The organism is Rhizobium sp. PP-CC-3G-465, assembly GCF_004343445.1.
Taxonomy (GTDB): Bacteria; Pseudomonadota; Alphaproteobacteria; order Rhizobiales; family Rhizobiaceae; genus Ferranicluibacter; species Ferranicluibacter rubi.
Genome location: NZ_SLYH01000012.1, coordinates 1 through 55,517 on the forward strand (window position 1 = coordinate 1; position 55,517 = coordinate 55,517).

46 protein-coding genes, 1 tRNA gene and 1 pseudogene are annotated in these 55,517 nt (G+C 60.3%); 20 read left to right on the top strand and 28 right to left on the bottom strand.

Translation table 11 applies throughout. From position 1 onward, the window contains the following. From C8J33_RS23125 to C8J33_RS23145, 5 genes are all read right to left on the bottom strand, one after another. Window positions 1-1,079: MCP four helix bundle domain-containing protein (locus C8J33_RS23125; RefSeq protein WP_132665493.1), on the bottom strand; the 1,079-nt coding region annotated here is incomplete at its 3' end. Between the two features lie 84 nt (window positions 1,080-1,163). Beyond that, on the bottom strand, window positions 1,164-1,679 hold the full coding sequence (locus C8J33_RS23130; RefSeq protein WP_132665494.1) for a chemotaxis protein CheW: 516 nt from the start codon (window positions 1,677-1,679) through the stop codon (window positions 1,164-1,166). Continuing rightward, window positions 1,676-3,745 carry a chemotaxis protein CheA gene (locus tag C8J33_RS23135; protein ID WP_132665495.1) on the bottom strand — a complete coding sequence of 690 codons (2,070 nt, stop codon included), beginning with the start codon at window positions 3,743-3,745 and terminating at the stop codon, window positions 1,676-1,678. The genes C8J33_RS23130 and C8J33_RS23135 overlap by 4 nt, the downstream gene beginning before the upstream one ends. Then, complete coding sequence (locus C8J33_RS23140; protein WP_092930607.1) at window positions 3,742-4,110, bottom strand: response regulator; 369 nt, start codon at window positions 4,108-4,110, stop codon at window positions 3,742-3,744. The genes C8J33_RS23135 and C8J33_RS23140 overlap by 4 nt, the downstream gene beginning before the upstream one ends. After that, window positions 4,107-4,442, bottom strand: coding sequence for an STAS domain-containing protein (locus C8J33_RS23145; RefSeq protein WP_132665496.1), 336 nt, complete (start codon window positions 4,440-4,442; stop codon window positions 4,107-4,109). Before C8J33_RS23145 ends, C8J33_RS23140 begins: the two co-directional genes overlap by 4 nt. A 455-nt stretch (window positions 4,443-4,897) precedes the next feature. Between C8J33_RS23145 and C8J33_RS23150 the strand changes: the two genes are divergently transcribed. The 12 genes and pseudogenes from C8J33_RS23150 to C8J33_RS23200 all read left to right on the top strand — a co-directional run bounded on the left by C8J33_RS23150 (window position 4,898) and on the right by C8J33_RS23200 (window position 25,334). Beyond that, complete coding sequence (locus tag C8J33_RS23150; RefSeq protein ID WP_092930611.1) at window positions 4,898-5,137, top strand: hypothetical protein; 240 nt, start codon at window positions 4,898-4,900, stop codon at window positions 5,135-5,137. An 8-nt stretch (window positions 5,138-5,145) separates the two neighbouring features. Further along, window positions 5,146-5,328 (top strand): hypothetical protein, encoded by a 183-nt coding sequence (locus C8J33_RS23155; RefSeq protein WP_062475557.1) that lies wholly within the window; start codon window positions 5,146-5,148, stop codon window positions 5,326-5,328. Window positions 5,329-5,469: 141 nt separating this feature from the next. Then, on the top strand, window positions 5,470-7,326 hold the full coding sequence (malQ, locus tag C8J33_RS23160) for a 4-alpha-glucanotransferase (RefSeq protein ID WP_132665497.1): 1,857 nt from the start codon (window positions 5,470-5,472) through the stop codon (window positions 7,324-7,326). Between the two features lie 108 nt (window positions 7,327-7,434). Beyond that, window positions 7,435-10,683, top strand: coding sequence for a maltotransferase domain-containing protein (locus C8J33_RS23165; protein WP_132665498.1), 3,249 nt, complete (start codon window positions 7,435-7,437; stop codon window positions 10,681-10,683). Window positions 10,684-10,701: 18 nt separating this feature from the next. Then, window positions 10,702-14,031 (top strand): maltose alpha-D-glucosyltransferase, encoded by a 3,330-nt coding sequence (gene treS, locus C8J33_RS23170; RefSeq protein WP_132665528.1) that lies wholly within the window; start codon window positions 10,702-10,704, stop codon window positions 14,029-14,031. Then, window positions 14,031-16,232 carry a 1,4-alpha-glucan branching protein GlgB gene (glgB, locus tag C8J33_RS23175; RefSeq protein WP_422038951.1) on the top strand — a complete coding sequence of 734 codons (2,202 nt, stop codon included), beginning with the start codon at window positions 14,031-14,033 and terminating at the stop codon, window positions 16,230-16,232. Before treS ends, glgB begins: the two co-directional genes overlap by 1 nt. A 91-nt stretch (window positions 16,233-16,323) precedes the next feature. Beyond that, complete coding sequence (locus C8J33_RS27135) at window positions 16,324-16,464, top strand: hypothetical protein (protein WP_165929866.1); 141 nt, start codon at window positions 16,324-16,326, stop codon at window positions 16,462-16,464. Window positions 16,465-16,633: 169 nt separating this feature from the next. Then, the gene (locus C8J33_RS23180; RefSeq protein WP_132665500.1) at window positions 16,634-17,254 is read left to right on the top strand and encodes a BA14K family protein; all 621 of its coding nucleotides are present in this window, start codon (window positions 16,634-16,636) and stop codon (window positions 17,252-17,254) included. A 47-nt stretch (window positions 17,255-17,301) separates the two neighbouring features. Beyond that, window positions 17,302-18,474 (top strand): glycosyltransferase, encoded by a 1,173-nt coding sequence (locus C8J33_RS23185; RefSeq protein WP_132665501.1) that lies wholly within the window; start codon window positions 17,302-17,304, stop codon window positions 18,472-18,474. A gap of 44 nt (window positions 18,475-18,518) precedes the next feature. After that, window positions 18,519-19,667 (top strand): annotated as a pseudogene (locus C8J33_RS23190) (glycosyltransferase family 1 protein); the annotation flags it as partial. A 76-nt stretch (window positions 19,668-19,743) separates the two neighbouring features. Further along, a complete protein-coding gene (locus C8J33_RS23195; RefSeq protein WP_132665503.1) occupies window positions 19,744-22,998 on the top strand; it encodes a glycosyltransferase in 3,255 nt (1,084 codons plus the stop codon). Beyond that, window positions 22,995-25,334, top strand: a complete 2,340-nt coding sequence (locus C8J33_RS23200) for a glycosyltransferase family 4 protein (RefSeq protein WP_245507258.1) — start codon at window positions 22,995-22,997, stop codon at window positions 25,332-25,334. The genes C8J33_RS23195 and C8J33_RS23200 overlap by 4 nt, the downstream gene beginning before the upstream one ends. A gap of 11 nt (window positions 25,335-25,345) precedes the next feature. Here the strand turns inward: C8J33_RS23200 and C8J33_RS23205 are convergent, their stop codons facing one another. The 6 genes from C8J33_RS23205 to C8J33_RS23230 form a co-directional block, all read right to left on the bottom strand. Then, the gene (locus C8J33_RS23205) at window positions 25,346-25,657 is read right to left on the bottom strand and encodes a Dabb family protein (protein ID WP_132665504.1); all 312 of its coding nucleotides are present in this window, start codon (window positions 25,655-25,657) and stop codon (window positions 25,346-25,348) included. A gap of 93 nt (window positions 25,658-25,750) precedes the next feature. Next, window positions 25,751-27,949 (bottom strand): aldehyde oxidoreductase molybdenum-binding subunit PaoC, encoded by a 2,199-nt coding sequence (gene paoC / locus C8J33_RS23210; protein WP_132665505.1) that lies wholly within the window; start codon window positions 27,947-27,949, stop codon window positions 25,751-25,753. Window positions 27,950-27,953: 4 nt separating this feature from the next. Continuing rightward, window positions 27,954-28,904, bottom strand: a complete 951-nt coding sequence (locus C8J33_RS23215; RefSeq protein ID WP_132665506.1) for an FAD binding domain-containing protein — start codon at window positions 28,902-28,904, stop codon at window positions 27,954-27,956. Continuing rightward, window positions 28,901-29,572 carry an aldehyde dehydrogenase iron-sulfur subunit PaoA gene (gene paoA, locus C8J33_RS23220; protein ID WP_207901558.1) on the bottom strand — a complete coding sequence of 224 codons (672 nt, stop codon included), beginning with the start codon at window positions 29,570-29,572 and terminating at the stop codon, window positions 28,901-28,903. Before paoA ends, C8J33_RS23215 begins: the two co-directional genes overlap by 4 nt. A 134-nt stretch (window positions 29,573-29,706) precedes the next feature. Next, window positions 29,707-30,654, bottom strand: a complete 948-nt coding sequence (locus tag C8J33_RS23225; RefSeq protein WP_132665508.1) for a DMT family transporter — start codon at window positions 30,652-30,654, stop codon at window positions 29,707-29,709. A gap of 80 nt (window positions 30,655-30,734) precedes the next feature. Continuing rightward, complete coding sequence (locus C8J33_RS23230) at window positions 30,735-31,313, bottom strand: TetR family transcriptional regulator (protein ID WP_132665509.1); 579 nt, start codon at window positions 31,311-31,313, stop codon at window positions 30,735-30,737. A 204-nt stretch (window positions 31,314-31,517) separates the two neighbouring features. Between C8J33_RS23230 and C8J33_RS23235 the strand changes: the two genes are divergently transcribed. From C8J33_RS23235 to C8J33_RS23245, 3 genes are read left to right on the top strand one after another with little or no spacing between them, the layout of a single operon-like run. Continuing rightward, window positions 31,518-32,030, top strand: coding sequence for a (2Fe-2S)-binding protein (locus C8J33_RS23235; RefSeq protein ID WP_132665510.1), 513 nt, complete (start codon window positions 31,518-31,520; stop codon window positions 32,028-32,030). Further along, the gene (locus C8J33_RS23240) at window positions 32,027-33,100 is read left to right on the top strand and encodes an FAD binding domain-containing protein (protein WP_132665511.1); all 1,074 of its coding nucleotides are present in this window, start codon (window positions 32,027-32,029) and stop codon (window positions 33,098-33,100) included. The genes C8J33_RS23235 and C8J33_RS23240 overlap by 4 nt, the downstream gene beginning before the upstream one ends. Then, window positions 33,090-35,342, top strand: a complete 2,253-nt coding sequence (locus C8J33_RS23245) for a xanthine dehydrogenase family protein molybdopterin-binding subunit (protein ID WP_132665512.1) — start codon at window positions 33,090-33,092, stop codon at window positions 35,340-35,342. The genes C8J33_RS23240 and C8J33_RS23245 overlap by 11 nt, the downstream gene beginning before the upstream one ends. A 360-nt stretch (window positions 35,343-35,702) precedes the next feature. On the opposite strand, the gene C8J33_RS23250 is transcribed toward C8J33_RS23245, so the two are convergent. The 5 genes from C8J33_RS23250 to C8J33_RS27645 form a co-directional block, all read right to left on the bottom strand. Next, on the bottom strand, window positions 35,703-36,035 hold the full coding sequence (locus C8J33_RS23250; RefSeq protein ID WP_132665513.1) for a hypothetical protein: 333 nt from the start codon (window positions 36,033-36,035) through the stop codon (window positions 35,703-35,705). Window positions 36,036-36,060: 25 nt separating this feature from the next. Then, complete coding sequence (locus C8J33_RS23255) at window positions 36,061-36,840, bottom strand: hypothetical protein (protein ID WP_132665514.1); 780 nt, start codon at window positions 36,838-36,840, stop codon at window positions 36,061-36,063. 508 nt (window positions 36,841-37,348) lie between these two features. After that, window positions 37,349-38,797 carry an SEFIR domain-containing protein gene (locus tag C8J33_RS23260; protein ID WP_132665530.1) on the bottom strand — a complete coding sequence of 483 codons (1,449 nt, stop codon included), beginning with the start codon at window positions 38,795-38,797 and terminating at the stop codon, window positions 37,349-37,351. 99 nt (window positions 38,798-38,896) lie between these two features. After that, window positions 38,897-39,163 (bottom strand): helix-turn-helix domain-containing protein, encoded by a 267-nt coding sequence (locus C8J33_RS27640; protein WP_422038958.1) that lies wholly within the window; start codon window positions 39,161-39,163, stop codon window positions 38,897-38,899. Further along, window positions 39,160-39,489, bottom strand: a complete 330-nt coding sequence (locus tag C8J33_RS27645) for a recombinase family protein (RefSeq protein WP_245507259.1) — start codon at window positions 39,487-39,489, stop codon at window positions 39,160-39,162. Before C8J33_RS27645 ends, C8J33_RS27640 begins: the two co-directional genes overlap by 4 nt. Before the next feature lie 315 nt (window positions 39,490-39,804). On the opposite strand from C8J33_RS27645, the gene C8J33_RS23270 reads away from it, so the two are divergent. The 3 genes from C8J33_RS23270 to C8J33_RS23280 all read left to right on the top strand — a co-directional run bounded on the left by C8J33_RS23270 (window position 39,805) and on the right by C8J33_RS23280 (window position 40,718). Then, window positions 39,805-40,062, top strand: coding sequence for a hypothetical protein (locus C8J33_RS23270; RefSeq protein WP_132665515.1), 258 nt, complete (start codon window positions 39,805-39,807; stop codon window positions 40,060-40,062). Window positions 40,063-40,071: 9 nt separating this feature from the next. Next, window positions 40,072-40,389, top strand: a complete 318-nt coding sequence (locus C8J33_RS23275) for a hypothetical protein (RefSeq protein ID WP_132665516.1) — start codon at window positions 40,072-40,074, stop codon at window positions 40,387-40,389. A gap of 77 nt (window positions 40,390-40,466) precedes the next feature. After that, a complete protein-coding gene (locus tag C8J33_RS23280) occupies window positions 40,467-40,718 on the top strand; it encodes a hypothetical protein (protein ID WP_132665517.1) in 252 nt (83 codons plus the stop codon). Window positions 40,719-40,990: 272 nt separating this feature from the next. Here C8J33_RS23280 and C8J33_RS23285 read toward each other — a convergent pair whose 3' ends face one another. Both C8J33_RS23285 and C8J33_RS23290 read right to left on the bottom strand, forming a co-directional pair. After that, window positions 40,991-41,302 carry a hypothetical protein gene (locus tag C8J33_RS23285; RefSeq protein WP_132665518.1) on the bottom strand — a complete coding sequence of 104 codons (312 nt, stop codon included), beginning with the start codon at window positions 41,300-41,302 and terminating at the stop codon, window positions 40,991-40,993. 72 nt (window positions 41,303-41,374) lie between these two features. Beyond that, window positions 41,375-43,438 (bottom strand): MobA/MobL family protein, encoded by a 2,064-nt coding sequence (locus tag C8J33_RS23290; protein ID WP_132665519.1) that lies wholly within the window; start codon window positions 43,436-43,438, stop codon window positions 41,375-41,377. A 259-nt stretch (window positions 43,439-43,697) separates the two neighbouring features. Between C8J33_RS23290 and C8J33_RS23295 the strand changes: the two genes are divergently transcribed. Beyond that, window positions 43,698-45,818, top strand: a complete 2,121-nt coding sequence (locus tag C8J33_RS23295) for a type IV secretory system conjugative DNA transfer family protein (protein ID WP_132665520.1) — start codon at window positions 43,698-43,700, stop codon at window positions 45,816-45,818. Here the strand turns inward: C8J33_RS23295 and C8J33_RS23300 are convergent. Next, window positions 45,763-46,116 (bottom strand): SHOCT domain-containing protein, encoded by a 354-nt coding sequence (locus C8J33_RS23300; RefSeq protein WP_132665521.1) that lies wholly within the window; start codon window positions 46,114-46,116, stop codon window positions 45,763-45,765. The two genes, C8J33_RS23295 and C8J33_RS23300, sit on opposite strands and share 56 nt — an antisense overlap. Window positions 46,117-46,426: 310 nt before the next feature. On the opposite strand from C8J33_RS23300, the gene C8J33_RS23305 reads away from it, so the two are divergent. Next, entirely contained in the window at window positions 46,427-47,941 is a 1,515-nt protein-coding gene (locus C8J33_RS23305) for a type IV secretory system conjugative DNA transfer family protein (protein WP_132665522.1), read from the top strand. 304 nt (window positions 47,942-48,245) lie between these two features. On the opposite strand, the gene C8J33_RS23310 is transcribed toward C8J33_RS23305, so the two are convergent. The 9 genes from C8J33_RS23310 to C8J33_RS23345 form a co-directional block, all read right to left on the bottom strand. Continuing rightward, window positions 48,246-49,085, bottom strand: a complete 840-nt coding sequence (locus tag C8J33_RS23310) for a hypothetical protein (RefSeq protein ID WP_132665523.1) — start codon at window positions 49,083-49,085, stop codon at window positions 48,246-48,248. 196 nt (window positions 49,086-49,281) lie between these two features. Continuing rightward, on the bottom strand, window positions 49,282-50,532 hold the full coding sequence (mobQ, locus tag C8J33_RS23315; RefSeq protein ID WP_132665524.1) for a MobQ family relaxase: 1,251 nt from the start codon (window positions 50,530-50,532) through the stop codon (window positions 49,282-49,284). 504 nt (window positions 50,533-51,036) lie between these two features. Beyond that, on the bottom strand, window positions 51,037-52,284 hold the full coding sequence (locus tag C8J33_RS23320; RefSeq protein ID WP_165929867.1) for a YiiX/YebB-like N1pC/P60 family cysteine hydrolase: 1,248 nt from the start codon (window positions 52,282-52,284) through the stop codon (window positions 51,037-51,039). A gap of 36 nt (window positions 52,285-52,320) precedes the next feature. Next, the gene (locus C8J33_RS23325) at window positions 52,321-52,683 is read right to left on the bottom strand and encodes a type II toxin-antitoxin system RelE/ParE family toxin (RefSeq protein ID WP_132665531.1); all 363 of its coding nucleotides are present in this window, start codon (window positions 52,681-52,683) and stop codon (window positions 52,321-52,323) included. Between the two features lies 1 nt (window position 52,684). Beyond that, a complete protein-coding gene (locus tag C8J33_RS23330) occupies window positions 52,685-52,936 on the bottom strand; it encodes a ribbon-helix-helix domain-containing protein (protein ID WP_132665526.1) in 252 nt (83 codons plus the stop codon). Window positions 52,937-53,278: 342 nt separating this feature from the next. Further along, window positions 53,279-53,821, bottom strand: a complete 543-nt coding sequence (locus C8J33_RS23335) for a hypothetical protein (protein WP_132665527.1) — start codon at window positions 53,819-53,821, stop codon at window positions 53,279-53,281. A gap of 222 nt (window positions 53,822-54,043) precedes the next feature. Next, entirely contained in the window at window positions 54,044-54,541 is a 498-nt protein-coding gene (locus tag C8J33_RS27650) for a hypothetical protein (protein WP_245507260.1), read from the bottom strand. 67 nt (window positions 54,542-54,608) lie between these two features. Further along, window positions 54,609-55,262 (bottom strand): N-terminal phage integrase SAM-like domain-containing protein, encoded by a 654-nt coding sequence (locus C8J33_RS27655; RefSeq protein WP_245507261.1) that lies wholly within the window; start codon window positions 55,260-55,262, stop codon window positions 54,609-54,611. A 161-nt stretch (window positions 55,263-55,423) separates the two neighbouring features. Next, window positions 55,424-55,500 (bottom strand) — tRNA-Met (locus tag C8J33_RS23345). Window positions 55,501-55,517 lie beyond the last annotated feature (17 nt).

Below are 55,517 nucleotides of genomic sequence, written 5' to 3' on the forward strand. Positions count from 1 at the left end.
GTCTGGGCGGCATTGTCGGCGTTCTGCTTGATATTGGCCGCCATCTCTTCCATCGAGGCGGAGGCTTCCTCGGCGGACGAGGCCTGCTCGGTCGCGCCCTGGCTCAGCTGTTCGGAGCTCGAGGACAGTTCCTGGCTGCCCGAGGAGACGTTGTCGGAGGCCGACAGCGCGTCGCCGACAACGCCGCGTAGGCGCTCGACCATCAGCTGCAGGGAGCTGCCCAGAATGTCCTTGTCGGAGAGGGGCTTCGGCGTGTTCGTCAGGTCGCCATTGGCGATCTGGTCGGCGGACTTTGCCGTGTTGCGCAGATTGCCGGTCATGACCATGACGGCATCGACCACATCGCGGATCTCGTCGTTCGTCTTGACGGAAACGGTCTGGTCGAGGTCACCGATGGCGACGGCTTCGGCCATGATGCGGATCTTCTTCAAGCCGCTATTGATGCCCATCGCAATGATGGAAGCGACGGCTGTGGAGATCAGGAGCATGGCAACAAGACTGCCGATCAACACGTTGCGGGAGAATTCATACTGCGCGTTGGTCGCCTGGTCGGTCGTGGTCAGGTCGGCAGCGATCTGGTCGTTGAGGCCCGAAAGAGACGACAGCAATTCCTTGGTGACCTGGGCACCATCACCCATGGAAATCTCGCCCGCGCGGCGATTGCTGTCGGGCGTGTTCTCCTTCGCGAGTTGCAGAACGCCGTCCTGCATCTTGACCCAGGCCGGATAGGTCGCCTGGAAATCAGCGACCTTCTGCCGGATGAGCGGATTCGTTTCGCGGTCGAAGCTCTTGACGATCCGGGCGATCGTTTCGCGCTGTCCGGTGACGGACGATACGTAGCCTTCGATCAGCGACGCATCGGTGTTGATGATGGCGTTCTTTTCCTGCTGGATGGATGTCAGAACGGCATCCGAAAGATCGCTGGAATCCCTGAGGTTTGCCGCAGGTCCCTGGATGATGTCGGTGATCGAACTGTTCAGCGAGGACAGGTTGACGATGGCAAGCACCGCCATGCCGCATGAGAGAAGAATGAGGAAGCCGAACGCGCCGGCCAGTTTCAGTTTGATCGTCATCCGCATCGGGATTTCGCTTTCGTGGATAAGGTGAAGAGTGACGGAGATATGAAAGGTCGGCCGAATGTCGGAATCTGTGTAAACGGAGCCCTAGCCCGTGAAGAGCATTCCCGTCGGAGTAACATCGACCGAGAAGATCTTCTTCAGGTTCGGCACGATGATGAACTCGCCATTTCGCTTGACGAGGCAGTCGATGAAGTCGGCACGCCAGCGCATGCCGATGCTGGGCGGCGGTTCGCTGGATGCCTGGGCAAGGGTGGTGACCTCGTAGACCTTGTCGGTGCGGATGCCGACGAGGCAAGGCTCGCCCTCGACGTCGAGCTGGACGACGATGATGCGGCTATCGATGGTCGCTTCGCCGGCCTCCATGCCGAAGGCGAGGCGAATATCGGCCAGCGGAATGACCTTGCCGCGGAAGTTGATGACGCCGCCGAGAAAGGCCTTGGCGCCGGGCACCCGCGTTTCGGGCAGGAGGTCGAGGATCTCCTGGACCACCGTCGCCTCGATGGCGAAGGTTTCGCCATTGAGGTTGAAGGTCAGGACGGCGACATCCTCGCGGTCCCTCCAGAGCAGGTCGGTCTCGTGTTTCCTGAGATGCTTGTTCATCCGGCGGCCCGCAACTGCGCCTCCTGCTGCTGGCCGACGGTCACGAGATGTGTGACGTCGAGGATCAGCGCGACATTGCCGTCGCCCAGAATGGTGGCGCCGGAGAAGGTGACGACGTCGTGATGCAGCTTCGACATTGCCTTGATGACAGTCTGGTGGTCGCCGATGATCTGGTCGACCACGAGCCCGACGCGCTCGTTGCCCGTGGAGATGACCACCATCTTCTGGTAGCGATCCGGCGGGGTGCCGGTGCGAAACAGTTCGCGTAGCCGCAGGAAGGGCACGAGGTGATCGCGCAGCGAGATGAAGCTGCGACCACGCGAGCGCAGGTCCTCCTCGGCCGACAGTTCGAGGCATTCCTCCACCGCCGACAGCGGAATGACGTAGGAGCCCGTGCCGACCCGCACGAGAAGCCCATCGATGATGGCGAGCGTCAGCGGGATGCGCAGCGAGATCTCGGAGCCTTCGCCCGGCGTGCTTTGCATGTCGATGACGCCGCGGAGCGCCTCGACCGTCTTCTTGACGACATCCATGCCGACGCCGCGGCCGGAAAGACTGGTGATCTGGGCGGCCGTGGAAAAGCCCGGCTGGAGGATCAGCTGCAGCAACTCCTGATCGAGCAGCATCTGACCGGGCTGGATGAGGCCCGAGGCCTCCGCCTTGGCGCGGACGCGCTCGCGGTCGATACCGCGCCCGTCGTCGCGAATGGTGATGATGACCTCGCCGCCGGCTTGGCGGGCCGACAGCGTTACGCGCCCGGCGCGTGCCTTGCCGGAGGCCAGGCGGTCCTCGGGCATCTCCAGCCCGTGGTCGATCGAATTGCGCACGAGATGGACGAGCGGATCGGCCAGACGCTCGATCACCGTCTTGTCGACCTCCGTGGTCTCGCCTTCGGTAACGAGTTCGATCTCCTTGCCGGTTTCCCGGGCGAGATCGTGGACGAGGCGGCGGAAGCGGCCGAACAGGCTGCCGACCGGCACCATGCGCAGCACCATCATCGTGTCGCGCAGCTCGCCCGACAGACGCTCGACGTCTTCGGAGACCGAGCGCAGCTGGATATCGGCACTGACGCCGGCCAACTGCGACAGACGGGACTGGGCGATGACGAGCTCGCCGACGCGGTCCATCAGCTCGTCCAGCCGTTCGGCGGGAACGCGGACGTTCTCGGCCGCGGGCTTCGTCTGCTTGGCATCGGCGATGGCAGGCGCGGTATTGGGTACGCGCGCCGGCTCGGATGCTGCAGCTTCGGCGAGAGGGAGAACGACGGACGTCGGGGCCGGGGCCAGGGTTGGGGCCAAGGCTGGGGTTGATGCGGAGGCGACGGCCAGGGCCGGCGCGGAAGAGACCTCTTCAAGCACCATCTCCATGTCGTCCATGACGAAGATGAAGACGTCCTCGATGGCGGCGCGCGGCTGCGGCAGCAATGTCGTCAGCTCCACCGTCCAGCCGATATGAAGATCGTCGGGCTCGATCGCGTCGAGGCTCGGAATGGCGGAGGTATCGGCCTTGATGGTGCAGTCGCCGAGATCGGCCAGTTCTTCGAGCAGGCCGAGGGGATTGGTGCCGTTCGCCATGGCATTGACCGGCAGCCGGAAGCGCAGCCGCCAGCGCGTGGCCGCCGACGCAGTGGCAGAGGAAATACCCGCAACGGCCGCCGGCAGCGGGGCCGCGACGACACAACCCTGCGCAGCCTTGGCGCCCACGGCCGCCTGCAGCTTTGCCAGCAAGCCGTTTCCGGTCGCCTCATGGTCGCCGTTCGGCGTATCCACCAGCGCCTTCATGTGATCCTGTGCTTCCAGCACCGCCGCCACGAGCTCGGCCGTGGCCGGCACCTCGCCCTTGCGCACCCGGTCGAACGCCGTCTCGCAATGGTGGGTGAAGGCCGCCAGCGCCTCGAAGCCGAACATGGAGCCCGACCCTTTCAGCGTGTGGAGACCGCGAAACACGGCGTCGATCTGCGCCTGGTTCGACAGATCGCCGAGGAGGTCGAGAAGCCCCTCCTCGATGACGACGAACAGCTCGGCGGCCTCCATGCGAAAGACCTGCACAGGATCCATCAGGTTCATTTGCCCAACACCTTCCGGGTGATCTTGACGAGCTGCTCGGGATCGAACGGCTTGGTGATCCAGCCCGTCGCGCCTGCGGCCTTGGCCTGCGCCTTCATCTCGGCATCCGACTCGGTCGTCAGGAAGATGATCGGAATTCCGGTATGGGCGGGCGAGGCGCGTAGCGCCTGGATCATGGCAAGGCCGTTCATGTTGGGCATGTTCAGGTCGGTGACGATCATGTCGAAGCGGCCGCCTTTGGCCTTGGCCAGACCATCGACACCATCCACGGCCTCGGTCACCTGATAGCCGGCACCTGTCAGCGCGATCCGGGTGGTCATTCGGATGCTGGCGCTGTCGTCGACGGTGAGAATATGGGCGCTCATTGCATCTGTTCCTTGCCGTGCAGCCAGAACCGGCTGTTTTGCGGGGTCATGTCGGTGAGAAATCCGCCGCGCGCGAGCGTCGACAGCAGGCTGCCTTCAGCGGGTCTTGAGAGGGAAAAGCTGCGGCCGAGCGTCTCGGCATAGCGCCGCGAAGCTTCGAGAAGCTGGATGAACGAAAGATCGGCGTCAGCAGCTTCCGGAACATCGATGACAACGTCGCCGGAGTGCTCGAAAGCAGTCCGCAGCATTTCGGCGATGTCTCGGGATTGGCGAATGGTCAACGCAACCGGAAGCACAAGAGGCACCGAGGGCATGGGATCTTGAACAGACATACGAAGAGAACCTTAACGACGGGCGCGGCAGAGCCCACAGCCGCGTCCCCATGAGGGACAGGAATGTTAATGGCGGTGCCGGTACGGCACCGTTCATGCATTTAGGAGGCACGGGGAGGTGCCGAGGTCGAGAAAATGGGGAATGATCGGGCACTCGTGACGATCCGCTTCATGCGGATCAGGAGCCGGTTCCCCGGGCCGATCTGATAGAGAGAACTTTCCCTCAAGAGCGTTAAAACCGGTTTAATGTGCCATTCTAATTAATTTATATTTTTATTTACGATCTTTTACACAATCTAAAGAAGTATTCTTTTGTCAATTATACACCTGAAAGACAGGCCTGCTCCACGCTTGCGATGTCCCTTCGAAAGCAATGGTTGCCCATCCGAAAACGGATCCCTTGACATGCGTTCAAAAATAGAACATTTAGAGAACAAATCAGGAGATGGTTCGAGATGGCAATAGCAGAGAAATTCATTGTCTTGCCCTTCAAGAAGGTCCGCGGCGGCGTTGCCCCCGGTGAGATGCGCCAGGCGTCGAATGCCGTCAGCGCCGAGAAGATCGCGACCTCCATGTCCACCCGCTTTCCCGGCGTGGCGGCCTATGCGGTCAAAGTCGACGAGGAGTCCGGGGACATGAGCGATCCCCGCCTGATCATCCAGTTCGGCGAGGTTGCCGATCTCGCAGCAGCATGAGGTATGCGATGGATAAGCAGATCGAATTGCGCGAAAGCGTCCGGATCCTGATCGCCCAGGGCGAAGCCGCGCGCCAGCGTGCCGAGGCCCACCGCGAACAGACCCGCATCAAGGTTGCCGCCATGGCTTCGCGCCCTGGCGAGAAATATCTGGCCGCCATGCGCCAGGCCAAGGCGGCGACGAGCCACTGAGGCTGGCAGCCGGGCTTACCCGCCTCTAGGAAGCGACCCGCGCCACGACATTCGCATCGCTGCCGTTTGCCATCCGGACGAACCGCCTTAGGTCTCCCTGAATTACCCATATCGGGACTTCCTCAGAGGGCGACGACATCCATGAAGCGCGAGACGATCGACGAGCTTGCACGCCGGCACGGTATCGGCGAAACGCGACCGAGCCCTGAGAAGGACGAGGTTACGGTCTCCACCGAGACGAAGATCAAAATTCTCGAGGCGCTGAACGTCGATCTCGATGCCCCCGAGCAACCGGGCAAGCCCTTGGTCGGGCAGAAGACCGCGACGACGAAAACCCTGCCCGCCTCCTACCTCCCGCCCTTCCTCGGAAAAACCCGCGTCTGGGGCGTGACGCTCGAGCCCTACGCGCTTCGCTCGTCCCGCAACTGGGGCATCGGCGATTTTCAGGATCTCTGCGATATCGCCCGCGTGTTCGGCCCGCTCGGCGCCGACTTCATCGGACTGACGCCGCTGCACGCGCCGTTCCTCGCCGACCCCGATCGTTGCAGCCCCTATGAACCCTCCAGCCGCCAGCGCCTGAACCCGCTCTACATCGCCGTCGATCGCGTTCCCGGTTATGAGCCGCACCCGGATGTGGAGCGCAAGGCAGCCGAATTGCGGGAAACCACGCTGGTCGATTATGTCGGCGTCTGCAGCTTGAAGCTGGAAGCGCTGCGCAACATCTGGGCAGGCTGGACGCCCGAACAGAACGGATCATCCAACCCCGAGAATTTCGAGACCTTCATCACGCGCGAGGGCGCGCCTCTGCGTCTCCACGCGCTGTTCGAAGCCCTGTCCTTCACGATGTCGGCCCAGGGCCTTGGCGCCGGCTGGCATGCATGGCCGGAGAGCTTCAAGGACCCGGAGAGCCCTGACGTCGCAGCCTTTATCGAAACGCACGAGGACGAGATCCGCTTCCATATGTGGCTGCAATGGCTGGCGCACGGCCAACTCGATGCGGCGTCCAAGGCTGCGAAGTCAGCCGGCATGCGGATCGGGCTCTATCTCGATCTTGCGGTCGGCGAGGCGCTCGACGGCGCCGCCACTTGGGGCGAGCGCGATCTCTACGTCTCCGCGGCCACCGTCGGCAGCCCACCGGATCCCTTCGCTGCCGACGGACAGGATTGGCATCTCGCCGCCTTCCAGCCGGCCGCCATCGCCAGCGGCGACCCCTCGCCCTACCAGCGCATGGTGACCGCCGCCATGCGCTATGCCGGCGCCATCCGCATCGATCACGCCGCGGCCCTGCGCCGCCTGTTCCTCGTCCCGCTCGACCTCAAGCCGGATGGCGGCGCCTATGTCGAATATCCGGAAAAGGATCTTCTCGGCATTCTCGCGGAAACCTCAGGGCACCACGAGTGCCTCGTCATCGGCGAGGATCTCGGCGTCCTCCCCGATGGTCTGCAGGACGATCTCACGGAGGCACGTATCCTCTCCTACCGGATCCTCTCCTACGAGCGCACCGAAGACGGCTTCAAGCCGGGGCAAGAGTATCCGGCGCTGTCGCTTGCCTGCATCTCCACGCATGACCACCAGACGCTCGCCGGTTGGTGGCGTGGCGCGGATATCACCACCCGCGCCGACCACGGCATCTTGCCGCCGGATATCACCAAGGCACATCAGGAAGAGCGCAAGACGGAGCGGAAGGATCTGGCACGGGCACTGGACGACGCGGGTATCAAGCAACCTCCCCACCTGCCTCCGGGTTCGGCACAGGATCAGGCCTTGACCCGTATCGTCATCGACGCCCACCGCTTCATCGCCAGAACGGCATCGGCGCTCTCTGCCGTGCGTCTTGCCGACATGACCGGCGAGAAGAACCCGACCAACGTTCCGGGAACGAGCGACAGCTATCCGAACTGGAAGCCGAAGCTGTCCGTGGCGCTCGAAGCCCTGTCCGAAGCGCCGCTTCTCGTCGCCATATCCACGGTCATGCGGGAGGAACGCCCGCGGTCGTAGGATGACGTTTGCGCGTGGCTGACGGCATCGTTCTGCCATGATCGGCAAGACAATGTGGAACAAGCTTGGGGTTCGCACGGTTCTCGATGAAACAACGCGAGACAGCCCATGAATGTTCATTCGCTTGCCGAAGCACACACACCTGTCGTCACGCCGCCGCGAATCTACTACGTCCACCCCCTGCAATTGCGGGGATTAGAGGCGTGGGACGCGGCCTTTGCGCATGCTGCGACGCTTGGTTTCGACACGGTGCTGTCAGCGCCCGTCTTCCAGAAGGGTGAGACAACAAGCGTGTTCGTCACGGCCGATTTCGAAAAGCTGAACCCGGAACTCGGGCTTGGCGAGAGCGTCGAGGACGGCGTGTCGGCTCTGGTCGACGCCGCGCGGCGACATGGCCTCTCCCTGATGCTTGATCTCGTCGTCGGACGCGAAGCAGATACACATTCCGACACAAGCGGCCCCGTCGATCCGCGCATCTCACCCACCGTCGCCGGCAGCCGCGCTATACACGCACATGAGGCGGACTCGGAAGCCACGCTGATCACCACGTGGGCGGATCGCATCCAGACGCTTGCCGACGCCGGTGTCAGCGGCTTCCGCTGCGTCGGCCTTGCCGCCATACCGGCCGACGCATGGCGGACGCTGATCTCGAACGTTCACCAGCGCCAGCCGCAGGTCCGGTTCCTCGCCTGGACGCCGGGCACGACCTTCGATGACCGCAAAGCCTTGGCGGAAGCCGGGTTCGAGGGCGGCTTCTCGTCGCTCGCTTGGTGGAACCTCAGGGATCGCTGGCTTCTCGACGAATACGAGCTTCAGCGGAATTTCGGCTACCAGATCGCCTTTCCCGAAGCGCCGTTCGCCAAGCGCATTGCCCATGGCACGGAAAGCAGCGAGATTCTGAAGCGGCGCGCCATCCGCACGCTCGGCCTCTCCGCGACGATCGGCCAGGGCATTCTGATCCCGATGGGCTTCGAGTTCGGCGCATCGACACCGCTGGACCCGATGCATGGTCATGGCAGCGGCATCCGCGCCCTGAAATCCCAAAGCGCCTTCGACATCTCCTCCGAGATACGGTCCCTCAACGAACGGCTTGCTGCCACGACACCCTCGGCTGCAACGCCGCTAACCCTGATTGCCGGCAGCGCGACATCCGTAAGCGCTCTCGTACAGGGCGACCACGTGGACCTTCGTCAGGCCGAGACCGTGCGCGTCATCGTCTGCAACCGCGATCTTCGCCGGAGCGCCGCAGCACCGTTCAATGCGATCCGCGAGGCGGCATCCGCCTTCCTGCCGCTGTGCGATATCGCCCGGCCCGAACGCGCGCTCGATGCCGATGTGCGGCTTGCACCGGGCGAGCTACGCATCTTCGAGGGCACGGCGTCCAAGCCGATCCTCATGGCAGGCGCCGCTATGGATGCGCGCGCCGCTGCTGATACGCCGCGTCTGGCCATCGAGAAAGTCGCACCTGCGGTTGACGACGGCCGCTTCCCGGTAAAGCGCGTTGTTGGCGATGTGGTGAAGGTGGAAGCCGATATTTTCGGCGACGGCCATGACCCGCTGGCAGCCGTCCTGCTCTGGCGTCCGGTGGATGCGCAGGAATGGACAGAAGTTCCGATGCAGTTCGTCATCAACGACCATTGGAAGGCGGAATTTACCCTGAAGCGCATGGGCCGCCATGAATACATCGTAGAGGCCTGGCGCAACCCCTACGCTATCTTCCGCTACGAACTCGGCAAGAAGCATGAGGCCAATCTGGATCTGACGCTCGAGATCCAGGAAGGCATCAACCTCATCAAGGCTGCAGAAGAACATGGCCCCCAGCGGGTTCAACCCGAGCTGAAAGCGCTCCTTGCAACGCTGGCGGACGAGGACGCGGACGCGAAGACCAAACGGCTGCTGGCACCGGAAACCTTCGCCCTCATGGCCCGCGCGGATCGCCGGCCCTTCAGCGTCCGCTCCGCCGTCATCCCCGTTGATGCCGAGCGGAAGGCAGCTGGTTTTGCCAGTTGGTTTCAGGTCTTCCCGCGCTCGCAAAGCGGCGATGCGAACCGCCACGGTACATTCGACGATGTCATCGGCCGACTACCCGCCATCCGTGAGATGGGCTTCGACGTCCTCTATTTCCCGCCGATCCACCCGATCGGCACGACGAACCGCAAGGGCCGCAACAACACGCTGACGCCCAGCCCGACAGATCCCGGCAGCCCCTATGCCATCGGCTCGCCGGATGGCGGTCATGATGCCATCCATCCGGAACTCGGCACGCTTGAAGATTTCCGCAGGCTGGTCGCGGCTGCCGCCGATCACGGGCTCGAAATCGCGCTCGATCTCGCCATCCAGGCCTCGCCGGATCACCCCTGGCTGAAGGATCATCCCGGCTGGTTCGACTGGCGACCGGACGGCACCATTCGCTATGCCGAAAACCCGCCGAAGAAGTACGAGGACATTGTCAACGTTGATTTCTACGCGAAGGACGCCGTGCCATCGTTGTGGGAGACGCTGCGCGATGTCGTTCAGCATTGGGTCGATCAAGGCGTAAAACTCTTCCGCGTCGACAATCCCCACACCAAGCCGTTTCCCTTCTGGGAGTGGCTGATCGCCGATATTCGCGGCCGTCATCCAGAGGTCGTGTTCCTGTCGGAAGCCTTCACCAAGCCGAAGGTCATGTACCGTCTGGCAAAAGTCGGTTTCTCGCAGTCCTACACCTACTTCACTTGGCGCAACGAGAAGTGGGAACTCGAAGAGTACATGCGGGAGATCACGACGCAGGAGCCGAAAGAGTTCTTCCGCCCGCACTTCTTCGTCAACACGCACGATATCAACCCGGATTTCCTGCAGAACGCTCCGCGCCCGGCCTATCTCATCCGCGCCGCCCTCGCCGCGACCCTCTCGGGACTCTGGGGCGTCTATAACGGCTTCGAGCTCTGCGAAGGCAGGCCGGATGCCAAGCGCAAGGAATATGCCGACAGCGAGAAGTACGAGATCCGGGCATGGGACTATGACCGCCCGGGTCACATCAAGGGCGAGATTGCCCTGCTCAACCGCATCCGCCGCGAGAACCCGGCGCTTCACTCGCATCTCGGCCTGACGCTGCTACCCGCTTGGAACGACAATGTCCTGTTCTTCGAAAAGGCCAGCGCCGGCCGCGAGAACGTGGTGCTGATCGCCATCAGCCTCGATCCGAACGCGACGCAGGAAGCGGATGTCGAAGTGCCGCTCTGGTCATGGAACCTTCCCGACGACGGCTCGCTTCCGATGGAAGACCTCATTGCCAACCGGGCCTTCACCTGGACGGGAAAAATACAACACATCCGCCTCGATCCGTCGATGCCCTTTGGCATCTGGCGGGTTCGGTAGGGAGGAACCAGTATGGATATGCTCACCGACGAAGTGCAGGACGACACTGAGAGCCGCGCGCGCAACCACGCACAAAGCGGCTCCTCAGACCCGCTGTGGTACAAGGACGCGATCATCTACCAGCTGCACATCAAGTCGTTTCACGATGGAAACGGCGATGGCATCGGCGACTTCAAGGGCCTTCAGGAGAAGCTCGACCATATCTCGTCGCTGGGCGTCACCGCGATCTGGCTACTCCCCTTCTTCCCGTCGCCGCGACGGGACGATGGCTATGACATTGCCGACTACGGCGATGTCAGCCCCGATTACGGCACGATGGACGAGTTCCAGGCCTTCGTGGATGCCGCTCATGATCGGGGCATTAGGGTCATCATCGAACTTGTCATCAACCACACATCCGACCAGCACCCATGGTTCCAGCGCGCCCGCAACGCGCCGGCAGGCTCCCCCGAGCGTGATTTCTACGTCTGGTCGGATACGGACCAGAAGTTCCCGGAAACCCGCATCATCTTCCTCGATACGGAGAAGTCCAACTGGACCTGGGACCCGGTCGCCGGCGCCTATTACTGGCACCGCTTCTACTCCCACCAGCCGGACCTGAACTTCGACAATCCACAGGTCCTCGAAGAGCTGCTGTCCGTCATGCGCTTCTGGCTGGAAACCGGCATCGACGGCTTCCGGCTGGACGCCATCCCCTACCTGATCGAACGCGAGGGAACCAACAATGAGAACCTGGCCGAAACACACGACATCCTGAAGCAGATCCGCGCGGCGCTGGATGCGAGCCACCCCGGCCGCATGCTGCTGGCCGAAGCCAACCAGTGGCCGGAGGATACCAACGAATATTTCGGCAGCGGCGACGAGTGCCACATGGCATTCCACTTCCCGCTGATGCCGCGCATGTACATGGCGATCGCCAAGGAAGACCGCTTCCCCATCACCGACATCATGCGCCAGACGCCCGATATCCCGGAAAATTGCCAGTGGGCGATCTTCCTGCGCAACCATGACGAACTGACGCTCGAAATGGTGACGGATGCGGAGCGGGACTACCTCTGGAATATCTATGCCGCCGACCGCCGCGCCCGCATCAATCTCGGCATCCGCCGTCGCCTCGCGCCCCTGATGGAGCGCGACCGCCGCCGGGTCGAGTTGATGAACGCGCTCCTGCTCTCCATGCCCGGCACGCCCGTCATCTATTATGGCGACGAGATCGGCATGGGCGACAATATCTATCTCGGAGATCGAGATGGCGTGCGGACGCCGATGCAGTGGTCTCCGGATCGCAATGGCGGCTTCTCGCGCGCCGATCCCGCTCGCCTTGTTCTGCCCCCAGTCATGGATCCGCTCTATGGCTACGAGGCGGTGAACGTCGAGGCGCAATCCGCGGACGCGCATTCGCTCCTGAACTGGATGCGGCACATGCTGGCGCTCCGCCGTCGTCACGTCGCCTTCGGCCGCGGCACGCAGCGCTTCCTCAAGCCCGGCAACCGCAAGATCCTCGCCTATCTCCGGGAGTATGAAGGCGACACGATCCTCTGTGTTTTCAACCTCTCCCGCCTGCCGCAGGCCGTCGAACTCGATCTCTCCGAATTCGAGAATCGCGTACCGATCGAACTGACCGGTATGTCGCCCTTCCCGCCCATCGGCCAGCTCACCTATCTCCTGACCCTGCCGCCCTACGGCTTCTTCTGGTTCCAGCTGGTCGCGGAAGCAGACGGCCCGACCTGGCGCAACGACCCGCCGGAACAACTGCCCGATTTCGCGACCATGGTGCTGCGCCGCGACCTTCTGGAAGTGGTCGAGGAGCCCCGTCTGTCGAACGTCCTGTCGCGCGATGTCCTCCCCTCCTATCTCGCCAAACGCCGCTGGTTCGGCTCGAAGGGAGAGACGCTGCACAGCGCCAAGATCGTCAGCGCCGTGCCCATGGGCTTCCCGCACGACATCCTGCTCGGCGAACTCGAGGCGGAACTCGAGGGGCATACCGAAACCTACATGCTGCCGCTCGCGATCGCCTGGGACGACGCCAACCCGCCGGCTCTCGCCCAACAGCTGGCGCTTGCCCGTCTGCGGCAGGGTCGCCGCGTCGGCTTCCTGACGGATGGCTTTGCGGTCGAAGCCTTTGCCCGCGGCGTCCTCAAGGGTCTGCGCGAGCGCACCCAGATCTCCGGACGCAGCGGTACGCTGGAGTTCATCGGAAGCGACCAGCTCGATGGCATCGACGTGCGCGACGATCTGCCGATCCACTGGCTGTCGGCCGAGCAGTCCAACAGCTCGCTGATCGTCGGCGATATCGCGATGATCAAGCTCATCCGCCACATCTTCCCGGGCATCCATCCGGAAGTGGAGATGACGCGCTATCTGACCAGCGTCGGCTATGCCAACACCGCACCGCTGCTCGGCGAGATCGCCCGCATCGCGCCGGACGGCACGCGCTCGACGCTGATCATCATTCAGGGCGCCATTCGCAATCAGGGCGACGCCTGGACCTGGATGCTCAGCACCCTGCGCCGCACCCTCGACGATACGCTGACCTCCGTTTCCGACATCGCCTCCACGGACGTACAGGAAGGCCTGTTCTCACCGCTGATGGACTTCGTCTCCAATGTCGGCACGCGTCTCGGCGAACTTCATGTCGCCCTGGCGAAACCGACCGAGGATGAGGCCTTCGCCCCTGTTCGTGCCGGTACGGACGACATCGAAGACTTGCGCCGTCAGGTGATCGAACAGATTTCGGACGGTCTCGATATCCTCGACGGCGCGCGTGCCGACGTCGATCCGGCGCTTGGCGGCGAGATCTCAAGGCTGATCGAGGGGCGCGAGACCCTTCTTGCCTCCATCGGCGCGCTCGCAGATCGCGCCGCGGACACGCTCATGATCCGCAACCACGGTGACTTTCACCTGGGCCAGATCCTCGTCGCGGAAGCCGATGCCTATCTCATCGACTTCGAAGGCGAGCCGGCCCGGAACCTCGATGAGCGCCGCGCAAAGACCAATCCCCTGCGCGATGTCGCCGGCCTGTTGCGGTCGCTGAGCTATCTCGGTGCAACGGCTGAACTCGACAATGAGGCGGTGACCGACCCGAACGACGATCGACGGACGGTGCTCATCCGCGCCTTCATCGAGAAGGCCGAGGCGGCATTTCTGTCGAGCTACTTCACGGTGACCGAAACGTCGGACCACCTGCGTATGCCGGAAGCGATCCGCACGCAGATCCTCGACCTCTTCCTTTTGGAAAAGGCGACGTACGAAATCGCTTACGAAGCCCGCAACCGGCCGAAATGGCTGCCCATCCCGCTCGCTGGCTTCTCCGCCATCGTCCGCCGACTTTCGGAAAGTAACGCCTGATGCTGGAACGCCTCGACCTTCTCCAGGGTATCGACCACGATGCCATCACCGCCCTCATCGATGGACGCCACGGCGACCCCTTCGCCGTCCTCGGCCCTCATCCGCATGCCGACCGAACCATCGTCCGGGTGCTGATGCCCGGCGCCGTCGGGATCGACCTTCTCGACCCGTCAAGCGGCGCCGTCGCAACGAGCCTTGAACTCGTGCATCCTGCCGGCCTCTTTGCGGCCCTGACCGACCTACCCCATTACCGGCTGCAGATTACTTGGCCGGAAGCCGTGCAGGAAACCGAGGACCCCTACGCCTTCGCCCCGCTGCTCGGCGATCTCGACCTGCACCTCTTCTCGCAGGGCACGCATTACAGTCTCGGCCGAACGTTTGGTGCGCGGGTGATGGATGTGGATGGCATTGAGGGCGTGCGGTTTGCCGTCTGGGCACCGAATGCGCGGCGCGTGTCTGTCGTTGGCGACTTCAATGCCTGGGATGGACGCCGCAATCCCATGCGGCTGCGCCCTTCCGCCGGTGTCTGGGAAATCTTCATCCCGCGCCTCAGCAAGGGCGAACGCTACAAGTTCGAGATCATCGACGCGTCCGGCACTGTCCTGGCGCAGAAGGCGGACCCGATCGCGCGCGCGAGCGAGGCAGCCCCCGCCACCGCCTCCATCGTCGCCTCCGCATCGCCCTATCCCTGGACCGACGAAGACTGGATGCGCCGGAAGACGGAGATCCGCGACGGGGAAGCGGCCATTTCGGTCTATGAGGTCCATCTCGAATCCTGGCTGCGGATCGCCGAGGACGGAAACCGTCCGCTGGACTGGATCGAGCTCAGCCAGCGACTGATCCCTTATGCCGCGCGGCTGGGCTTTACCCACATCGAGCTCCTGCCGATCATGGAATATCCCTTCGGCGGCTCCTGGGGCTACCAGCCGCTCGGCCTCTTCGCGCCGACCGGGCGCTACGGCACGCCGGAGGATTTCTCCTATTTCGTCGATCGCTGCCATGCTTCCGGCATCGGCGTTATTCTTGACTGGGTACCCGCTCACTTCCCGACCGACGTCTGGGGCCTCGCCCGCTTCGACGGTACCGCTCTCTACGAGCACGAAGACCCGCGCGAGGGCTTCCACAAGGACTGGAACACGCTCATCTACAATTTCGGCCGCAACGAGGTGAAGGGGTTCCTGATCGCCAGCGCGCTCGAATGGCTGGAGGAATACCACGTCGATGCGCTGCGCGTGGATGCGGTCGCCTCCATGCTCTACCGCGACTACAGCCGCAATGCCGGCGAGTGGATTCCGAACGAATATGGCGGGCGGGAGAACCTCGAAGCCGTCGAGTTCTTCAAGCATCTCAACAGCATCGTGCACCAGCGTTGCCCGAATGTGCTGCTGATCGCCGAGGAATCCACCGCATGGCCCGGTGTGACGGAGCCCGTCGAGAAAGGGGGCCTCGGCTTCGACTTCAAGTGGAACATGGGCTGGATGCACGACACGCTCCATTACATGGAGGAAGATCCGGTCTACCGGCGCTACAATCATGGGCAGATGACGTTCGGCATGGTCTATGCCTATTCCGAGCGCTTCATGCTGCCGCTGTCCCACGACGAGGTCGTGCACGGCAAGGGTTCGCTCCTCGGCAAGATGCCGGGCGACGCCTGGCAGAAGCTCGCCAATCTGCGCGCCTATTTCGGCTTCATGTGGGCCCATCCTGGCAAGAAGCTGCTCTTCATGGGCGGCGAGATCGCGCAGGAAACGGAGTGGAACCATGACGCCTCGATCGTCTGGGATCTGCTCGATCGGCCGGAACATGCCGGCATGCAGCGGCTTGTGGGCGATCTCAACCGCCTCTATGCCGCGGAGCCGGCCCTGCAATATGGCGACCTGCATCCCCAGGGCTTCGACTGGGCGGTGTCGGACGATGCCGAGCATTCGATCTTCGGCATGCTGCGCATCAGCGAGGACAGAACCTCGATGATCCTTGCCGTCTCCAACATGACGCCGGTGCCACGCCAGGGCTATCGCATCGGCGTGCCCACAGAAGGCCGGTGGGAAGAGGTGTTCAACAGCGATGCCGGCGTCTATGGTGGCTCCAACCTCGGCAATGTCGAAGCTTGGACGGAGCATCACCCCGCCCACGGCAAGCCACAATCCCTGTCGCTTACCTTACCGCCCCTTTCGACGATCATGCTCAAGTGGCGGGCCTGAGAACTGTCCATCATCCAATGCGCCAATCCGTCGCTGGACGATTCCGCCGCCTGCCATTGACGGCAGGTGGCGGGATCGTCCAAGATGCGGCATGCCCAACCATGATCTCGACCACGACGCCCCGCCTTCCCGCCGGGCGAAAATCCTCTTCTCAGTGCTCGTCGGCATCGTCGTGCTCGCCACCGTCAGCAGCATGGCGACCTCGATCGTGCTTTATCTGAAGAGCGTCTGACCGGCGGCTTTGCCCGCGTTCAAGCAAAGCACACGCGGGCCTTATTGTATCATCCTAATATTTGATGTTTTCGACACGCAAAAGCTGTCGGAACTCTGCGCCGTAGCATGCGTTGACGGGCAGATTCCTTGAGAATCGACACGTTTGTCCGCATGTCAGGAGCATCCTCATGAAAGCCACGGCCGCGTTCGCTTTCTTCCTCACCGTCGCCATGACGCTCTTCATTGCAGGATTCCTCAGTGCGTCCGCCCTGATGGCAAAGCCCGCGACGGAAGCACTTGCCAATATCAGCGTGGCTGACCTCTGGTCGTCAGCGCCGAAGCGCGTCGCGACCGCCGACCGTGGGCTCGAACGTGCTCCTGCCGCACCGCCGGTCGATCTCGCGTCGTCCGACAACCTGACGATCGCCCAACCTGCCGTACTGATGAACAACGCTTCCGCCGAGATCGACAACACACTGCCGGGCGCGCTGAGCGCGAAAACCGATCTCGCAATGGCACAGGACCCGGCCGTTGGTAACCCCGAGCATCAGGCATGGTGCGAACGGCGCTACCGGTCCTACAGTGCAGACGACAACAGCTACAGCGCCTATAGCGGCGACCGGAAGGCCTGTATCTCCCCCTATATGGATGTGGCTTCCACCGACGATATCGGCCGGATGTCGCCCTCCTCCGACGCCGTGACCAACGATCACGTGCGCCAGTGTCAGGCGCGCTATTCGTCCTACCGCGCCTCGGATAACACCTACCAGCCCTATGGCGGACCACGCCGCACCTGCGTGACTAACTAATACGCCAACCCGAACACATCCAAGACAAGAGAAGGCAAACCCTGTCCATGACAGCCAGACGCATCGTCGTCATCAGCGACTTTCAGGACGGGCATCCCGATCACGCTCCCCTCCCAACGGTGGAGGAAGCGTGCGACACGTGGGTGTCGGGACGGCGCGGCGGCAGACCAGAGATGGTTGCCAACCGCGATGATATCGCTGTCGATGGCGGCTATATCGAGCGCCTGCCGCTCGCCTGCCTGAAGGCGGGCCTCGTCGATAGCGCCGAGATCTGGACGCACTGGCGCGGCAGCCATCCGCCGGAAACGCGTGCAGGCCCGAGTCCGTACCTCAAACGCCGTGTTTTCCGGATGAACGGACCGGATGCCCCTTTCGCATCCAACGACATGCTCGGCCATATCGCCGCCTTCGGCGCGCCGCACATCCTCTGCGTCTGGGGTCTGGGTGTCAGCGAGGAGATCCTTCTCGCCTGTAGGGACAGTTTCAAGATCTACAATTCGATCGATGCCCCGGCCCTGCGCATTCCGCCCGAGGTAAGCCGGCATTTCGACCTCATCCTGACGGGCGCCCAGTGGCAGTCGGACGCCGTGCACGAACGACACCCCGACATGCTGACCGCGATCCTGCCGATCGGGCCCGAATTTGCCTCGGACACGACGTTCCATCCGCTCGACGTGCCGAAAACCTACGACATCATCTATGTCGCCGCCGCTCAAAGCTACAAACGCCACGACATCCTATTCGATGCCATGGCGAAGCTGCCGCGCTCGCTGCGAGCGCTCTGCGTCTGCGGTTACGGCGAGCTGACGGAGGCGTTCCGGCAACAGGTCGCCGAACGCGGTATCTTGGTCGATATCATCGACCCGCCGGGCGTGCCCTTCGAGGAGGTCAACCGGTTGATGAACACAGCGCGTATCGGCGTCGTCTGCGGTGTCGATGACGGAGCGCCCGCGATCTTGACGGAATACATGCTGGCCGGCCTTCCCGTTCTTGCCAACAGCGCGCTCTCCTGCGGCGGCCAGTTCATCACGCCCAAGACCGGCCGAACGGCTTCGGCGGAAGACTTTCACCTTGCGATCGCCGACATGCTGAAAACACTTTCGAGCTTCGATCCGCGCGCTGTCGTCCGGGCAAACTGGACGTGGCCGCACTCGATCCGAAGGCTGGAAGCTTTGATGTCGGCAACTGACAAAAAAAGACCCTCTCCACCTGGAACCTAGAGAGGTCCAGGCAGTTCCCTGCAAGCTTGACGGAAGGGAGCTCGATGAATTTACTGGGTGCGTTTTCAAAGGTTTCCGAGGGCATTTTTTGCACCGACGCACCGCTCGTCTGTTTCTCCCATCTGCGCTGGGATTTCGTGCTCCAGCGGCCGCAGCATCTCATGCAGCGCTTCTCAGCCGATCGGCAGGTCTTCTTCTTCGAGGAATATATCCCGACCGACCACCATCTGGCATATCTCGAAATTCATCCCTTTGCCGGCACCACCGTCAAGGCCATCCGCCCACGCGTACCGCATTGGTGGAGCGAGAGTGAACGAGAGATCGCACTTGCGCGCCTGCTCGATGATCTCCTGGCGCTGCAAGGCGGCCGGCAACCGATCCTCTGGTTCTACACGCCGCTAATGTTTGCCTTTGCCCGCCATGTGGATGCGGCAGCGGTGGTCTACGACTGTATGGACGAGCTTGCGAACTTCAAGTTCGCACCACCGCAGCTGAAGGCCATGGAACAGGCGCTGCTTGACCGTGCCGATGTCGTCTTCACAGGCGGCAACAGCCTCTATGAGGCGAAGCGGGACCGTCACGACAACGTCCATGCCTTCCCCTCCAGCGTCGATGCGCATCATTTCCGTAACGCCCGCAACGGCCAGGCTTCGCCGCCGGATCAGGCCGGCATCAAGGGTCCCCGCCTCGGTTTCTACGGCGTGATCGATGAACGGCTCGACCTTGCGTTGATCCGCGATATCGCCGCCGCCCGCCCAGACTGGTCGTTCATCTTCCTCGGCCCCGTGGTCAAGATTTCGCAGAACGATCTGCCCCTAGCGGCCAACATTCACTATCTCGGGCAGAAGACCTACGCCGAGCTGCCAGCCTACCTGTCAGGCTGGGATGTGGCCATGATGCCCTTTGCGCTCAATGACGCGACCCGCTTCATCAGCCCCACCAAGACACCGGAATACCTTGCCGCCGGCCGACCGGTCGTGAGCACACCGATAACGGACGTCGTTCGTAGCTATGGCGACGTCCCCGGCGTTTGCATCGCAGGGGATTCAGGAAGCTTCGTCGAAGCCTGCGCCGCGGCGCTGGCTCTTTGTCAGTCGCCCGAGCCCTGGCTGGAATCGGTGGATGCTCTTCTAGCCCGCTCATCATGGGACGATACGGCGCGAAAGATGCGCCTGCTGATCGAGCAATCCATGGGCGCACCTGCACCCCTGCCTGCCGAGGCGACCGGACCGTTCGCGGCACGGGCAGCACCGGAGCAGCCGACACCCCATGCCTGAGCAGCCCGCAAGACGCCCGCGCATCGTCCTTGCAACCGATAGCCGTGACCCCTCGGGCCTGGGCGAGCACATGCTGGCACTGGCCCGTGGACTGCAGTGGGATCACGACGTGATCATCGCAGCCGATACCGAGAGCGCCAACCGTCTTCTCACCAAAGCCGCGCAGCAGGGTCTTGCTGTAAAGGATCTGGCGTCCGCTGACGAATTTCAGGTGTGGCTGCAACGGGCAGCTATAGATCTGCTGCATGTCCATGCCGGCATCGGCTGGGAAGGCCATGCCCTTGCAGCATCGGGCATCGCAACGGGCATTCCCGTCATCCGGACGGAACACCTGCCCTATCTGCTGACCGACCCGGACCAGAAGGCGCATTACATCGCGGAAACCGTTGCCCTCGCCCACCACATCGTCGTGTCCGAAGCCTCGCGCGAAACCTATGTCGACAATCATATCGACCCATCGCGCATCACAGTGGTCCGCAACGGCATTTTTTCGCTTGAACCGAAAGCATTGGCGGAACAGACGGTCGCGGCCATGGACCTCGCCGAGCGTACCGTCCTCCTCTCGGTCGCACGCTTTTCCGCCCAGAAGGACCACGCCTCTCTGATCCGCGCCCTGCCCGCGATCATCGCCAGCCACCCCACCGTCATTCTTCTCCTCGTCGGATCCGGCGAAGAACAGGCGCGGGTGGCAGCCTTGGCGACGGACCTCGGCGTCGCGCATGCCGTGCGTTTCCTTGGCCACCGCGACGATATCGCGGATCTCGTTGCGGTAGCCGATCTCTTCGTTCTCCCCTCTCTGTTCGAGGGCCTGCCGCTTGCCGTGCTGGAAGCCATGTCGCTGGGCGTGCCCGTGGTTGCCACGCGGATCGGCGGTACCCTAGAGGCGCTGGGTGACGATCACGCCTTCTTCGCCGAACCCGGGCGTCCCTCCTCGCTCGCCGAGATGATCGCCCAAGCTCTCGACGATCCCGCCAAGCGCGCGGCCGTCGGACAGGCAGGGCGCGACCGCTTTCGCCACCACTTCTCCGCCGCGCGTATGGCCGCAGAAACCGCCTCCGTCTACCGGCCGTTCTTCACGCCGAACTCATCCCTGCAAAAGGACCACTCCATGCAAAAGACCCGTCTCGGCTTTATCGGCGTCGGGGGCATCGCCCACCGTCATCTCGACATCCTTGCAAGCTTCGAGGATGTCGAACTGGTCGCTTTTGCCGATCCGGATGCGGCCCGTGCCGATGCCGCAGCCCGTCGCTTCGGCGCGAAATCCTTCACCGGCCACCGCGAGATGCTGGAGAACGAAAGCCTCAACGCCGTCTACGTCTGCGTACCGCCCTTTGCCCATGGCGAGCCGGAGCGCGACCTGATCGCTCATGGCATTCCCTTCTTCGTGGAAAAGCCGGTCTCGCTCGATATCGCCCTTGCTGATGAGATCGCGGCGGGCATCGCGGCGAAGAACCTGGTGACGGCGGTCGGGTATCACTGGCGCTATCTCGATACGGTCGAGGAAGCACGTGCGCTGCTGGCCGATAACCCCGCACAGCTCCTGTCGGGCTATTGGCTGGATTCGACGCCCCCGCCGCAATGGTGGTGGAAAGAAGACAAGTCCGGTGGCCAGATGGTCGAGCAGACCACGCACCTTTTGGATCTCGCTCGCTTCCTGATCGGTGAGGTGACGGAGGTTTATGGCCGTGCCGGCCATGTCGAACGTCAGGAGTTCCCCGGTCTCGATGTGCCAACCGTCAGCACCGCCAGCCTTACCTTCCAGTCGGGCGTCGTCGCCAATATCGCCTCGACATGCCTCCTCGGCTGGAGCCATCGCGTCGGTCTGCACATCTTTGCCGACAAGCTCGCCATCGAACTCACCGATCGCGACATCATGGTCGATGTCGGTCGTGGCCGGCCCGTCCGTCAGGCGGACGGCGATCCGGTCTGGCGCGAGGATCGCGACTTCATCGATGCGGTGCGCGGCGGCGAGAATCGCATCCGCTGCCCCTATGCCGACGCCGTCGCCACGCACCGCCTGGCGCTGGCTGTGGTCGCTTCGTCACGCAGCGGCCAGCCTGTCCATCTCGACCTCCCCAAGATCACCCGGACACCGCCGGCACCGCTCCAGTTCCAGCCGCGACCGGAGGAAGCACCGCGCGGAATGCCGCCCGGTCATCGCAAGATCCGTTCGCTCGGCATCGAAGCTCCGGGCCGCGCCTATGTTCTCGAATATGAGGAAGGTCCGCCCGCCGATGGCCAGGTGCGGCTGGAAACGCTCTATACAGGCCTTTCCGCCGGCACCGAGCTGACGTTCCTGAAGAATACCAATCCCTATTTCCGTTCGCGCTTCGATGCCGGCCGGGGCGTCTTCATCGAGAACGAGCCGGACCTCCATTATCCCGTCCCCTTCCTCGGTTATATGGAAGTCGCGCGCGTATCGGAATCCCGAGCCGGCGGCTATGCCGAAGGCGACGTGCTGGCGACGACCTACGCCCACAAGACCGGCCATACGGCCGACCCGTACCACGATGTCCTCGTGCCCATGCCGCCGGAGGTCGATCCGCTCCTCGGCGTCTTCGTCGCGCAGATGGGGCCGATCGCCGCGAACGGTATCCTTCATGCCGACGCCGAAGCCATTGGCACCCAGGTCTCGAACCTCGGCGCCGGCGTTGCCGGCCGTCCCGTGCTGGTCATCGGCGCCGGCACCGTCGGCCTGATGACGGCGCTGTTTGCCCGCAAGCTCGGGGCTTCCGATGTCGTCATCACCGACCCTTCGGATTTCCGACGCGCAAAGGCCGAGGCCATGGGCCTCACCGCCATGACGGAGGAACAGGCCTGGCAGCACGCCAAGGCCCGCTGGCATGATGGCGGCTTGGGTCGCGGTGCCGATCTCGTCTTCCAGACACGAGCCCATTCCGGCAGTCTCCAGACCGCGCTGAAGGCCCTGCGTCCGCAGGGAACCGTCATCGACCTTGCCTTCTACCAGGGCGGTGCTGACCATTTGCGTCTTGGCGAGGAGTTCCACCACAACGGCCTCAACATCCGCTGCGCCCAGATCAACCGTGTGCCGCGCGGCCTGTCGGCGCTCTGGAACCGCCAGCGTCTCGCAAACGAAACGGTCGATCTCCTGCGGCACGACGGCGCTGCGATCCGCGAGCACATGGTCACACATGTGGTACCGTTCGAGGATGGTCCGGCCTTCCTTCAGGATCTCGTGGAGCATCGCCCCGACTTCCTGCAGGTCGTCTTCAAGGTCGGCGCATGATGCAGACGGCACAAGAGGCCGCACCAGGCGATCCGCCAATCCGTATCCTCTTCGTCTTCGCTTGGCTGGTCGTCGGCGGAGAGGAAACCGAAGTCCGGCTTCTGGCGAAGGCACTTGATCTCGCGCGCTACCGTATCGACGTCGTTGCCTGCTTCCGCAAGCCGGGCATGCCGGAGCAGACGCATGAGCAATTGCGGGAACTCGGTGTTTCCATCGACACGGCACCCTACACCATGTCGTTCGAGGATACGGTTTCCTATCTCGCCGGTAAGGTGCCCGGCTATGACGTTGTGGTCTCCTGCCAGAACGTCGCCGATATCTATCCGGCGCTGGAGCGCCTGCACATCCGCCCGCCGCTGATCGAGCATGGCGGGCTCGTTTCCGAGGCCTTGGCGGGGCCGAAGCATCTGACCACGCGCTATGTCGGCGTCTGCCGGTCCATCCGCGATGCCGCAGCCTCGCGCATGCAAGGGCGCGAGGCGGATGCGATCGAAATACCCTCCATGGTCGATGTCGCAGCCTTTGATCCCTCGCAGCGGGCATCGATGCGCGCGAAACTCGGCATCTCCGACCGGCATATCCTGATCGGCTGGGTCGGGCGGCTTGATCCGAAAAAGAACGTCAAGGACGTCATCGAGGCGGCAGCGCTGCTCAAGGCTGAAAATGCCGACGCCCGCTTCGTCATCGTCGGCGGGCCGGATGCGTTCATGCCGGAATATGCAGTGGAGCTGCAACAACGCGCTGCTGCCCTCGGGCTGTCGGATGTGCTGCAGTTCCTTGGCGACCGGAAGGACATTCCGGACCTGCTCCAGGCGTTCGACATCTTCGTGTGGCTGTCGCGCGGCGAAGGCATGCCGCATGTCATCGCGGAGGCCGGTGCTGCCGGTCTGCCGGTCATATCAACGCCCGACAACGGCGCGCTGCAGCAGATCGAGGACGGCACCACCGGCCTCATCGTCCCCTATGACGATCCAGCATCCGTCGCTGCTGCCGCGCGCAGCCTGATATCGAACCCGAGCCTGCGTCGGACGCTCGGCACGGCTCTGCGCGAAAAGATCAAGCGCCTCTATTCCATGGAAGCTGTCGTACCGCAGTGGGAGCGCCTTTTCGAAGATGTCGTTGCGACGCGCACGCCCCGCGGCCCCACCGGTCTTTTCCGGTCATTCGTCCAGGGCGGGTTCGAGTGCTCCACCCATCGCCTGCGCCCGACGCCGGAGGAACCACTCGGTCCCCGGCTCGACATGATCGACGATATCGGCCACGACATCCATGCCGAGCGTGACTATCGCCAGCTGCGAGAGCACGGCATCCGCACGGTGCGCGACGGCTTTCGCTGGCATCTGATCGAGAACAACGGCACTTTCGATTGGTCGAGCGTCCGGCCCATGCTGCAGGCCGCCGCCCGCTCGGGCACGCAGGTGATCTGGGATGTGCTGCATTACGGCTGGCCCGACGATATCGATATCTGGACACCCCATTTCGTGGATCGCTTCGCCCGGTTCGCCGGCGCCTGCGCGCGCATCGTGCGGGAAGAGAGCGACGAGATCCCGTTCTATTGTCCGGTCAACGAAATCTCCTTCTTCTCCTGGGGCGCAGGTGACGCTGGCTATCTCAACCCCTTCGCGCACGGCCGCGGCTTCGAGCTAAAGGTACAGCTAGCACGGGCAGCGATTGCCGGAATGGATGCCATTCTCGCCGTCGATCCCCGTGCCCGCTTCGTGCATTGCGATCCCGTGATCAACGTCATTACCGACCCATCGAGACCCTGGGAAGCCCAGGTCGCCGAAGGTCATCGCCAGTCGCAGTTCCAGGGATGGGATCTTCTGAGCGGCCGCATGTGGCCACAGATCGGGGGCGCCGAGCGCTATCTCGATGTCATCGGCGTCAACTACTACTTCAACAACCAATGGATCCATGGTGGCCCGCCGATCGATATCGGCCACCCGCTCTACAAGCCGCTCCGGACCATCCTCATCGAAACCTATGCCCGCTACGGTAAGCCGATGATGATCGCGGAAACCGGCATCGAGGATGACCGTCGCGCCGCATGGTTCACCTATGTGGCACAGGAGGCTGTGGCCGCCATGAAGGCCGGCGTGCCGCTCGAGGGCCTCTGCCTCTACCCGATCGTCAACCATGCCGGCTGGGATGACAAGCGCGCCTGCCAGAACGGCCTCCTCTCCGCCAGTATGACGGCAGAGGGACGACGCGTCCACGAGCCACTGGCCGCCGCGATCGCAGTCTTCCTAAAGGGAGACGGCGCTAGGCTGCAGGACGATGTACAGCCGGACTCCGGCAAAAGGATGATTCAACAAAGTCAGGCCCTGCGCGCCTGACCGGCAGCGGATCAGAACTCAAGATCGGCGACGATGACGCCGTCCGGCCCGCCCTTGGTATGGGCGACGATCCGAGCACCGGCGGCTTGATGATGCGGATCGACCAGATAGGCATCGCGTACAGCCGCGCTGTCGAAGTCGAACCAGAACGCATCGTTGAAACCGCGCATCATCTCGGTTTCCACGCTGACATTCGGCCCCGCATGAAAGGCGCGGATGCCATCGACATGGTCTTTGAGTGCAGCGAGGTCATGATAGATCGACTGCTTGTCGGCCTCCGAGACGCTGTCCTTGAATTTCAAAAGCACGATATGCCGGATCATCGATGATCTCCTCCCCATCCCGTTTTTCGTCGAAACGACATAAGGCTGGCGCCAAGGAAGCGCCAGCCTTGAAAGCAAAAGACAGCTCGATCCCTAGCTGATCTGGGGCAGCGCCCCAATCAGCTTGTCGAGCGTCACCGGATAGTTTCTGACCCGAATGCCGGTTGCATTGTAGACGGCGTTGTTGATCGCCGCCGCCACGCCGCACAGCCCCAGTTCGCCCACACCCTTTGCCTTCATCGGCGACGACATCGGGTCGGTCTCGTCCATGAAGATGACCTCCTGGTGCGGAATATCCGCATGCACGGGCACCTCGTAGCCGGCGAGATCGTGGTTGACGAAGAAGCCTCGCTTCTTGTCCACCGCAAGCTCTTCCGACAGGGCGCCACCGACACCCATGGTCATCGCGCCGATGACCTGGCTGCGTGCCGTCATCGGGTTGAGGATGCGGCCGGCCGCGCAGACGGCGAGCATGCGCCGGATACGGACCTCACCGGTGGCGATATCGACCCCGACCTCCACGAAATGCGCGCCGAAGGTCGACTGCTGCTTCTCCTCGGAAATATCGCCATACTCGATTGTATCCTCGACGACGAGCGGCGCCTCTCGAACGGCATCGGCCAGCGGCACGCGCCGGTCGCCCGAGATCACCATGCCGTCGGCAAAGTCGATGCTTTCGGCATTGAACCCGAGCGACTGGGCAATGGCCTCCCGCATCTTGACGCAGGCGGCATAGACACCCGCCGTGGCGCTGTTGCCGCCCCACTGCCCGCCCGAACCGGACGACACCGGAAAGCGGGAATCGCCGAGATTGACGGCGACGCGGTCGAGCGGCAGGCCCAGCATTTCCGCCGCGGTCTGGGCAATGATCGTATAGCTGCCGGTGCCGATGTCCGTCATGTCGGTCTCGACGGTGAGGATACCGTCGCGATCGAGCTTCACGCGGGCACCTGACGGCATGACCATGTTGTTGCGGAACGCGGCTGCAACGCCCATGCCCACCAGCCAGTCGCCATCCCGCACGGTGCCGGAGCGCGTGTTGCGCTTGTCCCAGCCGAAACGCTCGGCGCCGAGCTTCATGCAGCCAATGAGATCGCGATGCGAGAAGGCCTTCTCCGGTTTTTCCGGATCGACCTGCGTATCGTTGAGGATGCGGAAGGCGACCGGGTCCTGCCCGAGCTTTTCCGCCATCTCGTCCATGGCGACTTCGAGCGCCATCAGGCCGGGTGCCTCCCCCGGGGCGCGCATGGCGTTGCCCTCGGGAAGATCGAGCACGGCAAGCCGCGTCGCTGTCATCCGGTTTGCACCGGCATAGAGCAGCCGCGTCTGCTGCACCGCGGCCTCCGGGCCGCCGCCTTCCAGATCGCCCGACCAGCTTTCATGCGCGATCGCCGTGATCTTGCCGTCTTGTCCCGAACCAATGCGGATGCGCTGGATCGTTGCCGGCCGGTGCGTGGTGTTGTTCATGAGGAACGGCCGGGGTAGCGCCACCTTGACGGGGCGACGCGCCGCGCGTGCGGCCAGCGCCGCCAGCACAGCATCCGAACGCAGGAAGAGCTTTGCCCCGAACCCGCCACCGATGAAGGGCGACATGATGTGGATCTTCTCCTTGTCCATATCGAGCGCAACGCTCAGATCGGACCGCCACCAGTCAATCATCTGGCTCGACGTCCACACCGTCAGCGCATCCCCGTCCCAGGCGGCGATGGAGGCGTGCGGCTCCATCATCGCATGCGACTGGTCGGGCGTCGTATAGGTCTGGTCGAACTGGACGGTGGCCGCCTCGAAGGCCGGCGCAAAATCGCCCGCCGCCGAATCCGGCTCTCCATCCTCCGGCTTCTTGGCGCCTTCCATTGACGCCTCGAGGTCGAACGCACCCTTCGTCTCTTCGTAGTCCACCTTGATGAGGTGCGCGGCAGCACGCGCCTGCTCGAAGGTCTCGGCGACGACGACCGCGACCGCCTGATGATAGTGGTGGATCTCACGTCCGCCGAACAGCTTAGCTGTATTGCGCTTGGCGGTCTTCAGGTCCGGCATGCTGTCGCTGGTCAAGATCGTGATGACGCCGGGCGCTCGGGCGGCGGCCGACACGTCCATCGCACGGATGCGGCCCTTGGCGATCGCGGCACCGAGCGGGTAGCCATAGGCATAGGACAAGGCGTCGTCATGCCACTCGTAAGCATATTTCGCGCGGCCGGTTGTCTTCAGCTGCCCGTCGATGCGCTCGATCGGCTTGCCGACCACCGTCATGCGGTCGATCGGGTTCTGTGTTGCAGGTGTGTCGAACTTCATGATCTCAACCCTTCGCTTCGGCAAGAACAGCGCCAAGCGTCCGCTCGACCAGCTTCACCTTGTAGGCATTGTGTTCCGTCGGCTCAGCGTCGAGCAGCAGGCGGCGCGTCACACGGCCGGCACCGCTCGGCAGATCCTCGTCCGCCGCATCGAGACGCCACGGCTTGTGCGCCACCCCACCGACGGCAACGCGACCGGTGCCGTCCGGCTGGATCACGGCGCCGACCGAGATCAGCGCGAAGGCATAGGACGCACGGTCGCGAACCTTGCGGTAGATCTGCTTGCCGCCGATCGGCTTCGGCAGAACGACCGCGGTGATGATCTCGCCCTTCTTCAGCTCCGTCTCGATATGCGGTGTGTCACCCGGCAACCGGTGGAAGTCGTCGATCGGAATGCTGCGCTTCGCACCATCCGCGCCCATCGTCTCCACCACGGCATCGAGCGCCCGCATGGCAATCGCCATATCGCTCGGATGCGTGGCAATGCAGGAGGAGCTGATACCGACGATACCCAGCTGCCGGCTGAAGCCGTCGATGGCGGAACAGCCGCTGCCCGGCTGGCGCTTGTTGCAGGGCTGGTTGGTATCGTAGAAGTACGGACAGCGCGTGCGCTGAAGAAGATTGCCCGCCGTCGTCGCCTTGTTCCGCAGCTGCCCAGACGCACCCGCCAGCAGCGCGCGCGACAGCAGGCCATAGTCGCGCCGCACCCGTTCGTCGGCAGCCAGATCGGTGTTGCGGACGAGCGCCCCGATCCGCAAGCCGCCCTCGGGTGTCGCCTCGATCGTGTCGAGCCCCAGCGTGTTGACGTCGATCAAATGGGTCGGCGTCTCGATTTCGAGCTTCATCAGGTCGAGCAGGTTGGTGCCGCCGGCGATAAAGCGCGCGGCATCATGGCTCGCCGCCGCTTTGGCCGCGGCTTCGACGGAGGTTGCACGCTCATAGGTAAAGGACTTCATGCCGGCCTCCCCGCGACGTCCGCAATGGCGTCGACGATGTTGGAGTAGGCCCCGCATCGACAGAGGTTCCCGCTCATCCGCTCGCGAATCTCTTCCAGGCTGAATTCGACCTTGGCTGTCAGATCGCCGGTCACGTGGCTCGGCATACCCGCCTTGATTTCCTCGAGCACAGCAACCGAAGAACAGATCTGCCCCGGGGTGCAATAGCCGCACTGGTAGCCGTCATGCTTGACGAAGGCGGCCTGCATCGGGTGAAGGTTGCCGGGCTCGCCGAGACCCTCGATCGTCACCACCTCGTCGCCCTCGTGCATGATGGCGAGCGACAGACAGGAATTGATCCGCCGTCCGTCCACCATCACCGTGCAGGCGCCGCATTGGCCGTGGTCGCAACCCTTCTTGGTGCCGGTCAGGTGCAGATGCTCCCGCAGCGCATCGAGAAGCGTCGTGCGGTTGTCAACCGACAAGGTCTGGTCCTGGCCGTTGACCTTGAAGGAGACGCTGGAGGTCTCGCCGGCCGGCATGCCGGTCACCTTTGTGCCGGCAGGCACTTGTGCCTGTGCCCGGGCCTTGGAGGCCACACCGCTCACCGCGACGGTTGCTGCTGAGGCCATCAGAAGATCCCTCCGGGATAGATCAAGGTCGCCCTGATTTAGCATTTTCTGCTCCATGTTCTTATGAGATTTCCGCGACATGGCATTGCGCGGATCCATAAGCCGGAGCTAGGGCGGAGCATAAGGCAGACCAGTCCTCTGGTGCGTGCCTCGTGGCCGGAAGGCGATCACAAAGGCGACATTGCCGGGCGTCAGCCCCGTGTATCCGGCTCCGGCTCGGCCGTGGCGAGCGAGGCCTGCGCGTCCGGCGAGACGACGGCGGAGGGCAGCGGCGTGCCGCGTTTGCGCTCGCGCATCAGTGTCAGCAGGCCGGAAAAGATGATGAGCGCGATGCCGCCAGCCATCGGCAGGTCGATCGTGTCGTCGAAGATGAAATAGCCGAAAAGGATCGCCCAGATCATCTGGCTGTATTGCGGTGGCGCCACGAGGTTTGCCGGTGCCATCCGCGCCGCCGTCATCAGCAGCGCGTTGCCGGCCGAGCCGAGAATGCCGTAACTTGCGATGAAGACCCACTGCATCGGCGTCGGCATCGCAATGTTCGACAGCATCAGAAGACCACTGACGACGAGAACGCCCAGAAGGCCTGCGCCATAGAGCGACATCCGTTTTTCCGTCGGCCCCATGCCGCGCAGGATGACGATGGCGATGGCGGCGCTCAACCCGCCGATGGCACCCGCGAGATGCCCGACCGAAAGCTCGCGAAAGCCTGGCCGCAACACGATAAGCACACCGATGAATCCGACGATGACGGCCGTCCAACGCTGCCAGCGCACGTCCTCCTTCAGGAAGATCACGGAAAGGATCGTGACGAAGGACGGCAGCAGGAACAGGAGACAGAAGGCCTCCGCCATCGGCAGTTTGGTGAAGGTGATGATCGACGCGATGGAGCCGATGGCACCGCAGGCAAAGCGCAGCAGCCAGAGCGTCCGGTTCGAGGTTCGAACGATATCGAGCCAGGAATCCTCCCGCGCCTTGATCAGAGGCAGGATGACCAGCCCGAAGACGGCGCCCGCAAAGGCGACCTGATAGGCGGGAATGGCGCCGTCGATGAGTTTGACCGAAGCATCGCTGAACGCGAACACGGCGTAGGCGATGAACGCGATGACGACACCGCGAAAGGAAGACTGGGAGACGGGCATGATGTCGAATCGCAAAGGAGGAGGGTCTGCCTGCCATAGCCCGAAAGCTTTGCTGCGCACAGATGCGGATCGAAAGACGATCAGCGTTTGCGCAACCCGTCGACGAACACATCGACCATCCGGAGTGCCGTCGGTTGCCAGTCCGTCGGCCCGTGGCTGTAGAAGATGCCGAGCAGGGTCCGCAAGAGTTCGTCCGGCGACACGTCGTCCCGGATCATGCCTGCCGCTGCCGCCCGCTCCAACAGAAGGCCGATGGCGCCGACCAAGCACTCATAGGAATAGGCCTTGAGCTCGGACGAGCCGACGACGGCCAGTTGCAGACCTTCGATCATCCCCTTCTTGGTCGCGACAAGGCGGACATTGGCCTGAAGCCAGGATTTGAGCGCCGCGACCGGGTCGTCCTCCGTCGAAAGCTCCCGGGCGAGATTGGCGAGAATGTCCACTTCATGCCGGTAGACGGCATCAAACAGCGCCTCGCGCGTCGGGAAATGCCGGTAGAGGGTGCCGATGCCGACGCCGGCTTCCCGTGCCACGGCCTCGAGGCTCGCCTGCGCCCCGCCGAGCCGAAAGATGGCGGTGGCCGCCTCTAGCAGACGTTCCCGGTTGCGAACCGAATCTGCCCGCGGCTTGCGGCTTGCTTTTGTACTTTGCTGGTCCATCTGCTTACCCGTTGCCCGCAACTTGCGCACGTGCCCTTGCTAAACGGAGGAACCCTCCGTATATTGCATATCACATCGAGGCAGCGTTGACCGGAACGCCAATCCCTCGTGCGGCGGTTCAACAGCGTCCGTCCCGTCTCGTCACAGCGTTCACCGCGCCTGCAGTTCCTATTCCATACACCACAATCCTGACTGGAGCACCCCATGCCTTTCTCCATCAGCCTCACCGTCAATGGTCAGCCGAACAGCATTGCGCTCGATGATCCGCGCGTCACGCTGCTCGACCTCCTGCGCGAGCGGCTTCACCTCACCGGCACCAAGAAGGGCTGCGACCGCGGCCAGTGCGGCGCCTGCACCGTTCTCCTCGACGGACGGCGCATCAATGCCTGTCTGACGCTGGCCGCCAGCCTCGACGGCAGCACCGTCACGACCATCGAAGGCCTTGCCGACGGTAACGACCTACATCCGGTTCAGGCAGCCTTCATCGCCTGCGACGGCCTGCAATGCGGCTACTGCACGCCGGGCCAGATCATGAGCGCGGTCGGTCTCCTGTCCGAGGGCCATGCCGGGGACGATCCGGAGCGCGTGCGCGAACTGATGAGCGGCAATATCTGTCGATGCGGAGCCTATCAGGGCATCACCCAGGCCGTGCTGGAGGCGGGCCACGTTCTCTCGCAAAAAACGGGAGTACAGGAAAACGAGAGGAACGCCGCATGAACCGCTTCGATTTCATCCGCCCGGCAAGCCTCGCCGAGGCCGTGACGGCCGCAGCCGTCCCGGGATCCGTCTATCTCGCAGGCGGCACCAACCTGCTCGATCTGATGAAGATCGGCGTGACGCGGCCCGAACGCGTGATCGACATCAGCCGGCTTCCGGGCCTCGATCGTATCGAGTGGCTGCCGGACGGCGGCGTGCGCATCGGCGCGCTCGTGCGCAATGCGGACCTTGCCTACGACACCCGCTTTGCCACCACCTACCCCGCCATCGCGGAGGCCCTGTTGTCGGGCGCCTCTGCACAGCTGCGCAACGCTGCGACGGTTGGCGGAAACCTCCTGCAGCGAACGCGCTGCGCCTACTTCCAGGATACCGCCAGCGCCTGCAACCGGCGCGAACCCGGCTCCGGTTGCGACGCATTGCACGGCGAAAACCGCCTCCACGCCGTTCTCGGCTGGACAGAACAGTGCATTGCCACGCACCCCTCGGATTTCTGCGTGCCTCTGGCAGCCCTCGGTGCCGTGGTCGAGATCCAAGGTGTCGAAGGACGCAAGGACATCCCGATCGAGAACCTCCACAGCCTTCCCGATGCCACAAGCGCACAGGAGTCCGCACTTCTGCCGGGCGACCTCATCAGCGGCCTGCGCCTGCCGCCCGAGGCTGCTGCCTTTTCTGAAAATGCCCGTTACGTGAAGTTGCGGGAGCGCGCTTCCTATGCCTTCGCGGTGGTGTCCGCCGCCGCCATGCTTGACATGGACGGCGACACGATCCGCGCAGCAAGGCTTGCGCTGGGCGCCGTCGCCGCCAAGCCCTGGCGTGCGCATGCGGCGGAAGCAGCGCTCGTCGGGCAACGTGCAACGCGCGAAGCCTTCGAGAAAGCCGCGACCGCAGCTCTTGCAGACGCCCGGCCCTCCGGCGACAACGCGTTCAAGATCACGCTCGCCCACCGCATCCTCGTCCGCGCGCTGACGCTCGCTCACGAGGGCACGCCGAAGGTCATGCCCGCCCTCCCCGCTTCGCCATTCCCGGAACAGCATAGTCCCGCACCGAAGGGAGATCTTCATGTCGCCTGAAAAACAGCCCGCCACCAGCCGCTACGGCTCCAATGCCGGCCAGCCGCTCACCCGCCGCGATGGCATCCTCAAGGTCACGGGCCGCGCAACTTATGCGGCCGACAATCACCCGGAAGGCCTGCTCTATGCCGTCATGGCCGTCAGCCGCATCGCCCGCGGCCGTGTCCGCTCGATGAGCGTGGATGCCGCCAAGGCCCATCCCGGGGTCGTCGAGGTGCTGACGCCGGCCAATCGTCCGCCGCTGTTCCACGATCCGAACGAGAAGATGCCGCCCTTCGGCTTTCGCGTCGAGGTGTTGCAGGACGATAGCGTCCGATACGTCAATCAGCCGATCGCGCTGGTGATCGCCGAAACGCTGGAAGCTGCCACCGAAGGCGCGGCCCTCCTCGATCCGGAATACGACACCGAGCCGGCCCGCGTCGGACGGGAAACCGGCATTCGCTTCGACCCTCCGGCTGTCGGCATCGGCGGTCCGCCGAAGACGGCACATGGCGATATCGAGGCGGGTTTCTCCAACGCCGCCCTCACCGTGGAAGCCGAGGTCGAGACGCCGCCGCAATACCACAACGCCATGGAACCGCATGCCGTGGTCGCGGAATGGGACGGCGACCGCGTCGTTCTCGACATGCCGAACCAAGCGCTGGCGCTGAGCTGCGCGTCCTATGCCGCCTTCTTCGGCATTCCCGTTGAAAACGTGACCATCCGCTCGCCCTTCCTCGGCGGCGGCTTCGGCTCCAAGGCGATCCTCAACGGGCCGCAGATCCTGGCGATCCTCGCGGCCCGCATGCAGAACCGTCCGGTCAAGCTGGCGCTGACCCGCGCCCAGATGTACGGCCCGGTCGGTCACCGCGGCCAGACGTGGCAGAAGCTGCGGATCGGCATGAAGCGCGACGGCACACTCACCGCCCTACATCACCGCTCGCTCTCGGCCACCTCAGCCTTCGACGATTTTCTGGAGCCCGCAGCCAACGCATCCCTGCCGCTCTATGCAAGCCCCGCGATCCTCGTCGAGCACGAAGGGATACGGCTCGACACAGGCACGCCCGGCCCCATGCGCGCACCCGGGGAAGCGTCCGGTTCCGCGGCTCTCGAGGTCGCGATCGATGAGGCGGCGGAGGCTTGTGGCATGGATCCGCTCGCATTCCGGCTCAAGAACTATGCGGAAACCGAGCCGGCGACAGGAAGGCCTTTTTCGTCCAAGGCGCTGCGTACCTGCTACGAGGAGGGGGCCGCCCGCTTCGGCTGGTCGCGCCGACCGCTGTCGGCAGGTCAGATGCGGGATGAAAACGGGCTGCTCGTCGGCTGGGGCATGGGCACTGCCGTCTTCGGCTGTCCGCATTTTCCGGCAGAAGCCCGGGCGACGCTGCGCGCCGATGGCACGGCACTGGTGGAAACCGGCGCGGCCGACATGGGCCAGGGCGCATGGACCGCACTCGCCCAGATCGCAGCCGAGGCTTTGGGCCTCGATCCGGATCAGGTCGAGTTCCATTCGGGCCTCTCGACCCTTCCCGACGCCGGCATCGCCGGCGGATCGGGCCACACCGCCAGCGCCGGTCTCGCCCTCAATCAGGCCGGCGGCGACGCCATCGCGCAACTGTCCGACCTTGCCGTCAACGATCCCGCATCCCCCCTTTTCGGTGCCGGCAATATCGGGCTCACCGCTCGCAACGGCCGCCTCTATCGTCGCGACGACGAGAGCCGCAGCGAAAGCTATGCAGAGATCCTCGCCCGCTCCGGAAGAAGCGATGTCGTCGGCACCGCAAAGTCCAACCGCGACCCGGCAGTTGCGGCCGACCATGCGCTGTATTCGCACGGCGCCGTCTTTGCCGAGGTGAAGATCGATCCCGATCTCGGACAGATCCGCACCACACGTCTCGTCGGTGCCTTTGCCGCCGGCCGCATCATCAACCCCCGACTGGTGCAGAGCCAGTATTTCGGCGGCATGATCTGGGGCATTTCCTTTGCCCTTCACGAAGAAGCGGTGACGGACAAGCGGACGGGGCGGATCATGAACGCCGACCTTGCTGAATATCATGTGCCGGTCAATGCCGACATCCCCCCGCTCGAGGCCATCCTGGTCCCCGAGGATGACGCGATCGTCAACCCGATCGGCGTCAAGGGCGTCGGCGAAATCGGCATCACCGGAACCGTCGGCGCCATCGCCAACGCCGTCTGGCACGCGACGGGAAACCGCATCCGCAAGTTTCCGATCCGTATCGAAGACGTTCTGTCCAAGGGATAAGGCGACCTGCAAACGCCCCGACCGGGCATGGCGTTGCGACTGTGCCCTTCCTGCCGTTTGCCTCTGGCAAGAGGAAGCCTTCGTTCTTTAGCGAGAGTGCAATTCTGGAGGATAATACTGGCGGCACCCGGACGCTTGACGGCCCCAAACGCAAGAAAGCCCTCCTGTGAGGGAGGGCTTCATTGTTTGACCGTGTACGATGATTTGGTTGCGGGGGCAGGATTTGAACCTGCGGCCTTCAGGTTATGAGCCTGCCCGCATCAATTACAAGCAATTGAAATTAATCTACAAAATACGAGATAAAATATTTTTGTGCTAGAAATTGTGCTAAAATATGCTGGTTTTGCACTTGGATGCCCCCTACCCTCTCAATCTTTTGAAAGGAAGCTCGTATTCGGATGCAATGAAAGCGGTACCGTTATTTGATTGCTTCACAACCCATACGTAAGACCCCCAAGTATCCTCTGGCGCAATAGGTACAAAGGGCGGAAACCATATAATTTTTATATCACCATCCCCCTCCCAACCATTCTTCCGGAATAAATCAGCAATAGCCGCTTCCCAAGCTTTGCCATCAGACCGAGAATACACATTAGAAAAAACCTCATCGGCATTCTTCATGAAACTCAAATCATCTAGATGCTGATACTGATAGACGTGGTAATTCTTTATGCCTTCGATATTCTCAAACATTTAAAATCCTTTGCAATATTGATTGTTAATCAATATTTCTTTGCGGTGTGATGGAGAATAGATAGTTGTCATTTCTGATTTCATTATTCTCAGATGGCTGTGTCGACTGAATAGTGCTTTTCTTACCTGTTGCATCTACGGTCGTTACAAGTAGCGGTTTCGCTGGAGGAGCATTTTTCGTAAAAGCAACAATGAGCCGGTGGACATTTTTGCCAGACAAGGCAACTTTCGGCGAAATTCTCCATATGTGGGTGGCCTGAGCCAGATTACCGAAAGCCGGAGTCACAGAGCCCGAACGCTCAAGCGTGAACTCCACGGTGAAACTTGCTTTGTTAGGCTCGATTTTGGTTTTCGTCACGCTTGCTTGCATGGTGTTGGCCCATTGCTCAAGGCCAAGCTCACCCTGCAAGCGCATCTTACTTTTCCGGGAAACCGGCGCGTCGCAAGCTCTCCTGTCCTTATCCGCGTAATTAACGGATAAGCCAACCGAACGCGTAGCATCCGCGCTGCTAGCCAAACGCGAAGACAATGAAGGGAAGAATACAGAGGACACCGGCAGGGAATAGGACGAATCCAAAACCGTCTCCATGCCGTTGATGACTTGCATCTGTATCTCGGCTCCAGCCGTCCACCCATAACCGGCTTTGAGGAATGGTGCGGCATCCCCCGCCGCTTGAAATTCACAAATTACATTTTCAACGATGTCACTTACGCTCACGGTATCCTGTGGCGGCAGGTTCGGAACACCGGTGCAACCTCCTAAAACCAGAGTGACTGGGATAACAACGTTCCGCAACTTCTGCATGGACAGCCCCCGTATGACAACCTTGACACATTTAGGCCATATTCGATTGTAGGAAGCAAGGCCTCCCCTAATTGGGGGTGTTCTTGGAATTGGGCCGGCTTTATCTATCAGTCCTGCGCTTTGAGAAATTGCCCTTCTCTAGGTCTTCGATAATGCGGTTGGTGACCCCGGTATAAATATCGTTGTTCAAGGCGGCGTTCTGCCGGGCCATAGCCTTTCTTCTCCTGTGCTGCTGCTGCTCTGCACAGCGCCCTTGCCACGTGGCGAACGCTGGGGCCGGAAAGGGAAAACAAAATGGCCTGTGAGGGGTGTGGGCGCAGTCGAGCCGAAGGCGTAATGAGCCTCGGTCGCGGGCTATTGTTCTTTGGGGAATGAGAAGGGTTTGCACCCCTCGGCTTCCCTCTAAACCGCGTCGGCGGCACAAATGATTGTTACCGGCAAAACATGACGGCTTCCCCCCGTTAATCGAAAGAAAAAAATAGAAACCGCAAATCGCAAACCGTAGGATTTACAGTGCTACGCCGATATTGGCAAACCCTGTAAGCTGCTCAACATTTAGAGTGTCGAACTGCCAGCGGGGCAACAACTCCTTCTCAATCAGGTCGGTAAGCTTCTTTTCCAACTCTGCCTTGTTTTGTACATTCAGCATGCCCTTGATTTTGTCAAAATAACGCAGCGACTTGGCACGCGCGAAAATCTCAAACGGACCGGAAAACCGCTCGGCATAAACAAGAGTTTCAGGCCACCATCCATACCCCCGACCTGCACCGGCACTACGCAAATAGAGCAGAAAATCAGCGGTCATAACGTGATTAAAGTCGACACCAGTCCCAACATTTCTTTGTTTGAGAAGATCGGCTCTTACTGACAGTCTCTGCAAGCGCAACCGCTGGTTTCGATGTTCGAGAGATCTTAGATTTGTTCGGAATATGGAGAATGAATGCATTTTATTGTCGCGTCCCCTACGATCATCCCAATAATATTCATTATCAAGAAACTCTTGGGCTGCAGGAAATCGTTCATACCGGATAAAAATACATACGCAGTATAGAAATAATTCATGGACTATAAATCTATAATTATCGAAGTCCCAATCGTTGTAGCTGCCCTCACCACGAAACTCGAAATAGAGGATACATTTCTCGAAAAAGCGCCTTATAACCTCAAGATACTCAGGAACAGGTGAATACTGTGCTATTAGGGAAAAAAGCTCTATTATCTCATTGCGATAAGAAGTGAATTCCTCAATACTGGCGACAATAAAGTCATCAAAAGTCTGCCGGGTAGCCGGTTCCGTATGTATCCGGAAAGCCTCAAGTCCCGCTGCAATAAGGTCGAGATACTCCTGTACAGCCGGGACACTGTTTGCAGCCCCAGAACGTACTGCCTCCATCGCGCGACGATGGGCTGCTGAAGAGACGATTTTTCCAGAGATGGTTTTTCCTTCAAGGAACGAAGGGCGCTCCCCCTTGGCTGGGCGAACATGTGGTTGCTGTCCCCAAGCCCAACGCACGATCTTATCGAACTCTGTGGAATAGGTAGAAGGATCGGTGAGATCAAAGTAAATGCGCCCTCTGTAATAAACGGGCAAAAATGCTTTGCCTTCACTATCCCGCTCTCTCACAACCGCCGCAAACTTGTCTTGCTTCGTCTGTGTGTAAATCTCGGGAGTGATGATTTGTGCCTCTGTACCAGCGCCACCTTTACGTCCGTCAGATTTGGTCGCGTACATTTCATCACAGACGAGCAGCACTTTCGTAACCGTAGGGTCACTGACCATACCTTCCATAAAGACATTCGCATCATGTCCCGGCTGCAAATCCCACTTATCAAGAAGCACGTGTATCCCTTGGCTTGTAAGCTCCTCGGCAAGCTGAAGCACCCACGCTTCATGATCGGATGTCGTCCAACTGTAAGAGATGAAAAGCTTCGGTTCACTTGCACGCGTCTCAGACATATCCACCCCGGTTTTCGTTTTGTTCTACAACCTCACAATTGGCAAGGCTTGGTGCAAAGTCAACCAGATACAACCTGACTTGCACCGGCGTCCAAATGCTCATGCCATATCCACCGTGTATTGCCGGGATGCGAATTTGATACGACTGATTGTGCTCTCACTAACTCCCAGAGACTTCGCAATTTGAGCCGACGGCTCTCCGTTTGCGCGCCGCTGCGCGACCTTCTCTCTTTCATGCGGCCCAAGTTTCGCCTTTCGTCCGAACTTGACACCCCGTTGTCGCGCCAACTCCCGTCCCTGCGCCGTATTTTTCAATATGCGCCGCCGATGCCACCGCGCAGCCCAACCTACAATAAACAGGATCAAGTCCGATAACTCGGAACTGGTGTCGATGGCTCATCCAAGAGACGCAGGCCTGCCCCCGCCCCTTTCACGGTGCTCAGGATATTCAACATGTCGAGCGGGTCACGCGCGATACGATCTGTCACCGTGGCCAACACCACGTCTCCCGGCTGGAGCAACTTCAAGAGTTTTGCGAGTTCGGGACGCCCATCTCGGCTTTTGCCACTGCGCTTTTCATGGAAAATTGTTACGCAGCCAGCGGCCTGTAGCTTTTTAAGTTGATAGGCCAAATCCTGTCCCTGCGTACTGACGCGGGCATAACCAAGATAACGGATAGAAGGTGACGACATGACAGAAGGTCTCCGATTGACGAAAGCGCCTTACAAATCACGTTGATATAATTGATTTATCTCTAATATTTTCCAGCTTGAGAGCTGTCGGATATTACGAGTTTTGCAATGCTCTAGTTGAAAGATTTTTAGCTACTAGAGATGCTTTAATTTGGCTGATTTTGGCAATTTATATTTGAACAATGTCCCTCGACGCACCGTTTCGCTGGGCCGTCAAATTTCGTGATTTTTGCTATCCAGATATGGCGGGACAACAAGTGCGGTTCAGACGTTGCCCGCGACATCGTCGTGCCACTCTCATCCGGGTAACATCCAATGAAACCAAGCCTGTTCTGGGCGATCGTGCTGGGCTGTATGGCCCTGGGCGGTATCGCCGGAGTCCTCACGCGGCCCGTAGTTCTCGGCGTCCCAGTACCGCTGGATGTCTTGTTTAGCCAATCCCCACTTGATGCGCCGTTTCGCGATGAGCTGGCCTCGCATCTGGCAATGACGATTGCCGCTGGTGCCATACTCGCCGCCCTGTTCCTCTTCGCCGTCACTTACATCAGCAACAGCCGCACCACCCGCCTTTGAGGTTCTGCCATGCTCAAGTCCACTCCATGGAAATACGCAATCTTCGCTCCCGTGCTTCTCGTCCTGCCCGGATGGTCCCTGTTCGGCGGCAGTGATGGGCCATCCCCGGATGTAGCTCAGTCCTACCTGAGTCATAAAGTTGGAAACGTCTGGGACCTTGAGCTGTCGAACTGCTCTGGTGATGACAGCCGCCAGTCCTGTATTGCCGCCTACAAACGCTCTTTCAGCACTGCCAAGTTTTACGAGGAGCTGAACATAGATTTCCAGAAAACCCCCTCAGGTTGGAACGTGACCGGCTACAGCGTCATCAAGACCGAGCAACTTTGATGTCCCTAACCTGCTGCGTCATTCAGCCATGATGTTGGCCTCCGGCACTCCATACCCCGCGGAGAGATACCATACCCGTGAAAATCTATCTGTTAGTGCTGCTGGCATTCGGTATCCTGCTCAGCGGCATGATTGCCGTATTCACCCGCCCAGATGTTCTCGGCGTATCGATTCCGATGGGCATCATGTTAGGTCCGCTTGGACAAGATGAAGCGCTGCGAACGGTGCTTTCACGCCACTTCACGCTTTTGCTTTCCACCGGTACCATTCTTTCCGGCATCGCCGTGGCGCTGCGGGCGGGACCAATTAACCTCCGGCAGAACGCCTGATACGCAGCTAGTCCCGCCTAGGCCGCGAACGCGAAGCGGAAAAACTTCTCGACCTGACCAAGGTCCGGAAGCTGATCTCTGCTGCGGCAGCGGAAGGATTCAACCGGATCACGATCGCCCCGGACAAAGCCGTGGACGTGTCGCAAACGACCACCGCCAAGGCAACGGCTGAAGCCTTGAAGGCTGATGGCTGATGGCTTCAGTATTGAATGGGAAAAACGTCAGCACCCCGACGGCCGGGCCTCTCAAGGTCTTATCGTCGGCTGGTAGAGCTATTGATTACGAGGAATCCACCAATCTTCGGAATCTTTTTTATGAAGCAAGATCAGGCTTCCAACTTTCTCGATCTTTGTATCTGACATCCATGGCAATTCCATGTATTTGAAATCACATGTCCACATGTCATTAGTGCCGCCAGAATCCCAAGTTCTGCATGATACATCATGCACAGGAAACTCACTACCCATTGATCTCTCTCGTTTGTACGTGTTGTACGCTTCGGGAAATTTAGATTCTGGAGTCGGACTGCATCCTGACAATACGAGAAGTGCGCCGAGAAGCGCCGACAAATCTTTTTTAGCCATTTATGACCCCCGCCAATACACGACACTTAAAATCGTCTTGCTGGAAGTTGCAAGAGACTTCCGTATGTAATCTTAGTCGTCGTCTGCCATAACACCGCGCGGCTTTGGACCGGGCCGTGCCTTGGGCGGTCGACCCTCGGCAGGCCTGCCATCCATGGGAGTTCGGTGGGCGTTCGGCAGTTTCGACAGGAACGACGGCGGCGGATATTGCAGGTTATCCATCGACGGCAATGCCTCGCCGTCCAATTTCTGACCCGGTGTCGCTCTGGCATTAGGCAGCTTCGAGAGAAACGACGGCGTCTGCGCGCCGGTCGGCTCCCTCGGCTGCGCTGGCATGGAGATCGGCTGTTGGGCAGGCGTAGGTGAGGTATGCCCCTGCGGCACGTGCTGTGGTGCTGCACCATGGGCCGGTCCAGCTTGTGGTGTAGCCTGCGCCGGAGAAGATTGGCTCGGCATCATGGACGGGGTTTCCTGCGGAACCTGACCGGGCGGTGTCCCGTCATAATGCCCCGGGCTGCCTGATGGACCCCCTTGCCCCATTCCTTGCTGCGTCGGCGTCATCACTGGAGATTGCTGCCCATCGGGGGGCGGCATTCCTGCGCTCTGGGCCGGTCCAGTCGGCGGTGCATCCTGTCCTTCTGGCTTCGGGTAACGGTCATTGAATGCTCGTTCCGCAGCCTTTCGGTTTTTAAGGTCGTTGGCGTGGGTGTCCCATAGATCGGGAAGATCGCGACGGGCTTGGTTCGCATCAGCACGCTGTTTTCGCCCTTCCTTGGTTAGCGGATTCCCTTTTTTTACGCCGAACTGACTTCCCCAAGGATACTGGTTGAAACGCTCTTTGAGCTTATCAACGCCTTTGTTTTTATAGTATTGATTAATGTCCGGCTTTGCTAAGTCTGGCCGCATGAAGCCATTGTCGAGAGCGTTATTTCGCGCAGCGCGGCTTTTTTGTTCCCGTGCAAGGGCATCTGCTAGGTCTTTAGTGAGGCGCCGCTTTTCTTCGTCATCAACACTCATTATTTTCCCCTTGTCAGATAGGATTTTATTCTTAATACTTTCGTTATGTTTGATATTCTGCTCGATGGATTCTGCTGGCTGTTTGGTCGGCCCCTCGGGTGGTGCGAGAGTTTTCTCCGGGGCTGCTCCCCGCGCAATCCTTTGCGTCGGAGTTATTTCGCTCTCGCTGACTGGTGGGACAGAAAACAAGCTGCGGGATCGCATGCTTTCTGGCAGGCGGAAGCTCTTGAGATCAAGGCTATGAACGCCCGGACCGATGGAATGCTGATTGACGATGCCATGCGGAACCGACCGTCGAGCCGTAAACGGTATCACTGAAACGGGCCGGTGATGGATAGCGCGGAGCTGGTCGAGTTCGCGCGCCTGATTGTCCGCATCCAGCGCCTGCCAGTAGTCGGCAGAGGTTTCCCGGATATGGCGGTTATAGGCGGGCCGCGAACGGCCTGCGTCGATGCCCCTGTAATCGACCTCCCTGTGCGGCAACGGCGCACCAGGGCGATTACGATAACGGCGCATGCGGCTTTGGGGCCGTGCGCCGCGCCGTTCCATCTGTTGCGCCCTCGGACCTTCGTGAACCGTCGGCGCGCGGTCGATGCTTTGCGCCTTCAAGGTACGCCGGTCGATGCGCTCCGGTCGTCCTGCCGCGCCAAGGGCGCGGTTGGCATGGTCTTCCCACAACACCCGCAACCGTTCGGTACTGCCCTGCTCGCTTAACCCGGCAACGCGCCTGCCGGTCGCGAGATCGCGGTCGCGGATCAGCAGATGGACATGCGGGTTTTGGGCATCCTTGCCTTGGTCGTGGAATGCCGCCAGCCATGACGCCCGCCCCTGTGTCACGTCCTCGGCAAAGCCACGCACGAGCGCGGCCCGTTGCCCGGGGTTCAATTCGCGCGGCAGTGCCAGCATCAGCTTGTCGGCGACCCGTGCGTTCTTACGATCGCCGTTCTCGGCATCAACCATGAATTCCGCCGCCCTGCCCGGTTTGTCCGGCATCCGCGCGGCCTCGATGCGGCTCGCGGCTGAAGGCCGCGTGATGTACCGCACGTGGGCGGCCGAGGTGTGAGGGCGCGCCTGCGTGGTCTTACCGATAGGCTGGTGATGCAGGCTGTAAATCGCCATGACATGCGCCCCGGACCATGGGAAAGAGCGCGGGTTTCGTTCCGAAACCCATATGTGCGCTCTACCCGAACTTTGCCCATGCTACAGGCCTCCCTCGGAAGCCGCAAGCGGCGCGCCGACCGTGGCCATGGCAACGTCATGGGCCGGTCAAGGTCGCGCTGTCACCACGCCACCCCGCACGGTCTGTACTACCACTGTCGATTGCTGGATTGCACGTCAATTCCCTTCCCGTTAACGTCCTCCACGACATGGGGGCAACATGGAAGTCTTGGGTCTCGCGGCAGTCTTGGCGGCGCTGTTCATCGGCGCGGTAATGTACTCCTCAAGCGGCGGCGTCGGGGGCGCGGTCGCACGATCGCGTGTTCGTCCCCCTACCCCACCGCTTCCCGCGGTGAAGCCGGGAGCCACTCTTGCCGACATTGAGGCGTTCCATACCAATGAACTCAACGTCGTCCAGCTGACCGTTGCCGAACTGACGCCCGACCTCATTACGAATGCGAGCTTCTACCGCCTCGGGCGCACGATCGCCGACAAGCATGCCCATCTCGACCGCCGCGCAAACGGGGATGACCATATCCTCAAGGCAGCGGGATCGATCGAACGGGAATTCCTGCACACCTCGGCGGAGCTGGCCCTCAAGGGGGCCGCGTTCCAGCGCACGTTGCGCGATATGACCGAAGCCGAACGGGCAACCCTGCGGCTGGCCGACCTGTTGGCCTGCGCCGGTCAGATTGATCGGCGCGAACGGCTGGCGATCTTCGCGCCGATCGTCTGGAATCAGGGCAAGGGGTTAATGGTGTCGGCCGGGCCGTTCAGATCGGCCGACCTGCTCGGCGAGTTACGCGCCACCCTGACGACCCTCATCGAGGGACACCTCGGACCATCAGGCGCGGCCACGGAGCGCCTGCAACAGGCCTTACGGGATGCCCTTGGTGCCGGAAGCCGCCTGACCACATCCGAACGCACGGTCCTTCAGCGCCTGCTTGTTACCGGCGCCAAGTGGATGGCTCAGGAGGAAGCCGCCACGGCGCTGGTTTACAAAAGTCCGCCGCGCCCCTCGGTGTTGCGGCTGGGCCAGATCGAGGGGTCGGAATCGGAACTGCTGTACGACCGCAACGAAAGCCTGATTACCTTCGGTCCCCCGGGCCAAGGCAAGAGCCAATCGGCGACCCGCAACCTGCTGACGATGGACGGCGGTGCCTTGGTCATCGACATCAAGGGCGAGCTGTTCGAGCAGACCGCCGTTTGGCGGGCGCGCAACGTCGGCCCGGTGTACCGCTTCGCCCCGGCCGATCCGGCAAATTCGATCCATTACAATCCGCTCGACACGATCCGCCCCCAGCTGGCCGACGCCTACGAAGATGCCATGAAGCTGGTTGACCTGCTCATGGTGCCAAACGAGGCGGCGAAACGGGACTACTGGGACAAGCGTGGCCTGTCCCTGCTCGCGGATGCCATTCTCGATACCGCCCTGTTCGGCGAAGGCGAGTACCGTACCATGTCGGCGATTTTCGATCGCCTTTACCTCAACCCGCTCGGCCCGGATGGTTCGGAAAGCCTTGTAGGCAGCGAGCTTGACCAATGGCTCAACCACCTGTCGGCGTCAAAGGTGAAGAAACTCGTCCGGACGGCCACGGCCATACGCTCCATGCCGTACAAGGTGCGCGAAAGCGTCACCGAGACCGCCCGCACCCATATCGACACGTGGCAGTCCCCCCGCATCGAGGAACTGACCATGCGCTCGACCTTCGACCCCCTGAGCCTGCGGCGAGACAAGGCCACGCTTTACATCTGCATCACGCTGGATGAACTGGCCCAGTACACCTCGTTTTTCCGGGCGCTGATCGGGCAGGCTTTCTATGCGCTGTGCCGAGGCGAAGCCGATCGCGATACGCCGGTGGTGACGTTCTTCCTCGACGAGATGCCCGCTCTGCACCGCCTCGACATCTTGGAAACCGCCCTCGACATGGGGCGCGGCCACGGCGTCCGCCTGTGGATGTTCGCGCAGAATTTCGGCCAGCTGGCGAAATACTACAAGAACCCTTCGGGGTTTTTGGAAAACAGCTACGTGCGCCAGTTCATGGGCATCAGCGGCGACCAGGCCCTCAAACTGTCCAAACAACTCGACGAGCGCCACGGGCTGATTGATGGCAAGCGTAAACCGCTGGTGTTCCCGCACGAGCTGACCGGCGATCCCTTCCGCGACCTGACGTTGACAATTTCTCAGGGTCATTCCCCTGCCCGTGTCGTCAAAGCCTACGGCTATGCCGAATACGGCGACCGTATCGAGTCCGCGAAGGAGTTGGACTGCCGCGACGGCTTGCTTAAGCTGCCAGTCCCAAAAGCTGGGCCTTCTTCCGGTCAAACTCGTCCTGCGTGAGGTGTCCGGCGGCGAGAAGGCTTGCCAGCTTGCCGATTTCATCGGCCACGCTTCCGGACGCGGTGGTGGTATCTTCCGTCACTAAGGTGGTTGTCTCGCGGCCATTGCGCATGTCGCGCACCAGCTTGCCGGTGGACATGCCGGTTTTCACGGCTGTAACCCCCATCGACCCCATACCGGCGACACCCATCGCCAGACCACCAGCGATCATCGGTATTCCGATCAATGCCCCGACCCCCGTAAAGCACAAAAACAACCCTGCCACGAACGTGAAAGAGCCTATCACCAGCTTGCCCATTGAATCCCCCAAGATAGCTAAATCAACCTAGACGATAACAATCGAAAACTTCATGCCCGTCAATATAGTAGATACTTCCCGCAACCCCCTTAAAGGTTTTTTCGTGGGGCGTAGGCAGAAGAAAGGAACGTGGCAAAACGCCATACAAACCACGCCAGCATTCATCACATATTTCAAAATCATTTCGCAGCCCGCGCCACTGCTGAAACGCCCCAACCACCGCGTCCGGCTCGGTTGAGGGTATGGCCCGTCACGAGCGAGCCGAAACGAGAACTTTGCCAACAGGCAATCGACATGAGACCCTCGGCGTATGAGGGTTTTCATCACTCTTCTGCGGCTATTTCTCTGGCTCTGCTTTGGCCTGCTCGTCGTTATCTGGTGGTGCTTGCGCCTCATCTTTCAAATCGGCAGAAGCGCCCGCCGCAAAGGCGTCCCTCACGGCTCGGCACGCTGGGCCACCCGCTGGGAGCAATGGTACAAGGGCGCGATCACCGGTGAAGGCGTCATTCTAGGTCGCGGCGCGTTCGGTCGCCTCCTGCGCTTTTCGACGGATGGCTTGGTCATGGTGTTCGCCGCGACCGGCGCGGGCAAGGGACTAGGCGTCGTAATCCCCTCCCTCCTCACCTATCGCGGATCGATGGTCGTCACCGATCCCAAGGGAGAAAATTACGCCATCACCCGCCGTCGCCGTGCGACACTTGGCCGTGTACGCATGCTCAATCCCTCGAACCTGCTCCACTCGGATCGCTACAATCCCATGGACATCATTCGTAAAGGCACGCCAAGCGAAGCGGACGACGCTGCGGCGCTTGCCGCTCTCATGGTCAATACTGATGCCCGCGAAAGCCATTGGGACGACAAGGCCGCATCGCTCCTCAAGGCCTTCATCCTTCACGTGCTTTACGAACCATCACCCAGCCGCACGCTTGCCACGGTACGCCGCCTGTCCGTGGGTGAACCGGAAACCTTCATGGAAACACTGCGGGAGATTGCACATACCTCCCCTTCCCTCGCCGCCCGTGAAATCGCCGCCGGGTTCCTCACCTCGTCCATGGGAAGGGACGGCACCTTCTCGCCAGAATTTGCCTCGATCCTTTCCAACGCCCAAAAGGCCACCGAACCATGGTCGGCGGGCTCACCAGCAGGCCAACTTTCGCAAACGTCCACCTTTGAACTGAATAATCTCACAGCCACCGTCAAAACCCTCTACCTTTGCGTAGACGAAGACGTCCTCGACGTTTACGGCCCATGGCTGCGAGTGATGGTCGGCTGCATCCTGAAAACCTTCACCCGCGCCAAAGCTGAACGCCCCAAGCGCAAGGTCGTGTTACTGCTCGATGAAGTTGCCGTCCTTGGCAGGCTTCAAACCCTCGAATCCCAATCCGGCCTCCTCCGCGCTTACTGCACACCGGTATTGATCTGGCAGAGCATGCCGCAAATGCGGAAAGTCTACGGCGACAACGCCAAAGCTTTCCTCGCCAATGCTTCGGCCCGCGTGTTCTTCGGGGTCAACGATAACGATACCGCCCAATACGTCTCGCTGATGGTCGGACACACCACCACCAAAACCCACTCAACCGGCATCAGCGACACAGGGAACTGGTCACAGCAAAACCACCAACGCGGCCAATCGGAAAGCGGCTATTGGCTGATCGATCCGGCAGAAGTGCAGCGCCTTCCGCTGACCCGCACCATCATCAAACTCCGCGACGTCCCCTCAGCCATCCTTGGTCGCCGCATCGACTACCGAAAAGTCTGGCGCTGGCGTAGTCTTTGGGATCAATGGAAAGGCCTAGCAGCTCACGCCATTACCGACCCCAACTAATAAGCGTTGGAGCAGGTTTTTGAACGGGGAAGTTGACTTGCTGGAAAGCATTTTTCTAAAAAATGTTGGCCACTTTAGGAAAAAGCTTTCTCAAAGCAAGCGCCTCTAGTAATAAGATAGCAATGAAACCTCTTGCTACACCTCCTGGTTGTATAATATGATTACATCTACACCCGGATAGGAGAAGTCTATTGGTCTATCTTAATCTTTTTATTATGTTGGCTCCGTTCATTGGTGGGGCGCTTACATTCGCAGTAGCAGCCTATTTTCTAGGCCGCAAAGGCCTCCTCCGCTAAGGGGGAGGCTATTTTAATAGATGCCTAAAATACTCGTGATCATTGAGTTCAATCCGCTGGTCGATGTAAGGCATTGAGTAAAGCACACGTACAGCCATCCCCCCACATGCCAAGAATGTGAACATAGCTGATATTCCCACGTATGCCCCGGCCAAAAATTCAGCCATAGCGCCAGAGTTTGCGTTAAGAAGAATGTGACACAAGGCGATGGTGACTATAATCGGCAGCCCAAATAAAGTGCCTTTGGTCGCAAAATTTCTATAGATGCCACGTATTGCAGCTAAACGTGTTGTGGCAGAGCGATCCTCTTCGTACTCGTTTCTACTATTTTTTACATAAATAATATTCTTTTCGATTTTTACGTCAGCACGATCTTCAATGGCCTTCTCAAACCCACGCCTACGCGATTTCAAAAAATATCGAATGACCCAGTACAATATGGTAACGCCAATATACCAATATTGCGGCACAAGGCAGAGGACTATGGAACTAACGACACTTAGCACAAGGAACATTGTAAAAAAGCGTTTATCGTCTTCTTGTACGAAGTGCTTGAGCCATACCTTTGATGTGTAGAAATCTATATAGATCAAAAAACCATTAATAAGCAGGGTTGATGCTACAGCTCCGACTAACGCCATCATGGCAACCGAATCAATCCGGTTTCCAGCAATAAGGCTTAACACTGCCTCGATATTTTGTTGGGCGCGAGGTAGAGTGGCAATCGATAAAAAGCCGCTATAAATTGATGGCATTAAAGCCAAATTGGCTAAAACAGCAGCAAAAATATATGTAGTGGGATCAAATTCCCCCTTCAAACTTTTAAAAAGTGCGCTTAAATCGGGCATGATTTCTAGCCCCCAACCGGCTTGCAATTTACTCTAGAGTCACTCTTAAAAAAGGCGTGTCAAGCGTTTATCAAGAATTCTCGGTCAAGCAGCTATAATATTTGCGGAATTTAATGGTAGACCTTTATAGCTATGACAAAATCAGACTTAAAAAGGTTTTAACCGGCCTTTTGGAAGCATATATAATGTGAGATTTCTATTTCTTAAAAAGAAGATAGGAGCGAAGCATCCTTTCTATGTGACGCGTTCTTTTAGTCATAATTACCCAACTCTCTAATTCACGCAGTCTTAATAAACCACGTTGGTACTCAATTCGGTTTAAACGGATAGCAAATTCAAGATATTTTACAATTTTCGCAAAATGTCGAGATAGCTTTCGAGCGTGTTGAATTTTCCAATGAGAGCGATTTTCGTCTCTGGCAGTCGTCCGCCGATCAAGATAGACGCCCTTACTTTCCGTCTTAACCTTTAACAAACAGGCTTCGTGCCGCCGATGGTCATCAAATTTCCGGCTAAGTCGGTCGTAGCGCCGCTCAGCTACCTTCAACTTTTGCCGAAACCCTTCATTATTTCCAACAAGTACGCGCTCCAGCCATTGCTGCCGACTTCCTCTGTCATAGACGGTATAGACACGCTGCCGGCGCTGCGCCGGTTTCACTCCCAGATGTTGACGGTAGGTATTAACGTCCCTCACCCGGCTCACGGGCAACCGCCCATTCCGCACCACCTGTCGCGCCCTCGGCCCAACATGGATCTCCGGATCTCGATCAAGCGCCATCGCCCGCCCATAATCCCGCCGCGCCAAAGCCTCGCCCCTTTGCGCAACCAACGTCCGGTGATCCAACCTCACCTTCTGCCCTGCCCTTTCCAACGCGCCGTTGCAAGCCGACTCCCACTCAACCCGCCACAGTCGCAACACGTCCCGACTATTCCATTCCCGCGTCTTCACCGGATCAAGCCCCCGTGCAGTCGCCCGCCGCAACGTCAGCATGACATGCGCATGAAAATTGCGGGCTGATTGCCCGTGTTCCGCCACGGGGTCGTGCAAGGCGATATCCGCCACCATGCCCCGACCTACAAAGTGCGCCGCCACGAATCCACGCACCAGCTCCAGACGCTGTCCGTGATTCAGTTCATGCGGCAGGGCCATGTTGAATTCACGCGCTAACTGCGCATCCTTGCGAAGCTCCAGCGCCTCGACCTTCGACCACAACAATTCCCGGTCTCGTAACCACGCTGCTCCACCCTCCGGCACCATGACCTCCTCATGCACCACACCTTTCCGGCGACGGAAATCATGCACCTCCCCACTGCCCCGGTCGGTCAATCTCTGGCCTGACCGGTAGGCGGCAGCAGCCACCGCTTTCGATCCGGGCCGTACAGAACCGTTCGGTTGGCGCTGGGGCGTGCGGCCAAGGATTTGACCGGAGAAGTGGTAGATCGCCACAAGCCCCTCCTTTCATGCAGCGCGATCCGTTCGCGCGTGGCATTCAGGCAACCTGTGCAAAATTCCGGCCCGCAGGGCCTCCGCTTCGACGGAGACACAGAATGTGTCGGAGACGCACCTATGTTGCATTAGCAATGTATAAGTGCGCTATTAGCCTGTCATCTTCCTACCGTTACTCTTGCCTGTGGCCGGATATCCTCACCGACAATCTCACTGGAAACACGTTAATCTCATGACTTCGACCTCTAGACATACAAAGCCTTGGTAATCCTGCCGCACTTGCAGATATCATCTTCGCCAGAGCGCTTATTGCTCATCTCGCGGCAAAGCAGGTCGCCCACTGCGCCATGACTCACAGTCTTTGCCTCATTCCGCCGTCATGGCCAGCGATGCAAGCCCACGAACGGCAAAGCCGTTTCAGTGAATAAAATTCAGACACGCATCGATTTTGTCTCGGGTGGTTTGATATTAGTCATCGTACCGCAAGACACGCGATACGCTGATTTACAAAGGCACAAACAGATCATTCCCGCCGTCCTGCACCTCGTGACAGAACTCACAAAGCCGCAGCGTACCCGGTCCACCAAGCGTTCGGTGCTCGTCCTTGAGCACGTAGTCGGACGCAGGGTCGTCGCCGCAGATCGAACAGACAGAAGGATGTTTAGCCACTTGGACAGCGGCCTCCGCCATCATTGCCTTGATCGGGTCCCATGGCTGCATGGAGGCGAACCATTCCGGCGTATGGGGTACGAGACGCGGCGTTGACGGGGGCACCGCCAACCCGTGGGCGGTGAGCCAAGCTGTTGCGACCTTGATCCGCTGGAGATGCAGCGACGAAAGCAGTTCGTACAAAGCTAATTTCAATTGAAAATAACGGAGACCATACTGATGCGCGTAAAGAACATATCCTCCACGATTAACAATAAAGCGATTGGTCAAACCTGCTTCATCGGCCAAGGTACTCTGGCAGTAGGCTTTCATATTATCAGGCGGTGAAGCTTGCATCAGCGCAAGGTCATACAGCCATGGGTTCTTCTGCTGCTCACCTCTCCATAATGACAAATACCCCGATCTTTCCAGAAGCCCGCAGAAAAAATCATCATCTTCAGGATGGAGCGCAAGGTGGGCATCGACGTCATCAAACGTTTGAATCGAGGGGTTTCTCGTACGGGCGCCATTCAAAATGGCGTTGGTCGCATCCCGCGTCTTCTGCGTTCCATCAGGCCGATCTTCCCATCGGCGCACGTCTTCGTCGGTGACATCCTCTGTGGGTTCCGAAATTTCGACAAGCAAGGCACTCTTCTTGAGGCTTTCCGGTGAACAGAAATCCGCATTAGGAACAAGCTCGATACCGGCGCTCCGAAACGCCTGAGCGACGAGGCGTGAACAGAACTGCTTTTTGCTCGGCTCAATAAAGCGCCCCAAACCCGTAAGGACGGCCTCTTTGGTTGTGTACTGGCTACCTATGTGGCCTCTCATGTACATAACGACGGCGTTTAGCTCTTGCTTGGTGAACGCTCGCCTCAGGCGCAAAACATGGACAGCATCATTCGCCGCGTAAAACAGTCGTTGCGTATTGCGTGCATGGACGCCGTCACTGGTCGCATCGATGACAGAATATCCTTCGACACACACCATGGCATGAGAAATATCACTCCACGTTGCCAGCCGTATCCCTTTGCTGACCTTGGCACGCGATGTCGTGAGAATGATGTCGCCGGGTTGGAGAATGCTATCGTTGATACGCTTCATAGACATCTCAGACACGGGTTAAACGCAACGTCGCGCTCACGTCTCGTCGGTTTCGGACTTCGAAAAAAGCGCCGCGAGGTCGTCCATGAGCCTGACCGGCAAGTCCATGCGCTCATGGAGGATGCTCATGATACCGAGATCACCGTTGTCCAGCTTTCGAAAAAACACGTAGTGCTTCTCGTAACGGCTAAAATACGCCTCGCGCTTGACGTCGGCAGGCACCGCCAGTTTTTGGGGCAACCGTCGCCAGACCTTCCGCTCGTCACAAAGCAACTGCAAATGCTGGTGCAATCCCGTGATGTAGGTGACAGCCTGCGCTTCTCCCCACGTCTCAACGGTATCCTGCCAAATTTTGTCCTGGGCGGCATCAGCTTTGGGGAAAAAGCGATAGGTAGCCATATCAGCGACGGCGATTGCGGCGGATAACATCCTCGGCGCTCACGGCGATAAATTCGCTGTCGTCGGCACGCATGGCGGGAGACAACTCCTTTTGCAGAGCTTCCCATGCTTCATCACGGGTCTGCAAGTCGCGCCGGATCAGGGCACGAATGTACTCGCTGGCATTCTCATAAAGGCCATCACCGCCGATTTGCTGCTCGATATGGGCCTGCAACTGACCGCCAATTTTCACATGAATGCTTCCCGATGCCATCAGATAACCCTTTCGTTCTCCTTTAAGCATGGGACGCGTAGCACATATTGTCAATATTCATCACACATCGAGCCTATGACGGTGTCAGCCGTAGATAAGCAACCTTTCAGGGAGGGCCACTACAAGCGGGCTTTTGCGAACCGGCAGGCGGTTCGCCAATGACAAAATGGGAATTTCAGGCCAAGTGCATGGCAGAGTCTTCTTTGAGGGCCGAATAGAGGTCGGGACGGAATGTCACAACCACTTCATTCAACATCTCCTGCACAATTGGATTTACCCAGTATTGGCAATCTTCAGGCGGTAGCAGTCCACATTCAACATAATCCACAAAGTCACTGGACATCATATACGATTCTTTGAGGCCGAAGATGAGTGTAAGATGGTAGATAACGATACAACACAATCGACGTTGAATGTCTCTAACCAAGCCAACCGATCCTTTATGTAGACGGCCCCGTTATTCAATAAAGTGGTGTGAAAGAAATTGTAATGCACTTGGTCATTACACCTTTTTCGAAGCTGCTGATAACGCTTATCGGAGTTAATTAGCTTGGAAAGGGCTCCCAACTCTGTTGAATTTTCAATGTATTTATTCATCGCCTCTATACGGGGAAGCACCTTTGCCGATTTCCCGTGAAGCCAGTCGTTCACAAGTGGAACAACAAATGTCTCGGGCTTACATTGATGCTTAAGCCACAGGTTCAAATAAACATTGATGGTCGCGGCGTCGTGATATTTTCTGAGCAATGCAAAAGCATCATTGATCCGACCCTTTTCCAAAAGGTAAGACATTGAATCGACGGTGCCTTGGATAGATGAGAACACGTAAGTATCGATATTAGCGATAGCTGTTGTTCCCATCGTCACTTGTTGAAAGACACTCATGGAAAGGGAATCGTAGAACTTGCCGTACTCGGCCAAACTCCTGAAGACTTTGTGCTCTTTGTAATTTTTATCGGTTATCTGAATCATGGTGACAGTAAAACATATTCGGTCACGGCGCGTGAACTCGAAATATCAAGAGAGCTAAACTCTCCGAAAGCGCCCCGCCAAGCGGGCGCTTGCGAACCGGCAAGCGGTTCGCCCAGACACCCCTTCGGGTGTCATCTAGACCTGTGGTGCCGCCTTTTGCGCCTTGGGTTTGGCAAACGACTGCTTCGGTTTACGGACATTGATGATCGAGGCATCCAGCGTGTTCTTAATATGCGCCGCGTAAAACTTCTCGATCATCTCGACGCTGGTGCGGCAGTTCTTGGCAATGGCATAGACATCCGCGCCTTCCATAAGCCGCAGGCAGATATAGGTGTGACGCAGGCTGTAGGCCGTGCGGGGCTTACCATCCCGATCCAGTTTCAACTCCTGTCGATCTAACAGGTTGTTGAACATTTTGAGATAGCTGCCGGGGAAAAGCTGGTCGGTCGGCTTGCGCTTTTGCAAGACAACCTCCTCCCCCTTCTTACCCCGAAGCGGCTTGAGCCGATCCCGGATACGCTCATAAGGCTTAACCGCGCCCGGCATGGATTTGCACCAGCCCACGCCCCGCTTGCCGCGCACCTCGATCTCAAGAATGCGCTGCCGACTTTCCGGGTCTTCCACGATGGTCACGTCCCGGTGCTGCAACTGCTTCGCCTCATCAGGCCGCAACCCGGTATTCCCCATGAGTAGAACGAAGTCATGAAGTTGCTCTGCCTCCCATTGGAAGTAAGCGTTTTTGGGCTCCTTGGCATTCTGCCGGGTCGCTTCGTAAAGCTGCTTGTATTCGGCAGGGCTGAACCAAGGCCGATGCGTAATCTTGCCTTGTGTCTTGTAGGGCGGCGACAGGTCGAAGGTGCTGCATCCATTTATGCCGGATCGCGGTTTTCAACACCTGCCGCAACGTGCCCACTTCATCATGCAAGGTGCTGCGGGCAGGCATCCGTCCCGTGGTCGTGGTCGATATCCGGTGGACGCGGTAATCCTGAACCGTCCCAGCCGAGATTTCAGACAGGCCCATTTTACCGAAGAACGGGATCAGATGGAGCCGCAACCGGATACTATGGCCCGCAACCCACTTGGGGCTGCGTTGCCCCTCGGTGATGACGGCGTACTCCTGCTCGAATTTCTTGGCCGCTTCCGCAAAGGTGGTTTCCGTCTTCAACACCCCTGCCGCCAGCTTGCCGCGCAGGCCGAGATACCAGTCCTCGGCAAAGGCCTTGGCCTGTTCGAGCCTGTCTTCCTTGGTGCTGGTACGATACTGGCGGCCCTTGAGCGAGGTCGAGCAATGCCACGCCTTCCCCCCTCGCCTGTAAACCTGAACCAGTCCTCCGAGGATTTCATGACTTGCCATGCCTGCCTCCTGCGTCTTCTCGTTGATTTAGAAGACATGGAATCATGGCAGAGGCGAAACGTCAAACCGGGGGGCCGTTTTGTGCTAGTGGCGTGCTAGACTTAAAAACGACTTCGGCCTCCCGAAGGAGGCCGATAAAGTCTTGATAGTTTTTAAGTTCTTGGTTGCGGGGGCAGGATTTGAACCTGCGGCCTTCAGGTTATGAGCCTGACGAGCTACCGGGCTGCTCCACCCCGCGGAAGGGATTGTGACTGA

Bases quoted from the DNA above. Each gene is read 5' to 3' on its own strand.
- C8J33_RS23130 (WP_132665494.1), bottom strand. From the start codon at position 1,679: ATGAACAAGCATCTCAGGAAACACGAGACCGACCTGCTCTGGAGGGAC.
- C8J33_RS23135 (WP_132665495.1), bottom strand. From the start codon at position 3,745: ATGAACCTGATGGATCCTGTGCAGGTCTTTCGCATGGAGGCCGCCGAG.
- C8J33_RS23140 (WP_092930607.1), bottom strand. From the start codon at position 4,110: ATGAGCGCCCATATTCTCACCGTCGACGACAGCGCCAGCATCCGAATG.
- C8J33_RS23145 (WP_132665496.1), bottom strand. From the start codon at position 4,442: ATGTCTGTTCAAGATCCCATGCCCTCGGTGCCTCTTGTGCTTCCGGTT.
- C8J33_RS23150 (WP_092930611.1), top strand. From the start codon at position 4,898: ATGGCAATAGCAGAGAAATTCATTGTCTTGCCCTTCAAGAAGGTCCGC.
- C8J33_RS23155 (WP_062475557.1), top strand. From the start codon at position 5,146: ATGGATAAGCAGATCGAATTGCGCGAAAGCGTCCGGATCCTGATCGCC.
- malQ (WP_132665497.1), top strand. From the start codon at position 5,470: ATGAAGCGCGAGACGATCGACGAGCTTGCACGCCGGCACGGTATCGGC.
- C8J33_RS23165 (WP_132665498.1), top strand. From the start codon at position 7,435: ATGAATGTTCATTCGCTTGCCGAAGCACACACACCTGTCGTCACGCCG.
- treS (WP_132665528.1), top strand. From the start codon at position 10,702: ATGCTCACCGACGAAGTGCAGGACGACACTGAGAGCCGCGCGCGCAAC.
- glgB (WP_422038951.1), top strand. From the start codon at position 14,031: ATGCTGGAACGCCTCGACCTTCTCCAGGGTATCGACCACGATGCCATC.
- C8J33_RS27135 (WP_165929866.1), top strand. From the start codon at position 16,324: ATGCCCAACCATGATCTCGACCACGACGCCCCGCCTTCCCGCCGGGCG.
- C8J33_RS23180 (WP_132665500.1), top strand. From the start codon at position 16,634: ATGAAAGCCACGGCCGCGTTCGCTTTCTTCCTCACCGTCGCCATGACG.
- C8J33_RS23185 (WP_132665501.1), top strand. From the start codon at position 17,302: ATGACAGCCAGACGCATCGTCGTCATCAGCGACTTTCAGGACGGGCAT.
- C8J33_RS23195 (WP_132665503.1), top strand. From the start codon at position 19,744: ATGCCTGAGCAGCCCGCAAGACGCCCGCGCATCGTCCTTGCAACCGAT.
- C8J33_RS23200 (WP_245507258.1), top strand. From the start codon at position 22,995: ATGATGCAGACGGCACAAGAGGCCGCACCAGGCGATCCGCCAATCCGT.
- C8J33_RS23205 (WP_132665504.1), bottom strand. From the start codon at position 25,657: ATGATCCGGCATATCGTGCTTTTGAAATTCAAGGACAGCGTCTCGGAG.
- paoC (WP_132665505.1), bottom strand. From the start codon at position 27,949: ATGAAGTTCGACACACCTGCAACACAGAACCCGATCGACCGCATGACG.
- C8J33_RS23215 (WP_132665506.1), bottom strand. From the start codon at position 28,904: ATGAAGTCCTTTACCTATGAGCGTGCAACCTCCGTCGAAGCCGCGGCC.
- paoA (WP_207901558.1), bottom strand. From the start codon at position 29,572: ATGGAGCAGAAAATGCTAAATCAGGGCGACCTTGATCTATCCCGGAGG.
- C8J33_RS23225 (WP_132665508.1), bottom strand. From the start codon at position 30,654: ATGCCCGTCTCCCAGTCTTCCTTTCGCGGTGTCGTCATCGCGTTCATC.
- C8J33_RS23230 (WP_132665509.1), bottom strand. From the start codon at position 31,313: ATGGACCAGCAAAGTACAAAAGCAAGCCGCAAGCCGCGGGCAGATTCG.
- C8J33_RS23235 (WP_132665510.1), top strand. From the start codon at position 31,518: ATGCCTTTCTCCATCAGCCTCACCGTCAATGGTCAGCCGAACAGCATT.
- C8J33_RS23240 (WP_132665511.1), top strand. From the start codon at position 32,027: ATGAACCGCTTCGATTTCATCCGCCCGGCAAGCCTCGCCGAGGCCGTG.
- C8J33_RS23245 (WP_132665512.1), top strand. From the start codon at position 33,090: ATGTCGCCTGAAAAACAGCCCGCCACCAGCCGCTACGGCTCCAATGCC.
- C8J33_RS23250 (WP_132665513.1), bottom strand. From the start codon at position 36,035: ATGTTTGAGAATATCGAAGGCATAAAGAATTACCACGTCTATCAGTAT.
- C8J33_RS23255 (WP_132665514.1), bottom strand. From the start codon at position 36,840: ATGCAGAAGTTGCGGAACGTTGTTATCCCAGTCACTCTGGTTTTAGGA.
- C8J33_RS23260 (WP_132665530.1), bottom strand. From the start codon at position 38,797: ATGTCTGAGACGCGTGCAAGTGAACCGAAGCTTTTCATCTCTTACAGT.
- C8J33_RS27645 (WP_245507259.1), bottom strand. From the start codon at position 39,489: ATGTCGTCACCTTCTATCCGTTATCTTGGTTATGCCCGCGTCAGTACG.
- C8J33_RS23270 (WP_132665515.1), top strand. From the start codon at position 39,805: ATGAAACCAAGCCTGTTCTGGGCGATCGTGCTGGGCTGTATGGCCCTG.
- C8J33_RS23275 (WP_132665516.1), top strand. From the start codon at position 40,072: ATGCTCAAGTCCACTCCATGGAAATACGCAATCTTCGCTCCCGTGCTT.
- C8J33_RS23285 (WP_132665518.1), bottom strand. From the start codon at position 41,302: ATGGCTAAAAAAGATTTGTCGGCGCTTCTCGGCGCACTTCTCGTATTG.
- C8J33_RS23290 (WP_132665519.1), bottom strand. From the start codon at position 43,438: ATGGCGATTTACAGCCTGCATCACCAGCCTATCGGTAAGACCACGCAG.
- C8J33_RS23295 (WP_132665520.1), top strand. From the start codon at position 43,698: ATGGAAGTCTTGGGTCTCGCGGCAGTCTTGGCGGCGCTGTTCATCGGC.
- C8J33_RS23300 (WP_132665521.1), bottom strand. From the start codon at position 46,116: ATGGGCAAGCTGGTGATAGGCTCTTTCACGTTCGTGGCAGGGTTGTTT.
- C8J33_RS23305 (WP_132665522.1), top strand. From the start codon at position 46,427: ATGAGGGTTTTCATCACTCTTCTGCGGCTATTTCTCTGGCTCTGCTTT.
- C8J33_RS23310 (WP_132665523.1), bottom strand. From the start codon at position 49,085: ATGCCCGATTTAAGCGCACTTTTTAAAAGTTTGAAGGGGGAATTTGAT.
- C8J33_RS23320 (WP_165929867.1), bottom strand. From the start codon at position 52,284: ATGAAGCGTATCAACGATAGCATTCTCCAACCCGGCGACATCATTCTC.
- C8J33_RS23325 (WP_132665531.1), bottom strand. From the start codon at position 52,683: ATGGCTACCTATCGCTTTTTCCCCAAAGCTGATGCCGCCCAGGACAAA.
- C8J33_RS23330 (WP_132665526.1), bottom strand. From the start codon at position 52,936: ATGGCATCGGGAAGCATTCATGTGAAAATTGGCGGTCAGTTGCAGGCC.
- C8J33_RS23335 (WP_132665527.1), bottom strand. From the start codon at position 53,821: ATGAGTGTCTTTCAACAAGTGACGATGGGAACAACAGCTATCGCTAAT.
- C8J33_RS27655 (WP_245507261.1), bottom strand. From the start codon at position 55,262: ATGGCAAGTCATGAAATCCTCGGAGGACTGGTTCAGGTTTACAGGCGA.